This is a genomic window from Novosphingobium sp. AAP93 (assembly GCF_001296055.1).
In the GTDB taxonomy this organism is placed as follows: Bacteria; Pseudomonadota; Alphaproteobacteria; order Sphingomonadales; family Sphingomonadaceae; genus Novosphingobium.
In genome coordinates, this window is record NZ_LJHZ01000108.1 from 1 (window position 1) to 57,671 (window position 57,671).

48 protein-coding genes are annotated in these 57,671 nt (G+C 66.1%); 20 read left to right on the forward strand and 28 right to left on the reverse strand.

The window, feature by feature from the left end:
• Window positions 1–1,080: cell division protein ZapE (gene zapE, locus IP83_RS16075; protein WP_156309782.1), on the forward strand; the 1,080-nt coding region annotated here is incomplete at its 5' end.
• Window positions 1,081–1,411: 331 nt separating this feature from the next.
• Here zapE and IP83_RS20935 read toward each other — a convergent pair.
• The 13 genes from IP83_RS20935 to IP83_RS16140 all read right to left on the reverse strand — a co-directional run bounded on the left by IP83_RS20935 (window position 1,412) and on the right by IP83_RS16140 (window position 19,562).
• Window positions 1,412–3,616: an EAL domain-containing protein gene (locus tag IP83_RS20935; protein ID WP_231625092.1), complete on the reverse strand. Its 2,205-nt coding sequence runs from the start codon at window positions 3,614–3,616 to the stop codon at window positions 1,412–1,414.
• Window positions 3,617–3,778: 162 nt separating this feature from the next.
• Complete coding sequence (locus IP83_RS16085; RefSeq protein ID WP_054123246.1) at window positions 3,779–5,668, reverse strand: XrtA/PEP-CTERM system amidotransferase; 1,890 nt, start codon at window positions 5,666–5,668, stop codon at window positions 3,779–3,781.
• Window positions 5,669–5,681: 13 nt separating this feature from the next.
• The gene (gene xrtA, locus IP83_RS16090; protein WP_082364776.1) at window positions 5,682–7,241 is read right to left on the reverse strand and encodes an exosortase A; all 1,560 of its coding nucleotides are present in this window, start codon (window positions 7,239–7,241) and stop codon (window positions 5,682–5,684) included.
• Window positions 7,231–8,445: a TIGR03087 family PEP-CTERM/XrtA system glycosyltransferase gene (locus IP83_RS16095; protein WP_054123247.1), complete on the reverse strand. Its 1,215-nt coding sequence runs from the start codon at window positions 8,443–8,445 to the stop codon at window positions 7,231–7,233. The genes xrtA and IP83_RS16095 overlap by 11 nt, the downstream gene beginning before the upstream one ends.
• Complete coding sequence (locus tag IP83_RS16100) at window positions 8,442–9,503, reverse strand: FemAB family XrtA/PEP-CTERM system-associated protein (RefSeq protein ID WP_054123248.1); 1,062 nt, start codon at window positions 9,501–9,503, stop codon at window positions 8,442–8,444. The genes IP83_RS16095 and IP83_RS16100 overlap by 4 nt, the downstream gene beginning before the upstream one ends.
• Complete coding sequence (locus IP83_RS16105) at window positions 9,500–10,405, reverse strand: XrtA system polysaccharide deacetylase (RefSeq protein ID WP_197274409.1); 906 nt, start codon at window positions 10,403–10,405, stop codon at window positions 9,500–9,502. The genes IP83_RS16100 and IP83_RS16105 overlap by 4 nt, the downstream gene beginning before the upstream one ends.
• Window positions 10,406–10,427: 22 nt before the next feature.
• Window positions 10,428–11,618 carry an AAA family ATPase gene (locus IP83_RS16110; protein WP_054123249.1) on the reverse strand — a complete coding sequence of 397 codons (1,191 nt, stop codon included), beginning with the start codon at window positions 11,616–11,618 and terminating at the stop codon, window positions 10,428–10,430.
• 20 nt (window positions 11,619–11,638) lie between these two features.
• A complete protein-coding gene (locus IP83_RS16115; RefSeq protein WP_054123250.1) occupies window positions 11,639–13,396 on the reverse strand; it encodes a hypothetical protein in 1,758 nt (585 codons plus the stop codon).
• A gap of 2 nt (window positions 13,397–13,398) precedes the next feature.
• Window positions 13,399–14,391, reverse strand: coding sequence for an AAA family ATPase (locus IP83_RS16120; RefSeq protein WP_054123251.1), 993 nt, complete (start codon window positions 14,389–14,391; stop codon window positions 13,399–13,401).
• A 16-nt stretch (window positions 14,392–14,407) separates the two neighbouring features.
• Window positions 14,408–15,925: an XrtA system polysaccharide chain length determinant gene (locus IP83_RS16125; protein ID WP_054123252.1), complete on the reverse strand. Its 1,518-nt coding sequence runs from the start codon at window positions 15,923–15,925 to the stop codon at window positions 14,408–14,410.
• Window positions 15,926–15,938: 13 nt separating this feature from the next.
• Window positions 15,939–16,586, reverse strand: coding sequence for an XrtA/PEP-CTERM system exopolysaccharide export protein (locus tag IP83_RS16130; RefSeq protein ID WP_054123351.1), 648 nt, complete (start codon window positions 16,584–16,586; stop codon window positions 15,939–15,941).
• A gap of 202 nt (window positions 16,587–16,788) precedes the next feature.
• Window positions 16,789–18,024: a pyridoxal-dependent decarboxylase, exosortase A system-associated gene (locus tag IP83_RS16135; protein ID WP_054123253.1), complete on the reverse strand. Its 1,236-nt coding sequence runs from the start codon at window positions 18,022–18,024 to the stop codon at window positions 16,789–16,791.
• Between the two features lie 2 nt (window positions 18,025–18,026).
• Window positions 18,027–19,562 (reverse strand): acyl-CoA ligase (AMP-forming), exosortase A system-associated, encoded by a 1,536-nt coding sequence (locus IP83_RS16140; RefSeq protein WP_054123254.1) that lies wholly within the window; start codon window positions 19,560–19,562, stop codon window positions 18,027–18,029.
• 41 nt (window positions 19,563–19,603) lie between these two features.
• Between IP83_RS16140 and IP83_RS16145 the strand changes: the two genes are divergently transcribed.
• The 4 genes from IP83_RS16145 to IP83_RS16160 are packed head-to-tail and all read left to right on the forward strand — an operon-like array spanning window position 19,604 to window position 22,398.
• Entirely contained in the window at window positions 19,604–20,641 is a 1,038-nt protein-coding gene (locus IP83_RS16145) for a GNAT family N-acetyltransferase (protein WP_054123255.1), read from the forward strand.
• Between the two features lie 37 nt (window positions 20,642–20,678).
• Complete coding sequence (locus tag IP83_RS16150) at window positions 20,679–20,942, forward strand: acyl carrier protein (protein ID WP_054123256.1); 264 nt, start codon at window positions 20,679–20,681, stop codon at window positions 20,940–20,942.
• Window positions 20,943–20,950: 8 nt separating this feature from the next.
• On the forward strand, window positions 20,951–21,622 hold the full coding sequence (locus IP83_RS16155; protein WP_054123257.1) for a hypothetical protein: 672 nt from the start codon (window positions 20,951–20,953) through the stop codon (window positions 21,620–21,622).
• A complete protein-coding gene (locus IP83_RS16160) occupies window positions 21,622–22,398 on the forward strand; it encodes a hydrolase 1, exosortase A system-associated (RefSeq protein ID WP_156309784.1) in 777 nt (258 codons plus the stop codon). The genes IP83_RS16155 and IP83_RS16160 overlap by 1 nt, the downstream gene beginning before the upstream one ends.
• A gap of 3 nt (window positions 22,399–22,401) precedes the next feature.
• Here IP83_RS16160 and trxB read toward each other — a convergent pair whose 3' ends face one another.
• From trxB to IP83_RS16175, 3 genes are all read right to left on the reverse strand, one after another.
• The gene (trxB, locus tag IP83_RS16165) at window positions 22,402–23,370 is read right to left on the reverse strand and encodes a thioredoxin-disulfide reductase (protein WP_054123259.1); all 969 of its coding nucleotides are present in this window, start codon (window positions 23,368–23,370) and stop codon (window positions 22,402–22,404) included.
• 91 nt (window positions 23,371–23,461) lie between these two features.
• Window positions 23,462–24,400, reverse strand: a complete 939-nt coding sequence (locus IP83_RS16170) for a glutaminase (RefSeq protein WP_054123260.1) — start codon at window positions 24,398–24,400, stop codon at window positions 23,462–23,464.
• Window positions 24,401–24,413: 13 nt separating this feature from the next.
• On the reverse strand, window positions 24,414–26,447 hold the full coding sequence (locus IP83_RS16175) for a S9 family peptidase (RefSeq protein ID WP_082364777.1): 2,034 nt from the start codon (window positions 26,445–26,447) through the stop codon (window positions 24,414–24,416).
• A gap of 112 nt (window positions 26,448–26,559) precedes the next feature.
• Here IP83_RS16175 and IP83_RS16180 point away from each other — a divergent pair, with 112 nt between their 5' ends.
• On the forward strand, window positions 26,560–28,326 hold the full coding sequence (locus IP83_RS16180; RefSeq protein WP_054123261.1) for a cation:proton antiporter: 1,767 nt from the start codon (window positions 26,560–26,562) through the stop codon (window positions 28,324–28,326).
• Here IP83_RS16180 and alaS read toward each other — a convergent pair.
• The 5 genes from alaS to IP83_RS16205 all read right to left on the reverse strand — a co-directional run bounded on the left by alaS (window position 28,323) and on the right by IP83_RS16205 (window position 36,631).
• The gene (alaS, locus tag IP83_RS16185) at window positions 28,323–30,971 is read right to left on the reverse strand and encodes an alanine--tRNA ligase (protein ID WP_054123262.1); all 2,649 of its coding nucleotides are present in this window, start codon (window positions 30,969–30,971) and stop codon (window positions 28,323–28,325) included. The genes IP83_RS16180 and alaS overlap by 4 nt on opposite strands.
• Window positions 30,972–31,053: 82 nt before the next feature.
• Window positions 31,054–31,878 (reverse strand): class I SAM-dependent methyltransferase, encoded by an 825-nt coding sequence (locus IP83_RS16190; protein ID WP_054123263.1) that lies wholly within the window; start codon window positions 31,876–31,878, stop codon window positions 31,054–31,056.
• A 57-nt stretch (window positions 31,879–31,935) separates the two neighbouring features.
• The gene (locus IP83_RS16195; protein WP_054123264.1) at window positions 31,936–32,562 is read right to left on the reverse strand and encodes a glutathione S-transferase family protein; all 627 of its coding nucleotides are present in this window, start codon (window positions 32,560–32,562) and stop codon (window positions 31,936–31,938) included.
• 214 nt (window positions 32,563–32,776) lie between these two features.
• Entirely contained in the window at window positions 32,777–33,847 is a 1,071-nt protein-coding gene (recA, locus tag IP83_RS16200) for a recombinase RecA (RefSeq protein WP_054123265.1), read from the reverse strand.
• A 225-nt stretch (window positions 33,848–34,072) separates the two neighbouring features.
• Entirely contained in the window at window positions 34,073–36,631 is a 2,559-nt protein-coding gene (locus IP83_RS16205) for a hypothetical protein (RefSeq protein ID WP_197274410.1), read from the reverse strand.
• 228 nt (window positions 36,632–36,859) lie between these two features.
• Here IP83_RS16205 and IP83_RS16210 point away from each other — a divergent pair, with 228 nt between their 5' ends.
• The gene (locus IP83_RS16210; protein ID WP_054123267.1) at window positions 36,860–37,849 is read left to right on the forward strand and encodes an MBL fold metallo-hydrolase; all 990 of its coding nucleotides are present in this window, start codon (window positions 36,860–36,862) and stop codon (window positions 37,847–37,849) included.
• 6 nt (window positions 37,850–37,855) lie between these two features.
• On the opposite strand, the gene IP83_RS16215 is transcribed toward IP83_RS16210, so the two are convergent.
• Genes IP83_RS16215 through smpB form a run of 3 tightly spaced genes read right to left on the reverse strand, consistent with a single transcriptional unit; the run spans window position 37,856 to window position 41,396 of the window.
• Window positions 37,856–40,339 carry an ATP-binding protein gene (locus IP83_RS16215; protein WP_054123268.1) on the reverse strand — a complete coding sequence of 828 codons (2,484 nt, stop codon included), beginning with the start codon at window positions 40,337–40,339 and terminating at the stop codon, window positions 37,856–37,858.
• Window positions 40,336–40,914: a DUF2062 domain-containing protein gene (locus IP83_RS16220; protein WP_231625083.1), complete on the reverse strand. Its 579-nt coding sequence runs from the start codon at window positions 40,912–40,914 to the stop codon at window positions 40,336–40,338. The genes IP83_RS16215 and IP83_RS16220 overlap by 4 nt, the downstream gene beginning before the upstream one ends.
• Window positions 40,914–41,396, reverse strand: a complete 483-nt coding sequence (gene smpB, locus IP83_RS16225) for an SsrA-binding protein SmpB (RefSeq protein ID WP_054123354.1) — start codon at window positions 41,394–41,396, stop codon at window positions 40,914–40,916. Before smpB ends, IP83_RS16220 begins: the two co-directional genes overlap by 1 nt.
• A 165-nt stretch (window positions 41,397–41,561) precedes the next feature.
• On the opposite strand from smpB, the gene IP83_RS16230 reads away from it, so the two are divergent.
• The 3 genes from IP83_RS16230 to IP83_RS16240 all read left to right on the forward strand — a co-directional run bounded on the left by IP83_RS16230 (window position 41,562) and on the right by IP83_RS16240 (window position 44,931).
• A complete protein-coding gene (locus IP83_RS16230; RefSeq protein ID WP_054123355.1) occupies window positions 41,562–42,689 on the forward strand; it encodes a patatin-like phospholipase family protein in 1,128 nt (375 codons plus the stop codon).
• Between the two features lie 13 nt (window positions 42,690–42,702).
• Window positions 42,703–43,485, forward strand: coding sequence for a 3-hydroxybutyrate dehydrogenase (locus IP83_RS16235; protein ID WP_054123269.1), 783 nt, complete (start codon window positions 42,703–42,705; stop codon window positions 43,483–43,485).
• Window positions 43,486–43,599: 114 nt separating this feature from the next.
• Window positions 43,600–44,931, forward strand: a complete 1,332-nt coding sequence (locus IP83_RS16240) for an aldehyde dehydrogenase family protein (protein ID WP_054123270.1) — start codon at window positions 43,600–43,602, stop codon at window positions 44,929–44,931.
• 135 nt (window positions 44,932–45,066) lie between these two features.
• Here IP83_RS16240 and dapA read toward each other — a convergent pair whose 3' ends face one another.
• Window positions 45,067–45,948: a 4-hydroxy-tetrahydrodipicolinate synthase gene (dapA, locus tag IP83_RS16245; protein ID WP_054123271.1), complete on the reverse strand. Its 882-nt coding sequence runs from the start codon at window positions 45,946–45,948 to the stop codon at window positions 45,067–45,069.
• A 107-nt stretch (window positions 45,949–46,055) separates the two neighbouring features.
• On the opposite strand from dapA, the gene IP83_RS16250 reads away from it, so the two are divergent.
• Window positions 46,056–48,056 carry a lytic transglycosylase domain-containing protein gene (locus IP83_RS16250; RefSeq protein ID WP_231625084.1) on the forward strand — a complete coding sequence of 667 codons (2,001 nt, stop codon included), beginning with the start codon at window positions 46,056–46,058 and terminating at the stop codon, window positions 48,054–48,056.
• Between the two features lie 57 nt (window positions 48,057–48,113).
• On the opposite strand, the gene IP83_RS16255 is transcribed toward IP83_RS16250, so the two are convergent.
• Window positions 48,114–48,317 carry a hypothetical protein gene (locus tag IP83_RS16255; protein ID WP_054123273.1) on the reverse strand — a complete coding sequence of 68 codons (204 nt, stop codon included), beginning with the start codon at window positions 48,315–48,317 and terminating at the stop codon, window positions 48,114–48,116.
• Between the two features lie 96 nt (window positions 48,318–48,413).
• Between IP83_RS16255 and IP83_RS16260 the strand changes: the two genes are divergently transcribed.
• Window positions 48,414–48,899 (forward strand): GreA/GreB family elongation factor, encoded by a 486-nt coding sequence (locus IP83_RS16260; RefSeq protein ID WP_054123274.1) that lies wholly within the window; start codon window positions 48,414–48,416, stop codon window positions 48,897–48,899.
• Window positions 48,900–48,965: 66 nt separating this feature from the next.
• Here the strand turns inward: IP83_RS16260 and IP83_RS16265 are convergent, their stop codons facing one another.
• Window positions 48,966–49,439: a TspO/MBR family protein gene (locus tag IP83_RS16265; RefSeq protein WP_054123275.1), complete on the reverse strand. Its 474-nt coding sequence runs from the start codon at window positions 49,437–49,439 to the stop codon at window positions 48,966–48,968.
• Window positions 49,440–49,771: 332 nt separating this feature from the next.
• On the opposite strand from IP83_RS16265, the gene IP83_RS16270 reads away from it, so the two are divergent.
• Genes IP83_RS16270 through rlmN form a run of 5 tightly spaced genes read left to right on the forward strand, consistent with a single transcriptional unit; the run spans window position 49,772 to window position 52,577 of the window.
• Window positions 49,772–50,401, forward strand: coding sequence for a phosphoglycerate mutase family protein (locus tag IP83_RS16270; RefSeq protein WP_054123276.1), 630 nt, complete (start codon window positions 49,772–49,774; stop codon window positions 50,399–50,401).
• On the forward strand, window positions 50,401–50,583 hold the full coding sequence (locus IP83_RS16275) for a DUF4169 family protein (RefSeq protein ID WP_054123277.1): 183 nt from the start codon (window positions 50,401–50,403) through the stop codon (window positions 50,581–50,583). Before IP83_RS16270 ends, IP83_RS16275 begins: the two co-directional genes overlap by 1 nt.
• Window positions 50,583–50,786, forward strand: a complete 204-nt coding sequence (locus tag IP83_RS16280) for a hypothetical protein (RefSeq protein ID WP_054123278.1) — start codon at window positions 50,583–50,585, stop codon at window positions 50,784–50,786. Before IP83_RS16275 ends, IP83_RS16280 begins: the two co-directional genes overlap by 1 nt.
• Complete coding sequence (locus IP83_RS16285) at window positions 50,783–51,265, forward strand: hypothetical protein (protein WP_054123279.1); 483 nt, start codon at window positions 50,783–50,785, stop codon at window positions 51,263–51,265. The genes IP83_RS16280 and IP83_RS16285 overlap by 4 nt, the downstream gene beginning before the upstream one ends.
• A 34-nt stretch (window positions 51,266–51,299) precedes the next feature.
• Window positions 51,300–52,577: a 23S rRNA (adenine(2503)-C(2))-methyltransferase RlmN gene (gene rlmN / locus IP83_RS16290; protein ID WP_054123280.1), complete on the forward strand. Its 1,278-nt coding sequence runs from the start codon at window positions 51,300–51,302 to the stop codon at window positions 52,575–52,577.
• A gap of 6 nt (window positions 52,578–52,583) precedes the next feature.
• On the opposite strand, the gene IP83_RS16295 is transcribed toward rlmN, so the two are convergent.
• Window positions 52,584–53,906 (reverse strand): hypothetical protein, encoded by a 1,323-nt coding sequence (locus IP83_RS16295; protein WP_156309787.1) that lies wholly within the window; start codon window positions 53,904–53,906, stop codon window positions 52,584–52,586.
• A gap of 238 nt (window positions 53,907–54,144) precedes the next feature.
• Between IP83_RS16295 and IP83_RS16300 the strand changes: the two genes are divergently transcribed.
• From IP83_RS16300 to IP83_RS16310, 3 genes are all read left to right on the forward strand, one after another.
• Window positions 54,145–54,516: a glycine zipper 2TM domain-containing protein gene (locus tag IP83_RS16300; protein WP_054123282.1), complete on the forward strand. Its 372-nt coding sequence runs from the start codon at window positions 54,145–54,147 to the stop codon at window positions 54,514–54,516.
• Window positions 54,517–54,616: 100 nt separating this feature from the next.
• The gene (locus tag IP83_RS16305; protein WP_054123356.1) at window positions 54,617–55,855 is read left to right on the forward strand and encodes a cyclopropane-fatty-acyl-phospholipid synthase family protein; all 1,239 of its coding nucleotides are present in this window, start codon (window positions 54,617–54,619) and stop codon (window positions 55,853–55,855) included.
• A gap of 85 nt (window positions 55,856–55,940) precedes the next feature.
• Window positions 55,941–57,155 (forward strand): argininosuccinate synthase, encoded by a 1,215-nt coding sequence (locus IP83_RS16310; RefSeq protein ID WP_054123283.1) that lies wholly within the window; start codon window positions 55,941–55,943, stop codon window positions 57,153–57,155.
• Window positions 57,156–57,671 lie beyond the last annotated feature (516 nt).

The following is a 57,671-nucleotide window of genomic DNA, read 5'->3' on the forward strand; positions in this document are numbered from 1 at the left end:
GCAGGCGAACTGAAGCCTGATCCTGAACAAGCCGCTGCCGCCGCCCGCCTCGACGCCCTCCAGCGCGATCTGGAGCGCCCCGTCCCGAAACCCGGCCTCGTCGGCCGCCTGCTCGGCAGCAAGCCCCCTGCCCCTCCGCGCGGGCTCTACATGTGGGGCGGTGTCGGGCGCGGCAAGTCGATGCTGATGGACTTGTTCCACGATACGCTGGAAGCCGGGCCCAAGCGCCGCGCGCACTTCCACGAGTTCATGCTCGACGTTCATGCGCGGTTGCGGGTGGAACGGCAGAAGGAGCGCGGCGACCCCATCCCCCCCGTCGCCGCCGCGCTTGCCGCCGAGGCGCGCGTGCTGGCGTTCGATGAAATGGTGGTGAACAACAGCGCCGACGCGATGATCATGGGGCGCCTGTTCACCGCGCTTATCGCCGATCTCGGCGTCACCGTGGTGACCACCTCGAACCGGGCACCGGGCGAACTCTACAAGGACGGGCTCAACCGGGAGCACTTCCTCCCCTTCATCGCGCTGATCGAGAACCAGCTGGATGTGGTCGCACTCAACGGCCCGACCGACTACCGCATGGTGCGCATGCAGGGTGTCGGCACCTGGCACGTGCCCAATGGTCCGGAGGCGACGGCAGACGTGCGCGAGGCGTTCTTCCGCATGACCGACTATCCGCCGGAAGACAGCGTGCATGTCCCGGCGGGGGCACTTGATCTGGGCGGCGGACGCGTATTGCATGTGCCCAAGAGCCTGAAGGGCGTTGCCGTGTTCAGCTTCAAGCGCCTGTGCGGCGAGGCACGCGGTGCTGCGGACTACCTCGCGATTGCGCGCAACTACCACACGGTGATCCTGGTCGGCATCCCGAAACTGGGGCCGGACCAGCGCAACGAGGCCGCGCGGTTCGTAACGCTGATCGACGCGCTCTATGAGCACAAGGTCAATCTGATCGCGACCGCCGATGCCGAGCCTGCGGAGCTCTATCCGGCCGGCGACGGCCGCTTCGAGTTCGAACGCACGGTCAGCCGTCTGATCGAGATGCAAAGCCGCGAGTATCTCGCGCTGGGCCACGGCGAGGCTTGAGATTCAGAACGTTTTCGACGTAGCCCAGCAGCAGAAGCAACGCTCGCCAAATGTGCGCTCTTCAATTGAAGGCTGACGACGAATGTCGCACCTGGCGCCTTGGTTAATTGCTTAACGCCATCCAGTCTGCTCAACGCAGACAGAGCAAACGCGAAGGACCTCGACTCACCGAGGAATACCCAGCCAGAATCAAAAAGCGGGCATCTGACAACCAGAATACCCGCTATTGAGAAAGGATTAGGATACGAGGTACCGCCAGATCGACCACATAAAAGCCTCCGTAAGGTTTTGGTAACCCTCGGATAGCATTATCAAGCATGGTTAACAAGCATTAAGCTGTTCGAAATTGGAGGAGGCTCTCGTCGTAGGCCTTCTCAAGCTGCTCGAAGGCTTGTGGCCGCCCAAGGTGATAGCCTTGGGCAAGATCGCAGCCCAGATCGCGGAGCACAGCCAGCGTTTCCGGATCTTCGATACCCTCGGCAACGACTGTCTGCCCTAGTGCGTGGGCAAGCGAGATCGTGTTGGCGACGATGGTCGCATCGCGCGGACTGGAGGTAATCCGCGACACGAAGCGGCGATCGATTTTGAGTTCGTCGCTGGGCAGGTCGGCGAGGTAGGCAAGACTCGCCTCGCCGGTGCCGAAATCGTCGATCGACAGCCGGAAGCCCATCTCCCGCAGCCGAGTGAGATTCTGGCACGCCACCGGGCGGTTGCGCACACTCGAGGTCTCGGTCACCTCGACCGTCAACAGCGTCGGATCAATGCCACGGCGTTCAACGATGCGCGCGAAATTGGCCACGAGGTCAGACTTGTCGACCATCTGAGCGGACAGATTCACGCTCATCTGGAAGCGCGGTCCGCGCGTATTCAGCGCGAGCGCGGCGGTGATGGCAAGGTCCAGAACCCAATAGGTCAAGGCATCGATCCGACCCGCTCGCTCGGCTTGCAGGATGAACGCATCGGGAGAAATGGGTCCACGCGTCGGGTGGTTCCAGCGGATCAGCGCCTCGGCGCCGCAGATCCGGTTTTCGGCGATGTGCCACTGGGGCTGGTAGGCCAGCCAGATGTCGCCATTGCGCAGCCCTTCCTCGATGCGCGCATGCAGCGAAAGCTCCCAGGGTGCCTCCGCGAGCCGCTGCGCCTCGAACAATTCGATGCTGCGTCCGTTGCTGAGCGCCTCGTTTGCGCTGGCCAATGCAGAATTGACCCGGGTCGAGGTATCAAGGCCTTCATTGCGATCGAGGCCGAAGTGGATGTTCGTATCGAATGTATAGCTGCCGATGATGAGAGGGGCGGCGAACAGCGCGCGCAAGCCCTCTAGGTGATCGAGTTGCATCTCGAGGGGCCGCGCCTCCTCACACCAGCCGAACTGGCCGCCTTCGCCATGGTAGATGGTAGTCGTACCCGATCCAGCCGTGATGCGCCGAGCGATCTGGCGTGCCCATTCTCCGTGCAGTTCGCGCGGCAAAGTCGTTAGAATCTCTTCATACCGCGCGATCACAGCGACAACGAGGTCCGAACCCACCGGCAGAGGATCATTGGCAAGCGCCAGCAGATTGGGCAGGCCCGATGCGCTGGTTAGCTGGATGCGGCGGATTCGCTTTTGCCAAAGGCGCAAGCCGCCATAGGTTGCAAGGAACAGGATTGCGCAGTCCGGTGGGAACACGATCCCCTGCAGCCGCAGCGCCATCGGCAGCAAGAGAGTTGCGACGAGTGCAAGGGTATAGAACATGGCCTTGCGCCGCCCTGCGGCCCCGGCTCCCAGCGCAACCAGCGCGACAACCAGAATGAGGATCGGCAGTGATCCCAAAAACTGTCCGAGCGACAACGAGAAAGGCAGTTCAAGGCCATGTGCGCCTGCAATATCAAGCGCGATGGCTGGTACCATGCCATGGCCGAAGTAACGCACCGCGGATACCCGGTCCGGAGCCGTCACAATGACCGTCCGACCGGTCAGCGTGCTGGCTGGGATCGTGTTCTCAAACAGGCGCTGCGAAGGAAACTGGCGGATCGTATCTGGATCGACGGAAAAGTCCGGGAAGTAGGTCCGTTCGAAGCCTGAATGTACGCCCGTAAGCTCGGTGCTCAGGGTCGTGTAGACGCGATTGCCGTCAAACACCTGGTACGGCGCAGCAACGGCATTTTCGAGGAAGTTGGTCTGCCATGTCGAGAGTGCCACACGTGCACCACCGATGATCCGTCGCGGCGGCATGGAGAAAGACTTGCCGTTGAAGTTGTTTGCCTTTTCACCGCGAGCGACAAAGGTAATGTCATCGCCGAAGCTCCGGATAACTTCTGCCATCCGAGCATCGCCGTCGGCGTTCTCTCCTGCGGGAATGGCGGCGTCGAAGATGACGCGACGAGGCATCTGCACGCGCAGCCGACCGAGCAGGTTCGCCAATTCCGCTGTAGTCCAACGCGGACGATCGTTGACCGTCACAAGTACGATGCTGTCCTTTGCGCTGTGCTCTACGTTTTTGTACCCGACGTTCCAATAGACGTGAGCAATCGGCTCCCCGAGCGCGAACGTTGCCATCAGCAACGTGGCGACTAGGGACAAGCCCAATGTTGATCGCAAAAACTGACGCATGGACTGCCCAAAACGGGGTGGTGACACCCGGGCTTAATCCACAATGGTTGATATTGGTTTAAGGTTCACCAGCCAGATTCAGCTATGAATGTTTTCAAGATATTGAATTTAAATAATTATCCTCAAACTTCGGTCCAGCATCAGCAATTGCCAGATCAAACGGCTGTGGTCGCTTGTTCCAGCGATATGCGCCTCGGCCAGCGCGGCAAGGCGGGCCGTGTCGAACCAGCCGGTGCGTGCAAGAGTGCCGCCATGAGCCACCTGCCGGGCCTCCCCTGCCAGCGGTCCGCGCAGCCAGGCTGCGATCGGCGTCACGAAGCCCATTTTCGGGCGGAACAGGATGTCCTCAGGCAGATAGCGGCGCATTGTCTGCTTGATCAGCCACTTGCCGGTCGTCCCGCGCACGCGCAGCCGCTCCGGCAGGCGCGCACCGAATTCGATCAGGCGATGGTCGAGCAGCGGCTCGCGTGCCTCCAGGCTGACGGCCATGCTGGTGCGGTCGACCTTGGTCAGGATATCACCCGGCAAGTAGAACTTGAGGTCGGCGTACTGCGCGCGGTCGAGCCCGCTGCGGGCCGGAGCACCGCGCATCAGCTGAACGAACGGCTGTTCAGCGCGATACCCCCCGCGCAACCGCCGGAATTCGTCGGAATAAAGCGCGCTGCGCAGTTCAGGACCAGTCACCGCCAAGGCGCGCGCATAGCCCTCCTCGCCGCTTCCGGCGAGGCTGAGCAGCGTCGTCTTGGCCCGCAACGGGCGCGGTGCCCAATCGAGCTTGGGATAGACAGCCCCCAGCCCGCCGAGCAGCGGCTTTCTGAGCGCGCCGGGCAGGAAAGCGCGCACTTGTTCCTCGCGGTGCTGGAAGGTCTGGCGGCGATATCCTGCAAAGGCCTCGTCCGCACCGTCACCCGAAAGCGCAACGGTCACATGTTCGCGCGCCAATTGCGAGACTCGCCAGGTCGGCAAGGCTGATGCATCCGCGAACGGCTCGTCGAACATGGCAGCGAGCGTATCGACCTGCGCGAAGTCATCGGCGCCGACGCTGCGCTGATGATGCTCGGTGCCGTATTGCGCGGCAATCCGCCCGGCATATTCCGTCTCATCCAGCGCCTTCACATCGAACCCGATCGTGCAGGTCTTGACCGGCTCGCGGCTCGCCTCGGCCATCAGCGCGACGACGCTGGAGCTGTCCACCCCGCCCGACAGGAACGCCCCCAGCGGCACATCGGCTACCATGCGCGAGGTCACCGCCTCGCGCATGTGATGCAGCAGGCGCGCGCCGAGATCGGCCTCGCTGCCGCGCTCTCGCCGTTCGAACGAGACGTCCCACCACTGCACCGGCGGCGGCGGCGGCGCATCATGGCGCAACAGACGGTAGTGGCCTGCCGGCAGCTTTTCCACGCCCTTCAGGATCGCGCGCGTATCGGGCACGAAGCCCCAGGTGAGGTAGTCCTCCACCGCCAGCGGATCGATCTCGCGCCGCAGCGAGGGATGCGCCAGCAGTTGCTTGAGCTCTGAGCCGAAGATCACGCTGCCATCGGCGAGCGTCGCCATATGCAGCGGTTTCACCCCCAGCCGGTCGCGCGCCAGCAGCAGGGTGCGCTGCCTCAGATCATAGAGCGCGAAAGCAAACATGCCGTGGAGGCGTGGCAGGCAGTTCACGCCCCACTTCTGCCACGCGGCGAGGATCACTTCGCTGTCGCCGTCCGTGCGGAACGTCGCGCCGTCTGCCTGCAGCTCCCGGCGCAGTTCGCGGAAGTTGTAGATCTCGCCGTTGAACACCAGCATCGCCGTGCCGTCGGACGAGGCCATCGGCTGCGGCGATCCGGCAAGGTCGATGATGGCGAGGCGCAAATGGCCTAGGCCGACACCCGGCGCGGTCCACACCCCCTGCCCGTCCGGCCCGCGATGCGATGCGACCGCGCACATCCGCGCGATGCGGTCCGGGTCGACGGGCTTCAGGCCCTCGGTGTGGAAGATTCCGGCGATGCCGCACATGGTGGAGCCGCGCTTACCGGACGCGCGCCATGCGGTCCATCCACGGCGCGATGGGACCGGTGGCGGCTAGGAACGAACGGATCGCGTCCTCGGGCGGCGTAGCCTCATCCGCTTCGGCGGAGAGGATCAATGTCATCGTCGGACGCGGGCGCAGCAGCAGCCGGTCTGCCATGTTGGCGAGTTTGAGGCGAGTATTGCTGCCAGTCAGCAGGTCACCGGTACGCAGCCATGTCACAGCGAGGCGGTGGATCGGCCCCGGCGCCTGGATCACGTCGCTCTTAGCCTCCGGAAAGCCGATTCCCGGCGCTTCCCAAGCCCAGCGGCTGCCCATCGGCAAGGCGCCTTGACCGAAGCCGCCCGCCTCCTTCCCGTCACCTTGCGCGGCATAGAGCGCAAACGAGAGGTCGACGACATGGCCTTTGCCATCGCTATATCGCGCCACCAGCCGGTGATCGGCGCCGGTGTGCAGCGGATGCCATTCGAAGCGCGGGCTGCGATCGTCGAAATGCCAGCCCGGCACCTCGGGCAGGGCGATATAGTCCGGTATGGGCGCCACGATCCGGCTTGCTGCCAAGCTCCATGCAAGGCCTGCGAGCGCGAGAGCTGCGATCCCTCCGAGTGCCGCAGGAAGCGGCAATGTCATTCGCTCCAGCCGCCCGAGCAGTGGCGATGCGGCGATGGCCTCCGCGTCGACCAGCGGCGCATCGACCTTGCGATCAAAAAGGCGCCAGCCGACCGCCATGACAAGGCCCATCACCAGCGCGAAGAATACCCAGCCGTAGAAAATGTGGTCGAAGCTCGCGGCAAACTCGATCCCGCGCCAGCTGGCGATGTAGATCGTGCCCCATGCGCGCAGGCCGTTCGCCAGTACCGGCACGATAACTGAAAGTGCCATGAACCCGGCGCGGCGTCCCCAGCTGGCAAAGCATACGTTCGAGACAAGCGCGCCATAGGCGATCATCGCGACCAGGAATTTCACCCCCGAGCATGCCTCCGCCACTTCAAAATAGCCGAAGCGCGTGGTGATGAAGACGCCGTCGATAGAGGCCGGGATCTGCGTGAGCGCCAGCAGCACCATGGTCAGCTTGGCCGTGATCGTCTGGAGAAACGGGATGAGCTCGTCCCCGAACGGCACCAGCGCCAGCATGTAGCCCAGCGGAAACAGCTGCGCGGCCGCCACGCGCGGGCCAAGCAGCGCCAGTGTCGCAGCTTGCAGCATCACGACCACCGCCAGCTGCCGCGCAAGGCTGAGGCCAGAGAAATCGCCTAGGACCCAGAGGAACACGGCGCCGCCCATCACCACCAGCCCCGGCCACCATGGGCGTGGGGCAAGCTGCGCGGTCTCGCTGGCGCGCTGCATCGCCAGCCAGCCGAGGATCGGCGGAATGAGCAGGATATGGTTGTAGGTCGAGCTGTCCCACCACTGCTGCGCCATCTCGCGCCAGTCGCCGAAGAACAATGCGATCAGGACGAGCCACGTGGCTGCCAGCTGGATCATCGGCGAGCGCCAGTGATCCGGCACACGCGCCATCAGGCCGAGCGGCCTGGCCGGAAGCGCACCTTCAGGCGACATCGGTCTGCGCACCGATCAGCGCCTGCAGCGGTGCCAGCATGCGGTCCCAGCCGCATTCCGCAATCACGAAGCGCCGCGCCGATGCGCCCAGGGCTTCAGCCGCCGCGCGATCCGACAGCAATGCGAGCGCGCGTCCGGCGAGTGCCAGCGGGGCTTCGGCAAGGGCAAAGTGCTCGCCGTCCACGCCGCCGATGCCTGTTGCAGCCGCTGGTGTCAGCAGCACCGGCCGCGCCATGGCCATCGCTTCGAGCACCTTGTTCTGGATACCGCGCGCGATGAGGAGCGGTGCTGTGACAATATCCGCGCCGGCCAGCCAGGGCCGCACATCGGGCACCGCGCCGGTCACCATCGTGCCGCCCACGCCCTCCAGCGCGCGGACCGCCGGTGTCGGGGCCCGGCCGACAATAGCGAAACGGGCTTGCGGGTGCGCCTGCCGGATCAGCGGCATTACCTGATGCGCGAAGAGTTCGACTGCGGTGATATTGGGCGGATAGTCCATCTGCCCGGTGAACACGATCGCTGGCCCCTCGCCCGCCAATTCCGGTGCGGGCTGAACCACACCCGGATCGAACAGCTCGGTATCGATGCCGTTGCCCAGAGCGCGCACGTCTGGCCGCGCGGCGCCAGAAAGGCGGCTTTCGAACAGCGCGCGCTCCTCGCGGCTGACAAAGAGGCTGGTCGTCGCCCGGCGCGCGGTCGCTTCCTCGAACCGGCGCAGGAGCCGCGCCTCTCGGGCATAGAGCAGCCGTCGCGCAAGGGCGCCGGTCTGGGCATAGGCCTCGAATTTTGCCGAATCGACGTCGACAAAGTCCATCACCACGCGGCCCCGGAATTCCGGCGGCACATATTGCGCCATCTGGCCCGAAAAGACAAAGATCGCCGAAATCGGTCGTGCTTCCAGCACCGCATGAACCCAGCGCTGCAGTTTCGCAGACGAGAAGGCAGCGAGGCTGACCGGCAGCCCCTGCCCCAGCGCCGACAAGGCCGCGAGCTGCAGCGGTGCGTTCCGGCGTACAATGCAGTGGCTCTGCGAAATCGCTGCGACCGCGCTTTCCTGCGCAAGATCTGCCGCATCGTCCGCCAGCGCGCCGACATGCACCGGCGCCAGTTCCGCAATCCGGCGCAGAAAGTGGTTCGAGCGGATCTTGTCCCCCCGGTCCGGCGGGAATGGCACGCGGTGCGCGAGGAACAGGACTTCGCTCACGCCAGCCCTCGCGCGATGAACGGCCCGACGCGGTTGGCGACGCTCAAGGGGAGCTTCTGCCACAGCGCGATCTTGGCCTTGTAGCGCGGACTCAGCGGATTGACGTCGCGCGGAGGCGCGCCATCCGCGCTCCACACGGCATAGCTCAGCGGCTGCGGCTCAAAGCCCCAGTTGCGCTTGAAGTTATAGGCCCCGGTATTGGTCTTGGAACGGCCGAAATCGAAGCGGTCGCAGCCCCGAACGCGGGCGTGGCACATCAGCGCGTAATACATCACGTCGTTGGCACGCAGGCTGCGCGCCGCATGCACGCCGCCGCCCCAGTAGGGCATGACGGCACCGCGATGGTAGAGGCTGAGGACCGAGGCCACGGCGCGGCCCTCATGCAGCACGGTGAGAATGTCCGCGTCCTCGCCGAAAGCGTCCATCACCGCCTCGAACAGCGCGCGCGGGAACACCGGCGTGCCGAGATTGCGCACGGATTCGGCATAGACGGCATAGTGCCAGTCGCGGTCCTGCCGCTCCCGCCCGACGCGGACTTCCATCGCGTTCGCCAGCCCCTTGCGCACTTCGGCGCGCTGCTTGCGGGGGATCCAGGTGAGTTGCGCGTCATCATCCGCGGCCAGCGACGCCACGAAGCCGGCATGGCTGTCCTGCTTGATGTGCCAGGCGGAGTCCTCCGGCATCACACCGCCGCGCACTTCGACAGTCGGGCAAGTCAGCCGCCGGGCCAATTCCGTTGCGGCGGCAAAAACCTCCGGTGCGGCATCCGCATCGCCCAGCAAACCGCCACCGACGGCAAAGCCGGTCGATACCAGCGCCCGGCCAAATAGGGGCGAATGCGCGGCGTGGAAGGGCAGCAGCGCGGCAATCGCGCCCTCGCGCTCGGCAAGCAGCACATGGGCCGGGTGGCCGGTAGACCGCGTTACCGCTTCGAGCCACTCCGGGCGATGGAACGGGGTTGCGCCATCAGCCTCAGCGACAAAGCGCGCGATGGCCCCGCGATCACCAGGATCGGCAATGCGTATCCTGGTCAGCGATGGGCGGAACGGCGCGTTCATGCCGCGACCTTTTCGGCATCGAGCCGCGCCGCTTCGGCCGCGACCACAGCGTCCATCCGCCCCCAGGCGAAGGCGCCGAGCAGCCGCTGCAGCTTGCCCGCCATGGCCGAAAGGTTGGTATAGTGCCGGAACCGCGAACGCAGCGGCGCGTCGGTGCGGCGGGGCTGACCAGGATCGACTTCCCACGGATGGAAATAGAACGCCGCCGGCCGGCCATCGTGCCGGTTCACACGGTCGACCGCCCAATGCGAGACAGCATAGGGCAACAGGCGAAAGAATCCGCCGCCCCCCGCCGCCATGCGCCTTCCGGCCAGTTCGACCGTCGTAACCGGCACCTCGACCAGCGGCGAGCCTGCTATCGGGCGGAACGCAAATCGGGGCGCCTCGCGCCAGCCATAGTGATCGTGGACGATAGGCGCGACGCTGGAGGAATAGGCATAGCCATGCTGGGCCAGCACGTCATGCGCCCAGGGTGTGCGCGCATCGATCGAGAAGCTCGGTGCGCGGTAACCGGTCACCGCGCTCCCGCTGGTATCCTCCAGCACCGCCCGCGCCCGCGCGATATCCTCCCCAAAGGCGGCCTCGCCCATTGTGAACACGCGTTTGTGGTCCCAGCCGTGGCTGGCGATCTCGTGACCCTGAGCGGCGATCCTGCGCATCATCCGGGGGTGCCGCTCGGCCACCCAGCCCAGCGTGAAGAACGTCGCCTTGATCCCGGCCTCGTCAAACAGCGCCAGCACGCGGTCGCAGTTCGCCTCGACCCGGCGCTCCAGCCCGTCCCACTCGCCGCGCGCGATCACCTTCTCGAATGCGCCGACCTGGAACCAGTCCTCGACATCGACCGACATGCCGTTGAGCACGGCACCAGAGGGCAGCAGGTGACCAAGATCGGGGCCGGACATGGCGGCGTCGGTCCTTTCAGGTTCAAGCCGCCCGGCGGGGCGTTTCGCTCTCGAGCCATTCGATAAGCATCGTCAGCACATGGCGGATCGCCTGCTCCTGCTCGGCCCCGCGCGCCTCAAGCGCCACGATGCGCTGCTGCAGCGCGCCCAGCGTTGCTTCAAGCGCCTCGATCCGTGCCTCGGTCGCCGGGACCGTAGCCGGGGGAGCGGACATGTCGGCAAGCTCAAGCACGGCCTTCTGCAGCTCGATGATCTGCTCATTGTGCGCCGAAATCGCCTTCTGCAGCCCGGCCAGACCGCTGACTGCAGCAGCGGGAAGCTCCTTATCCGCAGGCGCGGACGCTTCGGGCGCAATCAACGGCGCAGGAGCCGGCACGGGCGCAGCGGGATCGGCCAGCGTACCATCGCGCTCCAGATCGGCGATCACTTCGGCGAGCATCGCGCTGTCGATCCGTGATTTCTGCTCGACCGCACCCATCAACAGCAAGCGGCCGAAGACCTGATTGATCCGGCGCGGCAGGCACCCGGTCACGACCGCGAGGTCGGCAAACAGCCGCTCGTCGAACGCCGGATTGCCGCTCCAGCCCACGCAGGCAAGGCGGTGCATGACATAGGGGCCGACTTCGGACGGCTCCATCGCCTCGAGATGATGCGTCGCGATCACGCGCTGGCGCAGCTGTTCGAGGCGCGGCGAGCCTTGCAGCAGGTCGCGGAACTCGGGCTGGCCCAGCAGCAGGATCTGCAGCAGCGGATGCGCGCCGAGCTGGAAGTTGGAAAGCATCCGCAGCTCTTCGAGCGCCTCGATGGAGAGGTTCTGCGTCTCGTCCACCACCAGCAGGCAGCGGCGCCCGGCGCGGGCTTCCTCATGGAGAAACGCTTCGATCACCGCGAGCGCGCTGGCCTTGTCATGGCCGGCGACGGCGAGCCCGAAGGCGCGCGCCGCCATATGCACCATCTCGCCGCCGTCGAGCCGGCTCGTCACGATCTGCGCCGCCGTCAGCCGCTGGCGGTCGATGGTTGCGAGAAGGTGCGCTGCCAGCGTCGACTTGCCCGCGCCGACCTTGCCGGTGATGACGATGAAGCCTTCACCCTGCGCGAGGCCATAGCCGAGGTAGGACAGCGCTTTGCGGTGCGTTCCGCTCTCGAAATAGAACTCCGGATCCGGCGTGAGCTGGAAGGGCCGCCCGGTCAGCTGGTAGAATGTGTCGTACATCGGTGGGGGACGCCCTTCCTTCAGAAATTGTAGCGCAGGCCGATCTGACCGGTCGCGATCAAGTCATCGGCAAAGGCCTTGCGGTCGAGATAGTCGATCCCGGCCGCCACGTTGCCGACGAGATGGCGCGTGAACTGGTGCGTGATGCCGGCATTGGCGCCGATCGCGTTGACGTCGGCGAGGCTCGAGACGCCGGACTTGTACCAGCTGTCGTAGACGGCGATAGTGAAAGCGGTTGTGCGGTCGATCGGCCCGGAAATCTGGCCGTTGACGTAGAATGTCTGGTCGGTGCGGCCATTGGCGGCTTCGAGCACGGTGCCCTGCGCGCCGATGAACTTGCGGCGCAGATAGCCAGCGCCCAGACCCATTTGCAGCCTGCCCGCCTTGTGGCTGTACGACGCCGAGACGCCGCGCGTGCGGAAGGCCGCCGAAGCGATAGACCCGAGCGCGCCGTTGACGCAGCCCCCGCTTTGCGCGCCCGTTGCGCAGCCCGAGATATCGCCGCTGAACGGATTGCGATTGGCGGTGAAATCTGTCGGAAGCCCGCGCACCGCATTCCCGACTGTGGAGCCGAACCCGCTGACCGCATCGAATACCTCGACCTGCACTGCATTGCGCGCATTGGGCGTATACGAGAACGAGCCGTAGTAGGTCATGCTGTCATAGCGGCGACCGACGAAAGCGCTGAGCGACGTACGACGGCTCGGGCGCCACATCACGCCCACATCCCAGGTGATCCCGGTCACGTCATAAGCGATCTGGCGCGGCTTTGACTTGTCGGTCACATAGCGGCCATCGCTGCCGACCACCGGAATGCCGCCCGGCCCGCGCACCGCATCGCGCGAGGAAACCTTGACATCCTGCCAGCCCACATCACCGATCAGCGCCAGTTCCTGGTTGATCGGCAGCGTCGCCTGCACGCCGGCCCGCAGTTCGCGGACACGCTGGTCGAGGTTGGCGATGTCTTCCTGATTGTACCCTGCGCTCGCGGTCAATCCGATCGGCAGCACCGTGTGCGGCGCGACCCCGACCGAGGCTTGCGCGGACTGCGCGACCGAGTGATTGAAGATATCGCCTTGCGGCTGCGGCTGGCCTGGCGCGAGACCGGTTACCGGCAGGCGCGGCGTGTTAACCTTGGTATAGCCGACGAGGTAGGATCCCTTGACGGCGACTTCGCCGACATGGGTCGAGACTGCAGGCCCGGCATAAAGCGAATAGACCTGCGCCACCCGGTCGCCGGTCTGCACCGACCCGAGCCGCGAGGCCCCGCTTTCATCGAACCGCGTGCGCGTCGCAAGGCCGCCGGCTTCCAGCGTCAACTGGCGCGGGATCAGATCGTGGCGCACGCGGGCGAGGCCCGAAATCGTGTCGTTGCTGACGATATTGCCGCTCTCGGCAAAGCGCCGTTCATAGCGCACCGAGACTGCGCCTTCGGTCCGGCGCCCCTGCAGCGAGGCATCGACGCCGACCGCGACGCTGGTGTAAGTGAGGGTCTCGCTAACCGGCTTGAGCCGGGCCAGTACGCTCTGACTGAGTTCAATATAGGGCTGAATCTTCACGCGACCGGCGCCGCCAGCGCTACCCATGCTGCGCCCACCGCGCTGCTTGCCGCCGCTGCGCCCCGTATCACCGCCGCCCGAAGGCGCGCCGTCCCCACCCGAGATCGCCTCGCTGTCGCCGGGATCGCCATAAGGCAGCGACTGCGCCTGCGCCGCGCCGGAAAGCAGCATGATCGCGAGCACACTGGCCACGAATGCATGGGTCGTTGTGCTCGCCATGGTCATTCCTTGTACCCGTAATAGGTGCCGAAACGGCGGCCGGTGGGCGAGAAGCGGGTGCAGTTGAGCAGTAGCTTGATGTCCTCGCAGCCCGAGAGGATGCTGACTGCGTCGCGCAGCGCGGCCTCGCCGGTCTGGTCCGCCCGCACGACCATCAGCGCCTGGCCGACATGGTGCGCGAGCTCCGACGCCGGGGAAGCGGCAAGCACCGGCGGGCTGTCGAAGATGACAATGCGATTGGGCGCCTGCGCCGTAAGCCGCGCCAGCACTTCTGCGGTGTACGACGAAGCCAGATGCTCGGTATCATGCCCGGTCGAATTGCCTGCGGGCAGCACGAAGAGCCCGGCAATGTCGGTGCCGATGATGCAGTCCTCGACGGCGATGTCCGGATCGGCCAGCGCGTCCATCAGCCCGCGTCCACCCGGCAGTCCGAGCGCCGAAAGCACGCTGGGCTTGGCGAAATCGGCATCGACGAGGAGAACTTCGGTGTCCTTCTCCGCCGCCATCGACAGCGCGAGATTGACCGAACAGAACGTCTTGCCCTCGCCCGGATGCGACGAGCACACGAGGATGCGCTCGCCATGCGCCGCGCCCCGCCCAGCGCGCGATTCTGCCGCTGTCATCAGCAGCTGGCGCTTCACGATACGAAATTCCTCGAGCAGCCCGGTCACCGGCCCCTCGGGCTCGATCAGGCACTGCTCGCGCAGGTGTTTGCGGTCGATCGGATGGAAGGCGCCGCGGAAAGTCTGCCGCGCCGGAATGCCATCAAAAGCGGGCGGTGGCGGTGCCTGACGCGCAGGCGGCGCGACACGCTGGACAGGCTGTGCCGGTTCGCCCGCATCCGCGCTTGCCGGAGCCGGCTCGCGCGGCTCGGGCAGCCTGGGGGCAATCGGCGCCTGGAAAGCACGCAGGTCGAACGTCCCCGCCGCCCGCTCGATCAGCGAGCGCGCTTCGGTCGTGTCCTTGGGAACCGGGATCTTGCTCTGTTCGGTCATGATCTCATCCGTTCCTTCAGGCGACCATGCCGCGTTTCATGAACTCGACCGCCAGCAGCACGACGAGCACGAAGGCGAGGCTGGCGACCCCGCCGGCAAACCATTTGAGCTGCCGCCAGTATTGCGCACGCGCGCGGCGGCTGAGCGTCAGCGTCACCGAGCCGACCACCTGCATCCCCGTCGCGCGTTCGAGCTGCCCTGTCGTCGAATACGTCGAGCGCAGCTGGCCGATGCCGAAGGCGCTGCCGCAGCCGGCCGCGATGCCGACGATGAGGACGATGAACAGCAGCATCGGCCGGTCCGGCGCGGAAGGCTTGCGCGGGGTCGTCGGCGGATCGATCACCTCGAACTTGACCGCGTTGCGCTCGGTCTCGACCTGACCGCGCAGGCGCAGCTGCTCGCGGTCGCGCAGCAACTTGTCATACTGCTCCTTGAGCACGTCGTAGTCGCGGTTGATGCGTGCTGCTTCGGCGGCAAGGCCGGGTTCGCTGAACTGGCGGCCGGTCAGCTGAGCCAATTCCTGCGAAAGCGAGGCCCGGCGCGATTGCAGCGCCACTATGCTCGCCTCGCGGTCAGCCTTGATCGATTGCAGCGAGGAATAGGCCGGGTTGGGCATGCCGCCTGGACCGGCCTCGCCCGCCGAAGCGCGCTGGAGCGCCGCAACTTGCGCCTTGAGCGCGATCACATCGGGATGGCTGTCGGTCAGGCCGCGCGCGCGCATCGCACTGAGATCGGCCTGTGCCTGCGCGAGTGATCCCTTTGCGCCGCCGCTCACGCCCGGCATCATGATCGTCGGCGGCGTGCCGGAAAGCTGCCCGCGCACCGATGCAAGCGCACTCTGGGCTGCCAGAAGGTCCGACTCGACGCCGCGCAGCTCGGCGCGCGCACCTTCGATCTTGCTCGAAAGCGAGCCGTTGCCCGGCATCATCTCGGCGTTCTTGGCCTCGAAGGCCTGACGCTTCTGCTCGGCGGCTTCGAGGTCCTTCTGCCGGTCAGCCAGTTGCTGGTCCATGAAGGCCAGCGTGTCGCTCATCTCGCCGCGACCGCCGGCAAGGTTCTCTTCGCGGAAGATGTCGATCATCTTCTGCACGATGTCCTGCGCCAGCTTGGCGTTCTGGACATCCGAATAGGCCTTGCTGCCCGAATAGGCGGTGATCTCGAACAGGTTGTCCTGCTGGCTCACCACCTTGATGTTCTTGCCCAGCGCCGCAACCGCCGCTTCCATTTCCTTGTCGGACGTCACCTTGTCGCCCAGCCGCGTCGCACGGACGACCTTGGACAGGTTGACCGAGCTCGTCAGCGTTTGGCGCACGCGTTCGATATCGCGCTTGCGATCACCGCCGATGCCGATCTGGTCCGAAAGCACGTCGTCGATCTGGACGAAGATGCGTGCTTTCGATTCGTAGGTGTTGGGCACGGTGGCCACAATCAGCCAGCCCAGCAGGCACACCAGCCAGGCCGCGCCCAGCGCCAGCCAGCGCCGGTGCCAGATGCCGTAGAGCGCGATGCGCACTTCTTCGTAGATGCTCGTCATGCGGGCGGCATCCTCAGAACGTGCTTTCGGGAATGATGATCACATCCCCCGGCATCAGCATGACATTGGCGCGCGTATCGCCCTTGCGCAGGAGATCGCCGATCCGCACGCCGTATTCCTTCTGCTGGCCGGTCTGCTTGTCGAAGCGCACCAGCCGCGCCTTGTTGCCCGCCGCGTACTCGGACAGGCCGCCCACCGCGATCATCGCATCGAGCAGCGTCATGTTGGCGCGGTAGGGGATCGAGGCCGGCTTGCCGGTGGCGCCGACGATGCGCACCTGCTGGCTGAACGTGCCCGAAAACTTGTTGACGATGACCGAGACAATCGGCTCCTGGATGTACTGCGAAAGCTGGAGCTTGATGTCTTCCGCCAGCATCGAGGGCGTCTTGCCCACCGCCGGCATGTCGGTGATCAACGGCGTGGTGATGCGCCCGTCCGGCCGCACCTGCACCGAGGCGCCGAGTTCGGGATTGCGCCAGACGAATATGGTCAGGTCGTCGAGCGGCCCGATCACATATTCCTCGCCCGGCCCTTCCTGCAGCGCCACGAACGAGGCCGGCGGCAATTGCGCGCTGCCACCGCCGCCCGCGCAGCCGCCGAGCAGCAGGCTCAGCGTAACCGCTGATGCCAGCAAGCGGGTGAAACGCGTAGTTTTGGGCATCGAACGTCCTTTGCGCGCACCGGGCAGGCTGTCCCATTCGTCCCGTGGCGGGACCATGGGGACCTCCCATGACTTCCCGGCTATCGCCAAAAAGGGTGAAGATACCGTTAGTCCTGATGCGCAAGGCGGGGTCCGCACAAGCGCATTTCCGCCAAAGTCCCGTAACGGGACGGCGCTCCGAGTAATCGTTAATACCTAAAAATCAGGACCTTGCGTTAACCAGCCGTTCAGCCGCCGGGCCGTGTCCGAGAAAGTGCACCGGGCTCGCACTGGCCCCATAGGCACCGGCGCAAAACACCGCGACAAGATCGCCCTCCTCGGCACGCGGAAAGCCCCCCTTGTCCGCCAGCCGGTCAAGCGGGGTGCACAGGCAGCCGACCACGCTGGCTTCTTCTTCCACCGGCGCGCCGAATCTGGTCGCGATGGCACTGGGATAGTTGCGCCGCACCACGGTCCCGAAGTTGCCGCTCGCCGCGAGCTGGTGGTGCAGTCCGCCATCGGTGACGAGGAACACCTCGCCGTGGCTCTCCTTCCGGTCGATGATCCGGGTGAGATATACGCCAGCTTCGCCAACGAGATAGCGGCCGAGTTCAATGCAGAACGCCGTCTCCTGCAACACTTCGGGGAGCGCTGCGAACCGCTTTGCGAGCGCAGCTCCCACAGCCGCGAGATCGAGCGGCAGATCGCCGGGAAAGTAGGGAATACCAAAGCCGCCGCCGAGATTGCAGGCCGGAAGCACCGCCCCGCTCTCCTCCGCAAGGCGCGCCGCCAGCACGAGCGTGGCCGCCTGCATCTCGGCAATTGCGGCGGCGTCCAGCGTCTGGCTGCCGGCATAGATGTGGAAGCCGCGCCACTCAGCGCCGGACGCGATGATCATCCGGGCCAGCGCCGGTACAGCGCCCGCATCGACACCAAAGGGCTTGGCGCCGCCGCCCATCTTCATGCCCGATCCCTTGAGATCGAAATCGGGATTGACCCGGATCGCCAGCTTCGGCGCGCGTCCCACGCGCTCCGCGATCGCCAATGCCCGCTCGGCCTCGCGCGCGGATTCGAGGTTCAGCGTCACGCCCCGGCTGATCGCCGCTTCAAGATCGGCATCGCGCTTGCCCGGCCCGGCAATGCTGATCCGCTCCGCCGGAACCCCCGCCGCCTCCGCCATCAGGAGTTCACCGCCCGAGGCGATGTCGAATCCGTCGACCAGCCCCGCCATATGGCGCAACAGCGGCGCAAACGGGTTGGCCTTCATCGCATAATGCAGCCCCAACCGCCGCGGCAGCGCCGCCCGCAGCGCCGCCACGCGCGCTTCGATCAGCGCACCGTCATAGACGAACAGCGGTGTACCCGCCTCGGCTACCAATTCGGACGCCTTGCGCCCACCGATGACCAGTTCGCCATCGATCGCAGCATATCCGGGGGGAATGGGGCCAAGCGGCTTCATGGTCAGCCCTGTGCCACAGCCGCCGATAATTCCTGGTAAAGACCCGCGCGGTCGAGCTTGCCATTGGGGCTCAGCGGCATCTCCGCACGCCAGTGGATCACCCGCGGCACCATGAAACCGGGCAGTTCGCGTACCAGAGCAGCAGGCAGCGCCGCCTCTGCCGCCGCCGCATCACCCTTCGCGCGCACCACAAGATGGATCGCCTGCCCCAGCACCGGATCAGGCAGGCCCAGCGCCACGGCCTCCGCGACCAGCCCGGTGGCAATCGCCGCGTCTTCCACTTCCTGCGGGCTGACCCGGTTGCCGCTGGTCTTGATCATGGCATCGCGCCGCCCGGCAAAGTGGAGTAACCCGTCCGCATCGCGCCGGACCCGGTCGCCGGACCACACCGCCTTGCCGCCCATCCGCGAAAAGGCTGGCGCCGGTTTGAACCGCTCCGCCGTCCGCGCCGCATCCCGCCAATAGCCCTGCGCCACCAGCGGCCCGGCATGGACCAGCTCGCCCTCCACGTCCGGCCCCGCCTCGCGCCCGTCGTCCGCCACGACCATCACCTCGGCAAACGGAATCGCCTTGCCCATCGAGGTCGGGTGCGCATCGACGAGCGCCGGGTCGAGATACGTCGAGCGAAACGCCTCGGTGAGCCCATACATCGGAAACAGCCGCGCCTGCGGAAACCGCGTCCGCAGCGCCCGCACCAGCGGCTCGGTGAGCGCACCGCCGCTGTTGGTCAGCCGCCTGAGCTTGCCTGCCGCCGCCTCCGGCCAGTCAAGTTCCACCAGTTGCACCCACAGCGGCGGAACGGCGGCGAGCGTAGTGACGTCATGCCGCTCCACCGCCTTCGCCACATCGCGTGCCATGAGGTAATCGAGCGGCACCACGCAGCCACCGGCAAACCACGTCGAAAGCAGCTGGTTCTGCCCATAATCGAACGCCAGCGGCAGCACCGCCAGCGTCCGGTCCTCCGCCGTCAGCCCCAGATAATGCGCCACGCTCACGGCCCCGAGCCACAAGTTGGCATGGCTGAGCATCACGCCCTTGGGCCGCCCGGTCGAACCGCTGGTATAAAGAATCGCCGCCAGATCATCGGATGCAGCGTTGGAAGGACCCAACGGCTCAAGGCGCTCCACCTCGGCCCAAACCGTTCCTTCCTCCCGCGAAACCGCTTCAGCGAGATCGCCCTCTTCCAGTGTCGACAGCCGCCCGGCATTCGAGATCAGCAGCCGTGCCCCGCTATCGCTCAGGATATGCGCGACCTGCGCGCGCTTCAGCAGCGGGTTCACCGGCACATGCACCAGCCCCGCTCGCACCGCCGCCAGCGGCATCAGGCAAGCCAGCTCGCTTTTCGGCAACCAGGTCGCCACCCGCGCGCCCGGCTCCGGCACCTTCACCGCAAGCCATGCCGCCAATTGTCCTAAACGCCGATTTAACGCCTCGTAGCTAAGCACGTGCGTCTTGAAGACCAGCGCAGGGGCCTCCGGCTGCCCCTTCAGCGCAAGGTGGTCAAGCGGGAACACGGTCGGATCGGGCGCTGCGGGCAAGCGGCTCTCTCGGGTGCAAGGGCAAGGACAAAGACTTGGGTGTGACGGTCTATCACGCTGATTTGCGGGAAGCGCAAGCCGACCCGGCGCTCGCCGCGCTGCTCGGCCGCTCGCCCACGAGCGCGCCGTTCGATCGGCTGGACTGGCTTTCCCTGCTGGCAGAGCATTGCCTTCTCGCAGATACCTGCAAAATCGCCGTCGCCCGCGATGGTGATGCGCTTGCGGTCCTTCCCTTTCAGAAGAACCCCGACGGCACTGGCCCCCTCGGCACGTGGTACAGCTTCTTCGTCCGCCCGCTCACAAACGCTCCGCAGCGCGCACCGGAACTCTTCGCCGCCCTGGCCCGCAGCCTTGCACCGGCAGGCGCCGCCCGCCTCGCACCGATGCCCGAAGCCGAAGCGCTGACGCTCGCCGCCGCCTTCCGCACCGCCAGCTGGATCGGCGTCGCCGAACCCTGCGACACCAACCACATCCTCGAACTCAAAGGCCGCAACTTCGCCCAATACTGGTCCGCCCGCCCCGGCGCGCTGCGCGAAACCGTCCGCCGCAAGACCGCACGCGGCAAAGTCAACCTGCGCATCGAAACCACGTTCATCGACGCCGACTGGGCCGCCTATGAAGCGATCTACGCCAGGAGCTGGAAGCCAGAGGAAGGAAACCCCGCCTTCCTGTGCGCCTTCGCTCAGGCCGAAGCGGCGGCAGGCGCGCTGCGCATGGGGATCGCCGAAATCGAAGGCCAGCCTGTCGCCGCCCAGTTCTGGACGGTCGAGGGCGGCACCGCGTGGATCCACAAGCTCGCCCACGACGAGGCCTACCGCGCCCATTCGCCCGGCACCCTGCTGACCGCCGCACTGTTTCGCCACGTGATCGACGAGGACCACGTGCACACCGTCGATTTCGGCACAGGCAACGATCCCTACAAGCGCGACTGGATGGAGGTGCAGCGCCCCCGCTACGCCCTGCAGTTCTACCGCCCCGCCGCCGTAGGTCACTGGCCAGCGCTCGCCCGCCTTGCTGCCCGCCGCATGCTGCGCCCGAGTTCCCAGCCCGCGCTTGTTTCACCGGAGGCCGCTGGCTAAAGCGCCCGCCTCTCCTTTCATCACAAGGCCTTACCCCGTGACCGACCAGACCGACACCGACCTGCGCAGCCTGCTGAACGATGTGCTCGGCCTCGGCCCCACACGTGCCGCCGCGCTCACGCCAGATAGCGGCCTGTTCGGCGCACTGCCCGAACTCGACTCCATGGCCGTCGCCGGCCTCCTGACCGAGATCGAGGACCGCTTCGACGTCGTGATCGAAGATGACGAAGTCGATGGCGACATGCTCGGCACCTTCGGCGACCTCCTCGCCTTCATCCGCGCCAAGCGCGGCGAGGCCTGATTCTCGCCATGCCGGCAAGCTGGCCCTGCCCTGGACCCGCCGGCATTGCCGATGAGCACGCGGTGGTTTTCGACCGCGCACGCGCCGTCCGCCTGCTGATCGTCCCGCCGCTGTTCGAGGAAATGAACCGCACGCGGCGGATGCTGATCGAAACGCAGCGCTGCCTTGATGCACTGGGGCTCGACTCGATGCTGCCCGATCTCCCTGGCTGCAACGAAAGCCTGCAGTCCTTCTCCGCGCAAAGCCTCGGCAGCTGGCGCGCGGCCATGGAAACTGCAGCGCGACACTTCGCCGCCACCCACGTGCTGGCCGTGCGCGGCGGCGCGCTTGTGTTCCCGACGCGGCTTCCCGGCTGGGTGCTCGAGCCGGTCAAGGGCGCCTCGATCCTGCGCCAGTTGCTCCGCGCGCGGGTGCTCTCGGCCAAGGAAGCCGGGCGCGAAGAAAATAGCGCCGATCTGCTGGAGGAAGGCCGCAACATCGGCCTTGAACTCGCCGGTTATCGCCTCTCGGCCGCGCTCGTCGCCGGGCTGGATTCAGCCGTGCCTGAAGACGAAGGCCAGCGCGTGATCCGCCAGGCCGAATTCGGCGTCAGCGCGCTCTGGTTGCGCAGCGAGCCGGAGGAAGACCCGGCGCAGTCCGCCGCACTCGCGCAGATCATCGCCAGCGAGGCGGCCGCCTGATGCGCCGCCACCTCACCTTCCCCTGCGGACCTGACACCCTCGTCGGCACCCTCGACATGGAGGCCGCAACCGGCTCCACCGGCATCCTGCTCGTCTCGGGCGGACGCGAAATCCGTGCCGGAAGCTGGGGCGGACAGGCGCAATTGGCTGCGCGCCTCGCTGCCGCTGGTATCCCCGTTTTCCGTTATGATCGACGCGGCGTCGGTGAAAGCGAAGGCACCGATCCCGGATTCCTGCACACCCGCCATGACATCGCCGCCGCACTCGCCGCTTTCCGCGCAGCCGTACCCTCACTGCGCCGCGTGATCGGCTTCGGCAATTGCGATGCCGCCGCCGCGCTGATGCTCCACGGCGCCGAAATCGGCCTCGACGGCCTTGTCCTCGCCAATCCGTGGACGCTGGAAGCCGACGAGGCGGATGGCACACCGCCCGCCGCAATCCGCCAGCGCTACCTCAGCAAGCTGGCCAACCCGCGCGAAGTGCTCCGCCTCCTTACCGGCGGCGTGAACCTCGCCAAGCTGGTGCGCGGCCTGCGCACAGCCGCCTCAAGCGCACCCAAGTCAGCTCTCGTTGATAAGATGGCCGCAAGCCTCGCGCGGTTCTCTGGCCCGGTCACATTCCTGCTCGCGTCCGGAGATCGCACCGCCCAGATGTTCGAGGCCGTCTGGTCCTCCGGCGATCCGCGCGTCCAGCGTCACGCCAGCAGCGGCCACAGCTTCGCTGGCGAAGATGCGCAAAGCTGGCTGCTGGAGCGCCTGCTCGAAGCCGCGCGCTAGCGCCTACTCCGCCGCCACTGCCTGTGCCGCAGCGAAGGCATGCTCGGCAAGGAACCGCTCGGCATCGAGCGCGGCCATGCAGCCCGTGCCCGCCGCCGTCACCGCCTGCCGATAGGTGTGGTCCATCACATCACCGCAGGCGAACACGCCCGGGATCGCCGTCTTCGGCGTGCCCGGCTGCACCACGATATAGCCGCTCGCATCGAGCTCCAGTTTGCCCTTGAACAGCTCGGTCGCCGGGGCATGGCCGATCGCCACGAACGCGCCGTCGGTCGCCAGCGAAGAGGTCTCGCCCGTCACCGTATCGACCAGTTCCACCGCTTCGAGCACGCCGCCCGCCGCGCCGGTAAAGCGCGTCACGGCCTTGTTCCACAGCACCTTGATGCGCGGATTGCTCATCAGGCGGTCCTGCAGGATCTTTTCAGCCCGCAGGCTGTCACGCCGGTGGATCAGCGTCACATCGGGCGAATGGTTGGTAAGGTATAGCGCTTCCTCGACTGCCGTGTTGCCGCCGCCGATCACCACGACCTTCTTGCCGCGATAGAAGAACCCGTCGCAGGTCGCGCAGGCGGAGACGCCCTTGCCGCCGAATTCCTGCTCGCCTTCCACGCCCAGCCAGCGCGCCTGCGCGCCGGTCGCGATCACCAGCACATCGCCTTCATAGATATCACCGCTGTCGCCGTGGGCGCGGAACGGGGGGCCATCCATGCTCACTTCGGTGATCGTATCCCACATCATCCGCGTGCCGACATGCTCTGCCTGCGCCTGCATTTCCTGCATCAGCCACGGGCCCTGGATCACATCGCGAAAGCCGGGGTAGTTCTCGACATCGGTGGTGATCGTCAGCTGCCCGCCGGGCTGCAGGCCCTGTACCACGATCGGCTCCATCCCCGCACGCGCACCGTAGATGGCGGCGGAAAGCCCGGCCGGGCCGGAACCAATGATCAGCATGCGGGTCTTGTGGGTCGTCATATCCTTGAATCTCCGTTGCGGCGGGTAGATAGGATGCCCCGCCCCTGAAAACGAGAGGCCTGCCGAGCTATTCCCCGGTTTGGTCGCAGGCTCAGCCGCCGCATGCTTCGAACACCGACCAACCAGTCCGCGCCGCCAGCCGTTCCAGCGCCAGCGCGCCGAGCTGCGAATTGCCTTTGGCGTTGAGGCCGGGTGACCACACTGCGATGCTCGCCGTTCCCGGCACCACCGCGAGAATGCCGCCGCCCACGCCCGATTTGCCCGGCAGGCCCACCCGGAATGCGAACTCGCCAGAATTGTCGTAATGCCCGCACAGCATCATCAGTGCATTGATCCGCCGCGCGCGCTGCGGCGTCACGATGCAGCGCCCTGTCGCCGGATCGCGCCCGTCATGCGCCAGAAAACGGCCCGCCATCGCCAGCTGCCGGCAGCTCATCGCCAGCGCGCACTGGTGGAAATAGACGCCGAGCGCCTGCTCCACCGGGTGCTGGAGATTGGCGAACGAGCGCATGTAGTTGGCGAGCGCCATGTTGCGATAGCCAGTCGCCAGCTCGGCCGCCGCCACGCTCGCGTCGATGGTGATCGTCTCGTCCAGCGCCAGCCCGCGCACGAAGCGCAGCACGCCCGCGATCGCTTCCGCAGGTGTCCCGCTCGCCAGCAGCACATCGGCAACGACGATCGCGCCCGGATTGATGAAGGGATTGCGCGGAATGCCATGCTCGGTTTCCAGCTGCACGATCGAATTGAACGCACTGCCCGAAGGCTCGCGCCCCACCCGGCTCCACAGCGCATCGCCGACCATGCCCAACGCGAGCGTCAGCGAGAACACCTTGGAAACCGACTGGATCGAGAACGGCTCTTCCGCGTCGCCACCCAGATGCACCGTCCCGTCCGCCATGACCACCGCGATGCCGAACCGGTCGGGAGAAACGCAGGCGAGCGGCGGGATGTAGTCCGCCACCCGCCCGCGATCGGTTGCACCGCGCATCTCCCCGGCGATTTCAGCAACGATGGCGGCGATATCAGTCAATGCCTTGTGGTCCTCAGTTCAGATGCCGCTTGAACCAGTCGACAATCCGCTCGAGCCGGTCGCGCTGAAAGCTCGGCCGCGCGATGCCATGGTTCTCATCGGGATAGCCTACCAGCCGCGTCGGCACGCCGGTGATCTTGAGCGCCTGATAGAGCTGCTGTCCGCCGATAAGCGGCACATTGTCATCGGCGATCCCGCCCATGAACAAGGTCGGCGTCTTGATCCGGTCCGCATGCAGCAACGGTTCGGACAGGCGCATCCAAAGCTCCGGCTCCTTCCAGGGTGCGCCAAGCTCCTGCGTGTATTGCTGGACATATTGGTCCACCCCGAACAGCGCGAAGATGTTGCCCTCGCCCGCGCCGCTGAACGCCGCCTTCAGCCGGTTGTCGCGCACGATCAGGAAATCGGTGAGGATGCCGCCATAGCTCCACCCGCCCGCGCCCAGCCGCGCCGGATCGGCGAAACCCTGCGCCACCGCCCAATCGAGCGAGGCATGGAGATCGGCCACTTCCTTCTGGCCCCAATCCGCCGCAATCGCCGCGGCATAGGCATCACCCCGTCCCGAGGAGCCGCGATAATTCGGCATCAGCACCGCATAGCCCTGTGCGGCGAGCAGGTCGGCAATCATGCTGTACCCGTCGACCGCATGGATATCCTGCGCATTGGGCCCGCCATGAATCCAAAGCAGGGTCGGCACCTTGGTGCCCGCCGCCACACCCGTCGGACGCAGCAGCAGGCCATGGACTTCGTTGCCGTCCTTGGCGGTCGCCGCATAGTCTTCGACCTTCCCCCAAGCGACCCGGTCCGCCACTGCCTTGTTATGGGATGTCAGCAACTTGAGGCCGCCTTTTGCATCCAGCGCATAGATTTCAGACGGCTTGCCATCGCCGCTTGCGATCACCGCGCGCGGTGCACCAGGCGCGGGCGAACCACACTGCGCCAGCACCGAGACCGTGCCGTCATTCAGCCTTCGCAGCGTCCCCTTGGCATCCACCACGGCAGGCACTTCAAGCCGGTCCTCCGCCAGCACCACGCCGACTTGCCCGGCACCCAGATCGACCGGCGAACTTACGAAAGCGCCTGAGGTTGCGGGCAGAATCCGCGTCGCCCCGGTATCCACCGCTGTCTCGGCGAGATGCGGCTGGCCATATTGGTCTGCCTTGCCGCCCGGCCCCACCAGATGCGTGATCTTCTTGCCATCGGCGGACCAGATCAGCGTCTGCCCCGGCGCGCCGTGGAGTTTGGCAACCAGCTTGGGCGCAGCACCGGCCTTCGCTTCGACCACTGTCAGCCAATGGCCACCCAGATCCGTCAAATCCACCGAGTGGTCAGCGACATAGGCGATGGACTTGCCATCCGGTGCCCAGTCGGCGGTTATCACATCGAACGCATCCGAAGCTGTCAGCCGAGTCTCGGTCTTCGCCGCCACATCAAACAGCGCGAGGTGCGTGTGCGTCTCCGCCGTGATGAAGCCCACGCCGTCCTGCTTGAACTTCACATCGTCCACCACCACCGGCAGCGGGCGGTCTTCATCATCCTTCGGCGGCTCGGGTGCCGGGTCGCTGATCATCAGCAGCAGCGTTTTCGAATCCGGAGACCAGCGGAACCCGGCGATATCGCCCTTCACATCCGTGAGCTTCTTCGCCTCGCCCCCACGCCGGTCGAGCAGCCAGATCTGCGCCCGCTTGTCCTTCCCGCGCTTGGAGAGAAACGCGATGGACTTGCCATCCGGACTGAACGAGGGCGCGCTCGCGCTGTCCTCCCCGGTGGTCAGTTGCAGCGGCGCGCCGCCCGCGAGATCGATCAGCCACAGCGCATTGCGCCGCTTGTCCGCCTTGAGATCGGCCTCGCCGACCACATAAACCGCCTGCTTGCCATCATGCGCGCAATCGAGACCCGACAGCGAACGCAGCGCCATGATGTCGTCGATGGTCACCGGATGACGAGCCGGGGCCGCTTCGCCCTCGGCCATCGCCGGCAGCGCCGCCATAAGCGTGCAGGCCGCCATTCCCCAGCCAAGACTCTTGCGCCAACGCTTCACCGCCATTGCTGTTCCCCCAAGAAACCGGACAAGCGTCAAGACTAAACACACCGTCGCAGCGCAGGCAATCGGCAGCTTATTCCCATGACATTACGGGCCATCCGGCTAGGATGTTACAATGGCTGGCCATCTCGAATTCAACACCTCGATGAGCGACACCCTCGTCGTTCTGGGGGCGGCGGGTATCGTCATTCCCGCCTTTGCCCGCGCACGGATCACGCCGGTGATCGGCTTCATCCTGGTCGGCGTGCTCGTCGGCCCGTTCGGCCTTGGTCGGCTCGTCGGGCAGTTTCCGCAGCTCTACTACGTCACGATCAGCCGTCCCGAAGCCATTGCGCCCTTTGCCGAACTTGGCGTGATCCTGCTGCTGTTCGAGATCGGTCTCGAACTCTCGTTCGGCCGTTTGTGGGACATGCGCGCGCAAGTCTTCGGCCTAGGCGCGGCCAAGCTGCTGCTCTGCGCCGCGCTGCTGACCATCGTGCTGATCGCGATGCGCCATAACGTTCCGGCCTCCGCCGGGCTGGGTATCGCCCTGGCGCTGTCCTCCACCGCGCTGGTCCTCCCGATTGCCGGCACGCAAAGCCCGGTCGGCCGCAAGGCGCTTGCGATGCTGCTGCTCGAAGACATCGCCCTCGTGCCGATCATCTTCGTCCTCGGCGCCTTCGGTCCCGGCGGCGAGAGCGGCGCAGCCCTGTTCGACACGCTCCTGCGCGGCGCGGTGATCATCCTTGTGATGCTCACCTTGGGCCGCTTCCTCCTCCCACGCCTGTTCGCCTCGGCTGCCCGCACCAAGAGTCCCGAACTGTTCCTCGCCTTCAGCCTGCTCGTGGTCATCGCCGCCGCGCTTGCCACGGCGGGCGCAGGCCTCTCCCCGATCATGGGCGCCCTCCTCGCCGGCCTGCTGATTGCCGAGACGGACTACTCGCGCGAAGTCGAAGCGCTGACCGCCCCCTTCAAGGGCCTCGCGCTCGGCGTGTTCCTGATCACGGTCGGCATGGGAATCGACGTAACCGAAGTCTGGCGGCAGTTCGGCGCCATCGCGCTTGGCGTCGCTTCGGTTCTCGCGGCCAAGGCTGTCGTCACCGCATTGCTGCTCCGCGTCGGCGGCGCGAGCCGCGGCATTGCCGTCGAGACCGGCCTGCTGCTCGCCGCGCCCTCGGAAACCACCCTTATCGTCCTGTCCGCCGCCGCCGCAGCCGGGCTCGTCAGCCACGCCAATGCCCAGTTCTGGCAGATCGTCACCGCGCTCGGCCTCACGCTCACGCCGGTCCTCGCCATGATCGGCCGCCGCCTCGCCACTGCCGTGGACCGGCCCAGCGATGTCCCGGTGAATGCCGCCCCCAGCGACGCCACGGGCCAGGCCCTCATCCTCGGCTACGGCCGCGTCGGCCGCCTCGTCGGCGCCATGCTGTCCCGCCACGATGTGCCCTGGCTCGCGCTCGATGCCGACCCCGCGCTCGTCACGCAGGCGCGCGGCGGCGGCGATCCGGTGATCTACGGCAACGTCGCCAATGCCGAACTGCTCGCCAAGCTGCATCTGGACGAGGCCCGCGCGGTCATCGTCACCATGGACGAGCCCGTCCTCGTCAGCCGCACCGTCCGCCGCATCCGCGCCGCGCACCCGGACCTCCCGATCATCGTCCGCGCCCGCGATGCGGCCCACGCCGCCGAACTCTACCGGGTCGGTGCAAGCGATGCCGTCCCCGAAGCCCTCGAAAGTTCGCTCCAGCTCTCGGAAGCCGTGCTCGTCGACATGGGAGTCGCGATGGGCCCGGTCATCGCCTCGATCCACGAAATGCGCGACGAACTGCGCGAGACCATCATGCGCGACGGTGGACTGGGCCAGAAGCCGCGCCTGAAAGCCGCCGGACTGCGCGATCGCTAGGCCGCCAGCACGCCTTTCGCCGCCGCAATCGCCTCGGCGGCCTTGCTGCCGTCCGGGCCGCCGCCCTGTGCCATGTCAGGCCGGCCACCGCCGCCCTTGCCGCCCAGCGCCTCGACGCCCGCGCGCACCAGATCAACCGCGCTGACTTTGCCGACGAGGTCTTCAGTCACAGCCGCCGCGATGCTCGCCTTGCCTTCGTTGACCGCAACGATCACCGCCACGCCCGAGCCCATGCGCTGCTTGGCCTGATCGAGCAGCCCGCGCAGTTCCTTCGGATCCATGCCTTCCAGCACCTGACCCGAGAACGTTATCCCGCCGACCTGTTCGTCCGCAGGAGCCGCCGCCGCACCACCAGAAGCACCCGCCAGCGCCAGCGCCTTCTTCGCCTCGGCCAGTTCGCGCTCCAGCTTGCGGCGCTCGTCGACCAGCGCTGCAACGCGCGCCTCCACTTCATCGGGCGAAGACCGCAGCAGCCCCGCCGTGCGCCGCAGCGCTTCCTCGCGGCCGACCAGATAGGCCCGCGCGCCCGCCCCGGTCAGCGCCTCGATGCGCCGCACGCCCGAAGACACCGCGCTTTCGCCCACCACGCGCAGCAGGCCGATATCACCCAGCGCACGCACATGAGTGCCGCCGCAAAGCTCGACCGAATAGGGCTTGGCCCCTGCCCCCATGCTAAGCACGCGGACTTCATCGCCGTACTTCTCGCCGAACAGCGCCATCGCACCCGCGGCAATCGCGTCTTCCGGGCTCATCAGGCGCGTCGTCACCGGCGCGTTGCCGAGGATTTCGGCGTTCACTTCGTCCTCGATCGCCGCAATGTCGTCCGCCGTCAGCGCCGCCGGGTGCGAGAAGTCGAAGCGCAGCCGCTCGGCGGAGACCATCGAGCCTTTCTGCGTGACGTGCGCCCCCAGCCGGCGGCGCAGCGCCTCGTGCAGCAAGTGCGTGGCCGAATGGTTCGCCCGCGTCGCATCGCGCCGCGCGACGTCGATCGCCAGTTGCACCGCGTCGCCGACCTTGACCGAACCCGCCTCGACCGTGCCCAGGTGCGCGTGCAGGCGGCCCAGCGGCTTAGCGGTGTCGTTCACCGCAATGCGCAGGCCCTCGTTGGTCGAGATCGTACCCGCATCGCCCATCTGGCCGCCGCTTTCGGCGTAGAACGGGGTCTGGTTGGTGATGATCGTGACTGTCTCGCCCGCCCCGGCCTCGGCCACCTCCTTGCCGTCCTTGACCAGAGCAACGACGACGCCTTCGCCAATGTTGGCAGTGTAGCCGGTGAATTCGGTCGCACCTTCGCGCTCGGCGATGTCGAACCACACTTCGCTGTCAGCGGTCTGGCCGGAGCCCTTCCACGCCGCACGCGCCGCTGCCTTCTGCTGCGCCATCGCCGCCTCAAACCCGGCACGGTCGACGCTCACCCCGCGCGCCCGCAGCGCGTCTTCGGTGAGATCGTAGGGGAAGCCGTAGGTATCATAAAGCTTGAACGCGGTCGCGCCCGGCAGGCTGTCGCCCTCGCCCAGATCACCCGCTTCCTCGTCCAGCAGCTTGAGGCCGTTTGCCAGCGTGCGGCGGAACTGCACTTCCTCGCGCAGCAGCGTTTCCTCGACCAGCGGCTGCGCGCGGCCAAGTTCGGGGAACGCCTGACCCATTTCGGTGACCAGCGAACCCACCAGCCGGTGCATCAGCGGTTCCTTCGCGCCCAGCAGGTGGGCATGGCGCATCGCGCGGCGCATGATCCGGCGCAGCACATAGCCGCGGCCTTCATTGCTTGGCAGCACGCCGTCCGCCAGCAGGAAGCTGGACGAGCGCAGGTGGTCCGCGATCACGCGGTGGCTGGCGCGGCTGTCGCCCTCGGCCTTGGTGCCGGTCAGGCTCTCCGAAGCTGCAATCAGCGCGCGGAACGTGTCGGTATCGTAGTTGTCATGTTCGCCCTGCAGCACCGCCGCGATGCGCTCGAGGCCCATGCCGGTATCGATGCTCGGGCTCGGCAGGTTCGTTCGCGTGCCGTCAGCCGACTGCTCGAACTGCATGAACACGAGGTTCCAGATCTCGATGAAGCGATCCCCGTCCTCATCGGGCGATCCCGGAGGCCCGCCGAAGATGTGCTCGCCGTGATCGTAGAAGATTTCCGAACACGGTCCGCACGGCCCTGTATCGCCCATCGACCAGAAATTGTCCGAAGTCGGGATGCGGATGATGCGGTCGTCCGAAAGCCCGGCGATCCTCTGCCACAGGGCGAACGCCTCATCGTCGGTGTGGTAGACGGTGACGAGCAGCTTGTCCTTGGGCAGCCCCCACTCGCGCGTCAGCAAGGTCCAGGCATGGTTGATCGCCTGTTCCTTGAAATAGTCGCCGAACGAGAAATTGCCGAGCATCTCGAAGAACGTGTGGTGCCGCGCCGTGTAGCCCACGTTGTCGAGATCGTTGTGCTTGCCGCCCGCGCGCACGCACTTCTGCGACGACGTCGCCCGCTTCGTCGCGCGCGTCTCGAGCCCGGTGAACACGTTCTTGAACGGGACCATGCCCGCGTTGGTGAACATCAGCGTCGGGTCGTTGAACGGCACGAGCGGCGCCGAAGGCACGATCTCGTGCCCGGCGGAGCCGAAGTAGTCGAGGAAGGACCGGCGGATTTCGTTCGTCGAAGTCATGCCATGCCGATTAGGCGAGCGTTCGGCGCGGAACAAGCACGTTTCGGCCCTTCCGGTACGCTTGTCCCCATCACGGATAGGTTCAGGCGTTGTCCGCGGTCGCCGTCACCAGCCACGCCGCCGCCGGAAAACACACCCGCCCGCCCACGCAGCGCGACTGGACGAGTTCCAGCAGGCCACGCTCGAACGCTGCGCGGGGCTGATCGGGCAATGTGCGGATCGCCGCAGCCGCCGGACCGATGCGGCTGAAGAACGAGAGCGCATCGGCTACCGGGTTGCTGCCCGATCCGGCCACATAGGCAAAGTCGAGCGGCTGAAACTGGATATCGCGCCAGCCTTTCAGGCAGCGCCGGACGTGATCGGGATCAGCGAATGCGAACGGACCGGGCGGGAAATCGACCGCAGGCACTGGCTTGGCCGGCGGAAGCAGGCGGGCGATGTCCATGGCCCAGGGATTTTCCGAGGCAGGCCGGAAGCACGAGAACACGAAGCGCGCTCCAGGCGCGGCCTTGGCCGACAGATGCGCAAACGCTGCGGGCGGATCGCTGAAGAACATCACCCCGTGGCGGGATATGTAGAGATCAGGCGCCGCGCCGTCCCCCTGCCAAGCGGAAGCATCGGCCACGGTGAACGAAAGATTGGCATGTCCAGCTGCACGGCTCTTCGCTGCCTCGACCAGTTCGCCGGAGATATCGATGCCGGTCACCGTTGCTTCGGGCCTTGCCGAGGCAACTGCGAGGGACAGTTCGCCCGCACCGCAGCCCACGTCGATCACCCGGCGCCCGGGCTCCTTTGCGATGGCGGCGAGAAGGTGGGGCGTGAGCGCGGCGAAGCTGCGGTCCGTCCGCTCCCACTCCGCCGCCCAGTTCTGGCCGACCCGGCCCTGCCATTCTTGCGCGCCTGTCATGCCGGAGAGGCTATGCGCCGCTGCCCCACCCGGCAAGCGCTAATACCGCAAGATCGATCACGACGCGAAGTAAGGTCCGCCCTTGGCTCGCGCCGCCTGCCACGCCGGCCGCGCATGAATCGCGGCGACAAATGCGGCGAGCTTCGGGTAGGCCTCGCTCAGGCCTTGCATCACGACAACTTCGGCGGGGAAACTCAGCATCACATCTGCGCCGGTCCAGTCGTCGCCGATGAAGTGGCCCGAAGGCCGCAGGATCGCCTCTAGATAGCCGAAATGCGCCGCAAGCTGCTCGTCGATGCGCGGCCGCAGCGGCGCGCCGGCCTCGCCCAGCCGCGAGACATAGAGATTGAGCAGGATCGGCGTCATCGCCGAGCCCTCGGCGAAGTGCATCAGCTCGTTGTGGCGCAGTGCATCGTCGGTTCCGGGTGCAGGCTGCCACTTCCCATCGCCAAAGTGGTCGCAAAGATACTGCACGATCGCGCCGGATTCCTCGATGACCCGGCCATCGACCTCGAGCAGCGGTGACTTGCCGAGCGGATGGACGGCCTTGAGTTCCTGCGGCGCGAGATTGGTCTCGGCATCGCGCTGGTAGATCTTCAGTTCATAGAGAACGCCGAGCTCCTCCAGCAACCAGAGGATGCGCTGCGAGCGGCTGTTGTTGAGGTGGTGGAGAACGATCGACATCCGGCTTCCTTCCCGTGCTTGGTCTCGGCGCGAGGCTATGTGTTTTCGGTTAGACAGGGAAGACGAAGAAAGGGCGACGTGAGAATGTCAGATGCCCTCTCATCCCCCCGCCCCTTCAAACCAGAACCGCCGCGCTCGTTCCGGGGAGCGCGGCGGCCTTTGGACCGGCGGCGGGTTGCGGGGGGATAGGGGGGTGCCCCCGCCGCCTGAAGGATCAGATGTCGTCGTCCGCGTCCGGACCCACCATCAGCCCCTCGGCGACCTTGTCGGTCTGGCCGCGGATCGCGGCTTCCAACCGGTCGCAAACTTCACGATTTTCGCGCAGATAATTCTTGGCGTTCTCGCGGCCCTGCCCGATCCGGATGGAGTCGTAGCTGAACCAGGCACCCGACTTCTCGACGATCCCGGCCTTGACGCCGAGGTCGAGGATCTCGCCGATCTTCGAGATACCCTCGCCGTACATGATGTCGAACTCGACCTGCTTGAACGGCGGCGCGACCTTGTTCTTGACGACCTTCACGCGGGTGGCGTTGCCGACGATATCGTCGCGGTCCTTGATCTGGCCGGTGCGGCGGATGTCGAGGCGGACCGAGGCATAGAACTTGAGCGCGTTGCCGCCCGTCGTCGTCTCAGGGTTGCCGTACATCACGCCGATCTTCATGCGCAGCTGGTTGATGAAGATCACCATGCAGCGCGAACGGCTGATCGAACCGGTCAGCTTGCGCAGCGACTGCGACATCAGGCGCGCCTGGAGGCCGACGTGGCTGTCGCCCATCTCGCCCTCGATCTCAGCGCGGGGAACAAGCGCCGCGACCGAGTCGACCACAAGCACGTCGATCGCATTCGAACGCACCAGCGTGTCGACGATCTCGAGCGCCTGCTCGCCGGTATCAGGCTGCGAAACAATCAGCTCATCGATGTTGACGCCGAGCTTCTTGGCATAGACCGGATCGAGCGCGTGTTCCGCATCGACGAACGCGGCGGTCCCACCGGTCTTCTGCGCCTCGGCGATCACGTGGAGCGCCAACGTGGTCTTGCCCGAGCTTTCCGGCCCGTAGACCTCGATAACGCGGCCGCGCGGCAAGCCGCCGACGCCGAGCGCGATGTCGAGCCCGAGCGAACCGGTCGAGATCGCCTCGACCTGCATGGTCTCCTTCGAGCCCAGCCGCATGGCCGAACCCTTGCCGAACGCCTTGTCGATCTGTGCGAGCGCTGCATCGAGCGCTTTCTGACGATCCATGTCCTTGTCTTTGCCTTCCTGGATAAGCTTCAACTGCGCCGCCATGGCTTGCTTCCCCTTGCTAGAGATGGCTGACATGAACCGTCAACACCAGCCTTGTACCCACTTTGTTCTATTGGAACAAGGGGGGAACACAAAGACGGTCCCGATTGTCTGAACGCTGCCGCATACTACGGATATTCCACAGGAATTTCCACATGGACCAAGGGTTCCACCCTGCCCATGCGGAAGTTCCTTCAGGAATGGTGCAAAAAGTTACCCAGAGAATTGTCAGGGAATCTTGATTCGGAACGTCCCGATCTGGTTGCCGCGCAGCGCGGTCGGATCGGGCACCGCCACCGGATCATCTGCCGCGACATCGGTCTCGATGCTGGTCGTGCGCTGGATCGTGGCGGCGGTGTAGCGCTGCTGCAGGCGCAGCCCGGCCGTCACCGGCAGCCGGTTCTGGTTCCACATCCGCACGATCACCCCCGCACCGATTCCTTCCTCGGCGGGCTTCACCGCCCAGACCAGCGCCTGCGAGGAGCTTGGCGAAAACAGGCTCCACGCCTTCGATGCGAGCAGCGCGCCCTTGACCGGACCGGTCGCCGGCCCCGTCACCAGCGGATTCTGCGCCTCCAGCGCAAAACGCATCGCTGTATTCTGATTGTAGGCCGCGTGCGGCAGCAACGAGAAGCGGTGGAGGAACTGCGTATCGCCGCCCTGCCCCGGCAGGCCGAGCCCATTGATCCGCCCGCCGGCCAGTACATCGATGCGCGGCGTGGTGATATCGAGCCGGTGCGGATCGGACCTACCGAGTCGCATGAAATAGGCGTCGCTGTTGGAAAGAGTCACGCCGTCCCGCCCGTTGCCCGATGTCATGTCGGCAAAGTGGCCCAGCGTGAGCCACTCGTAGAGCGAATTCTGCGTGCGCGTGCTGATCCCGCCCGAGGCAGCCTGCCGCGCCGGGATCACCGCGCCCACTTCCTCGTGCCGCACCAGCGGCTTGTCGATTGCGAAAGGGAAACTGTAGGTCTTGAGATCGTCGAATCCGGCGGAAATCCGGTTCTCGAGATCGATCTGGCCCGAGCCGGCATAGACTGTCAGGCGCACGGTACGCGGCTGTGGGCCATCGATATCGGCGCGCAGCGTGGCAGAGACCGGACCGTTCGATTCGAGCACGACCGTCCCCGTCCCCTCGCCCAGATCGTTGAGCGCCCGGCCGCCATCGGCACGCACCCATTCGCGCCCGCTGCGGCCCGGTTCGATCAGCGACTGGATCGCGCCGCGCCCGTCCATGACGATCCGGTAGCGCGAGGTGATCAGCACGCCGCCTTCGAAGCGCGCGGTATCCGCGAGCGCCGACGCGGGCGCCACATCGCGGATGTCGTAGAGCCGATAACCGATCGACGGCACCGAGGTGGCGAGGAAACGGATGCGCCGCTCCGAGCCCGAGCCGATCGCTTCTGCCGGCAAGGGCGTGGTCGTCCCCGCCACCACGACACTGAATGGCCCGGTGCCGGGATAGGGCACTTCGGCCGGCGCGGTGCGCGAATAGCCCAGCGCATTGAACACGAAGAAGCGCTTGCCCACGGTGACTGTCGGCACAAGCTGGCTCATCCGCGCGCGTGCATCGGCAAGCAGCCTATCGACATAGCGTTCGATCGTGGCGACTTGCGCTTCCTGGAAGACAACCCGCGCGCCATCGCCGATCACCCCGCCGCCGACGATATCGTGCTCGAAAAACAGCCCCACCGCACGCCACGCGGCGTCGCGGTCCGACTCTCGCCCATTGAGGAAAGCGGGATCCTGCAACGCGACGATGGTGGCCAGAGCCTCGGCGCTGCGCAGTTTTTCGACCGCTCGCCGCACGCGCGCCGATTTCTCGGCGATCGAGGCGAGTGCCAGTTCCCATTCATTGCCATAGCTGACCTGCTCGGAGGGCAGCGAGGTGCCGTAGGTTCTCTCGAAATCGCGGAAAAAGTCCTCGGTGTTCGAGACGATCACGCGGCGGCCGGCGTCCGAAAGATCCTGCGCAACGGCCGGGAAGCTGTTGACCCGGTCGCTCAGCGGTATGATCAGTTCGGCATCGTCCCAGCCCTGCCCGATCAACCCAATGACGTCATAGGGCCAATGGCTGCGGAACGTGGCATCGCTGGTCACAAACGGCACCACTTCGCGCGGATAGCGGGCCTCGGCATAACCGCCCGGGCCCTGGTTGCCGTTTCCGTCGACGGCGGATGGTAGCCGGTGTTCCAGCGACATCCACTTCGTCAGCAGGCGTGAACCATCGGGGCCGGTCCACCAATAGGCGGGGTTGAGCCGCTCGCCCGAGGCGGTCACTTGCGTCGCGCAGGCGCAGACCCCCTTCCAGCTGTAGCGCGCACCGGCACCGGCAAAGACAGAGCCCAGACCAAGCGGCTGGGTCTGGTTCTCCATCGCGATGCCAAGGGTGAAGCGCACACCGAACCGGCGCTCCAGGCGGCCGGCGTAGTACATGTCGCGCAGCTGCGCCTCGAGCGGCATGGAACCGCGCACTTCGACCAGCGTGTTGAGCGGCATCGAGATATGCCCGTCGCGCACACGGTTCATCAGTCGCTGCATTTGCGCCGGGGTGCGCTGGCGCTCGTACTCCCACATCCACAGCGAGCCGTCGGTGTTCCAGCGGGCCTGCTGGTCCGCCGGAAGCGTCTCGGTCGCGTCGATTTGATCGAGATAAGCGTCAAGCGCGCGGGGGAAGTAGTCCGCATAAGCTTCGGCGCTCGCCGACCACATGTAGTCGGTGTGATCGTCGGGCGCGATGTAGATGCGCTTGGGCACTTCAGCGGCTGCAACCGGCACAACAGACACGGCGGCACACCCTGCATAAAACAGGGCCAAAACGGATGATAAACGCATGATTTACCAATCTTTTTCGAATCGCGCCGACTTGGAATTACCATGGACACATGACAACAAACGAACACATTGATGGTAAACTGCCAGGCACGATTGACAGGGCTTTGCCCACCACTAGGTTTCGCTGCATCGCACAATGACTATAGCACCAGCGCAGGCGGAAAACCTTTGATGAAACCCATGGCATCTTTCGCATTCGCCGCATCAAGCCTTGCGCTTGCTACCCCCGCTGCCGCGCAGGATGCAGCACACGCCGTCCGCGCCATCGCGATCAACGATCACCTCACTGCCTTTTACCAAGGCCGCCCGGACCAGGCCTCGGTTCTGCCGGGACCCTATCGCTGGCCGGACTATGGAGCGATCAACGTCGGCGTCGCGACTTATGTGATCCATGACGGCGATATCGCGCTGGTCTACGATACATTCACCGATACCGCCTCCGCGCAGTGGGTGCGCGACTGGCTGACCAAGGCGGGCGTCAAGCGCTTCATCCTTGCCACCAGCCACTGGCACCTCGATCACATCGGCGGCAACACCGTCTATGCCGACAGCATGCGCATCGCGACCGAAGCGACCCGGGTGAAGCTCACCGCCAAGCGCACCGCCATCGAGGCCGGGACCGAAGAAGGCCCTCCCGCGATCCGCCCGTTGATCCTGCCCGATGTCGGGATTGCGCCGGACAGCGAGGTGACGCTGATGATCGGCGCGGTAAAAACGCGGCTGCATCCTGTTGCCATCCACTCCGCCGATGGCCTCGTGATCGAGCTGCCGGACGACAAGCTCCTGCTCGCGGGCGATACCGTGGAAGACACCGCAACCTTTGTCGACGAGCCCGCGACGGTACCGCAACAATACCGCGCTCTGGGTGCAATGCGCGGCTGGGGTTTCACCAGGATCCTCCCAAATCATGGCAATCCGGCGGTGATCGCGCAGGGCGGCTACGGTCTTGGCCTGATCGACGCGACCCGCGACTATATCCGGTCGCTGGTTGAACATTCGCACGACGCGGATTTCCAGAAGCAGCCGCTCGAAAACTTCGTCAGCGCAGCCGTAAAGCGCGGGGATGTCAGCCTCTGGTGGTCCTACCGCGATGCCCATGCCAACAATCTGGCTGCGGTGGCGAAAGCGTGGAAGGACAAGCCGATTCCGCGGTTCGACGCCGCACCCTGACCCGGCTCAACGCGCCTTCAGGACGTCTTCCACCGCCGTGCAGATCTGCGCGACGCTGAAGGGCTTGGCGAGGAAGTACATGTTCGGAATGTCGATCTCCCGGCGCAGCTGTTCCTCGGCATAGCCCGACATGAACAGCACCGGCAGTTCCGGCCGCAGGTTGCGAATCTCGCGCGCCATGGCCGGGCCGTCCATGCTGGGCATGACGACATCCGAGACGACAAGGTCGAACTCCTCGCCGGCCGAGATGGCCTTTCCAAGCGCTTCCAACCCGTCCTCGCCGTCGCTGGCGGTGGTGACTTCATAGCCCTGCCGCACCAGCGCGCGCTCGGCGACTGCGCGAACCGTGTCCTCGTCCTCGACCAGCAGCACGCGCCCGCCGCCCGACCACTGCTTGCGCTTGGGGGGCAGCCTGGCCGCGCTCGCCGCCTGCGCCGCTTCTTCGGCATCTGCAGCATCGGGAACGTGGACGGGAAAGTAGATCGAGAACCGCGTGCCCTTGCCCACTTCGCTTTCGGCAAAGATGAACCCGCCCGATTGCTTGACGATGCCGTAGACGGTCGAGAGGCCAAGTCCGGTGCCCTTGCCCTTCTCCTTGGTGGTGAAGAACGGCTCGAAGATCTTGCCGATCTGCGCCGGAGGAATGCCGTGCCCGGTATCCTCCACGATCAGCGCCGTGTAGTCGCCGATGGGGAGGATCTCGCTCTTCATCGCGCGCACGTCGGCGGCGGTGATCCGCCTGGTCTTGAGCCGCAGCACGCCGCCGCCCTTGGTCGCCGGAATGCCGCCCGAACCGCCATTGCCGGTCATGGCATCGCGTGCATTGACGGCGAGATTGAGCAGCACCTGCTCGAGCTGCACCGGGTCCGCGCGGACAAGGCCGAGGCCGCGGTCGTGAGTCACCTCGAGCAAGATCTTTTCGCCCAGCAGGCGCTTCAGCAGGGTGGAGATTTCGGCCACGACATCGGGCAGCTGCAGCACTTCGGGACGCAGGGTCTGCTGGCGCGAGAAGGCGAGCAATTGTCGCGTCAGGCTGGCCGCGCGGTTGGAATTGGCGCGGATCTGCTGGATGTCGTCGTAGTCACTGTCACCCGGCGTATGGCGCATCAGCATGAGGTCGCAGTAGCCGATGATCGCGGTCAGCACGTTGTTGAAATCGTGCGCGACGCCGCCCGCCAGCTGGCCCACCGCCTGCATCTTGGTCGCCTGCGCGATCTCGCGCTTGAGGCGGGTTTCTTCGGACGAATCCTTGAGGCTGAGGATCACCGCCCCCTCGCCCAGCCCGCGCACCCCGGCAAGGCTGAGCGAGACGGGGTCCTCGGGCGCCGAGCGCAGCCGCACCGCGACGTCGCCTGCCCCGCCGCTGCCTTGGGCAAAGCGCCGAACGGCATCGGCAAGCGCGCCCTTATCCTCGCGGATCACGAGGTCGGAGGGGTACGGCGGCGGGCTGCTGTCGTCATGTCCGGCAGCGCGCAGGAAGGCCTTGTTCGCGAAGAGGAACCGCCCGTCGCGGTCGGTCATGGCAAGGCCAAGCGGCAGGCGCGCCAGCAGCGCCTCGATCTGCGGGATACCGGTGCGGGTGTCGCCCACGCCGCCCTGGTTGTCGATGAGCAGGAACAGCGAGGCGGTCTGCGCCGGGTCTGCTGCGGCCGAGCCGAGCGCCACAGCCTCGGGATCGGCAATCGGCACATGAAGCATGCGCACCGAAGCACCGCGATTGCCTTCGCGCGCGTAAAAAATGCGCTCCTGCTCGTCGGCGCTGAAATAGCCGACGAAATCAGTGTCAGCGACGTCGGCGTCCGCTTCGCCCACGGCGCGCGCGGCAAAGAGGGCGTTGGCTGCATGGATCAGTCCGTCCGGCGCGACGGCGGCAATCTGGATGCCCTCCCGCCCAAGCGCCTGCCCGACTTTGCCGCGCACATGGCCGATGACCTCCTGCAGCGGATCGCGGCGCACCACCGGCGCAAAGCGCCAGATCAGGAAGTCCTGCCCGCGCCCTGCCCGCTCGATCTCCAGACGCCATTCGCGTCCACCGGCGGCAATCGGTTCATACTCGGCCCGGCCATCGCGCCAGGCAGCACGCGCGGCCCCCTCCAGCGCCTCGTTGTCAACGCCATCCAGCCCCAGCCGCGGCGGCGCCGAGCCGATCCCGAAGCATGCGGCAAACCGGGCGTTGGCACAGGTCAGCCGCCCGGCGCGGTCGATGATGGCAGTCGCTTCCTCGCCCCGCTCGATGGCGGCATGGGTGACGGACCAGTCCGGCGGCGCAAAGTCGGCCACCTCTGCCGCCTCGCGTGGGCGCACTGCAAAGGCCAGCGCAATGGCGAGGCAGCCCACCCCGAGCGCATAGGCCAGCGCAGTCACGACCTGGCCCGAAGCCAGCCACAGCAGCAACGCGCTCGCCACCAAGGCAACAGCCACCGTCAGCTGCTCGCGCCAGCGGGATGGGCTGGCGGGCGCGGCGTCCGACGTCAGTGTACTCACACTCATGCCCGCTTTGCTCCGGCGAGACTCCGGCTCACCCGCAAGCGGCGGCGGCGCCCGGTCCACCAGCGCCAGATCACGATCGAAGCAAAATAGCCGATCACGGCCGAGACCACGGAAATGACCAGAAGCCCCAGCACCATCGCGGGTGCGGCGGAGGAGACCAGCCAGTTGGCCCACTCACCCAGTCCTGCCCCGCGGTCAATCAGCAACTGGAACGTCGCGAGATCCGCGTTGAGGCCAAGAAAGCTGCCCACCCACAGCGCGGCGAGCAAGATCATCGGGGTCGTCGCCGGGTTCGAGAGCAAGGTTGCCGCAGCGGCCAGCGGTACATTGCCGCGAAACGGCACGCACATCAGCGCCGCACCGACGATCTGCACCCCCGGAATCATTGCAAATATGCCGACGAACAGCCCAACCGCGATCCCGCGCGGCACCGAGCGGCGATTGTAGCGCCACAGTTCGGGCCGGGCCGCCAGCGGACGGACGAAGCGGCTCTTCACCAGCGTCTCGCGCGTCGGGATCAGCCGCTGCACTTTGCTGGAAATGCCCTGCTTCATGCCCGAACCGCTATCCTCCATCAGCCATGCTCGCGCATGATGCGCGCTTTGTCACGCTGCCAGTCGCGGTCCTTGATCGCCATGCGCTTGTCGGCGTTGTTCTTGCCCTTGGCGAGCGCGAGTTCGACTTTCGCCCGGCCGCGCCCGTTGAAATAGACCGAAAGCGGCACCAGCGTCATGCCCTTGCGCTCGACCGCCCCGTGGAAGCGGGCAATCTCGCGTTCCTTCAGCAGCAGCTTGCGCGGGCGCTTGGGCTCGTGGTTGTAACGGTTGCCGTGGCTGAATTCGGGCACGTTGGAATTGACCAGCCAGACCTCGCCGTCCTTCACTTCGGCATAGCTCTCGGCAATCGAGCCCTCGCCGAAGCGCAGCGACTTCACCTCGGTGCCGGTCAGCGCGATGCCCGCCTCGTAGACGTCCTCGATGAAATACTCGAAGCGCGCGCGGCGGTTTTCGGCGACGATCTTCTTCTTGTCGAAGGCAGGCGGAGTGGGACGGGCCATGGTCATGGCCATGTAGGCCGCTGCAGACGGAAAGAAAAGGGAGCGCCCGGCATAACCTTTTGCCGATCCGGCACGAACAGCACTTGCCAAGCCCGCGCTGCAGCGCACAAAAGGCGCGTGGAGGGCCGCGCGCCGGGCAGGCGCAACGCAAGGATTCGGCGCAAGATGGCCAGCAAGACAACGCCCGCACCCGCTCCCGCCCCCGCAGAAGCAGCCGTTCTCGTGTTACAGGGCGGCGGCGCGCTGGGCGCCTATCAGGCCGGCGTGTTCGAAGCGCTTGCGGCCGCGGGGCATGAGCCGTCATGGGTCGCAGGCATCTCGATCGGCGCGATCAATGCCGCGCTGATCGCCGGCAACCCGCCGGTGCATCGCCTCCGGGCTCTGCGCGCTTTCTGGGAACGCGCCTCGTCGAGCGTTCCGTTCACCTCCCCCTTCGACAATGGCTGGGGCCGCCGCCTCTTCAACGAAGCCGCAGCCGGAATGGTCGCGATGTCCGGCATTCCGGGTTTCTTCACACCGCGCCTGATGCCGACCTGGTTCGCCCTGCCCGGCTCGGCCGAGTCCACGAGCCTCTACGACACCACCCCATTGCGCGAGACCCTGCTCGAACTGGTCGACTTCGATCTGCTCAACAACGGCCCGATGCGCTTCAGCGTCGGCGCAGTGAACGTGCTCACCGGCAACTTCACCTATTTCGACAACCGCGAGCGCCTGATCGGCCCCGAACACATCATGGCGAGCGGCGCGCTGCCGCCGGGGTTCCCCGCCGTGATGATCGACGGCGAGCCCTACTGGGACGGCGGAATCGTCTCCAACACCCCGCTGCAATATGTGCTCGATACGCGCGCCGGCACTTCGCCGCTGCTCGTCTTCCAGGTCGATCTGTTCAGCGCGCGGGGAATGATGCCGCGTTCGCTGTCCGAGGCGATGCAGCGCGAGAAGGACATCCGCTTCTCCAGCCGCACCCGTCTCAACACCGATCTGCAGATGCGGCTCGAGGCCATGACTTCGGCCGCCGCCCGACTCGCCGCGCGCCTGCCGGAGGAGCTGCGCTGCGATCCTGATCTGATGGAACTGACCAGCCACGCCTGCGATTGGCCGGTGACGATCCTCCACCTGATCAATCGCAGCGAAAGCTACGAATCGCACAGCAAGGACTACGAATTCTCGCGCGGCACGGTTGAAGGCCACTGGGCCTCGGGCCGCGCTGATGTCGAACGCTCGCTCGCCAGCCCGCGCTGGAAGAACCGCCAGATCCACGATTGCGGCATCGTCACCCTCGATCTCGCCTAACAGGAGCATTCCCATGGACCTCAGCAACAAGATCGCCATTGTCACCGGCGCCGCCAGCGGCATCGGCCTCGCCATCGCCAGGCGCTATGCCGAGGCCGGGGCAAAGGTCGCCATTGCGGACCTGAAGCTCGAAGCCGCCGAAGCTGCCGCTGCCGGTATCAATGCCGACCATCCCGGCGCGGCGATGGCCGTCGCCATGAACGTGACGGACGAGGATCAGGTGAACGCGGGCGTCGCCGCCGTGGTCGCCGCGTGGGGCACCGTCGACATCCTCGTCTCCAACGCCGGCATCCAGATCGTCAACCCGATCCAGGACTTCGCCTTCGCCGACTGGAAGACAATGCTCGCCATCCACCTCGATGGCGCCTTCCTCACCACCAAGGCAGTGATCCCGCACATGTACGCGCAGAAATCGGGCGCGATCCTCTACATGGGCTCGGTCCACTCCAAGGAAGCGAGCCCCCTCAAGAGCGCCTATGTCACCGCCAAGCACGGCCTCCTCGGCCTGTGCCGCACGGTCGCCAAGGAAGGCGGCCCCCACGGCGTGCGCACCAACGTGATCTGCCCCGGCTTCGTCCGCACGCCCTTGGTGGACAAGCAGATCCCCGAACAGGCCAAGGAACTGGGCATCAGCGAGGACGAAGTCGTCAAGAAGGTCATGCTCGGCCAGACCGTCGACGGCGAGTTCACCACCGTGGAAGACATCGCGCAGCTTGCGCTGTTCTTCGCGGCGTTCCCCAGCAATGCGCTGACGGGCCAATCGCTGATCGCGAGCCACGGGTGGTCGATGGCGTGAACTTCGCGCCGTTGCACTCCATGATCCGTTAGGTCACCTTACATTGACGGCCGGGCTTGGCTACACCACTGCGCAAGCCAGACCCGGCCCCGTCAATTGAGGCAAGACCTACCCATGACCAACCCCACAGCTTCCGAACTCGCCCGCATTTTCGCCCTCCAGCAGGCGAACCAGTGGAACGTGAAGGCCTCCAGCGCCGACGTGCGCAAGGCCAAGCTCGCTGGGCTGAAGGCTGCGGTCGAGGCACATGCAGACGCCATCGTCGCCGCCGTGCTCGAAGATACGCGCAAGCCCGAGGGCGAGATTCGCGTCACCGAGGTGATGAACGTCACCGCCAATATCCAGCGCAATATCGACAATCTCGATGCCTGGATGGCGCCGACCGAGGTCACCCCCTCGCTCAATCCCGCCGACCGCGCGCAGATCCGCTACGAAGCGCGCGGGGTCTGCCTGATCCTCGGCCCGTGGAACTTTCCGCTCGGCCTCGCGCTCGGACCGCTCGCTGCTGCCGTCGCGGCGGGCAACACCGCCATCGTGAAGCTGACGGACCTCTGCCCCGCCACCGCCAAGGTTGCCGCCAGCATCATCGCGCAGGCCTTCGATGAGAGCGAAGTCGCGCTGGTCGAGGGTGATGTCAGCGTAGCCTCCGCACTGCTCGAGCTGCCGTTCAACCACATCTTCTTCACCGGCAGCACCCGCGTCGGCAAGATCGTCATGGCCGCCGCCGCGAAGCACCTCGCCAGCGTCACGCTCGAACTTGGCGGCAAATCCCCGGTCATCCTCGATTCCGGCGCAGATATCGACAAGGTCGCCGCGCAGCTTGCATCGGCCAAGCAGTTCAACGGCGGGCAGGCCTGCATCAGCCCGGACTACGTCTTCGTGCGCGAGGAGCAGCAGGCAAGGCTGGTGGAGGGCTTCAAGGCCAATGTCACCAAGAACCTCTTCGACGAGACCGGCGCGATCCGGAAGGAAAGCATCGCCCAGATCGTCAACCAGGCGAACTTCAACCGCGTAAAGGCGCTGTTCGACGATGCTGTCGCGCAGGGCGCGACCGTCGCCGTCGGCGGCATGATGGACGAGAGCGACCTCACCATCCACCCCACGCTGCTGACCGGCGTCACCCCGCAGATGAAGATCCTGCAGGAGGAAATCTTCGCCCCCGTCCTCCCGGTGATGAACTACGAAACGATCGATCAGGCGATCGACTACATCACCGAACGCGACAAGCCGCTCGCACTCTATGTCTATGGCGACGACGAGGCGAATATCGAAAAGGTGATCAGCCGCACCTCATCGGGCGGCATGACAATCAACGGCGTGTTCTCGCACTACCTCGAAAACCATCTGCCCTTCGGCGGCGTGAACGCCAGCGGCACCGGCAGCTATCACGGCTACTTCGGCTTCAAGGCCTTCAGCCACGAACGCGCGATCTACCGGCACATGTGAGGGTGGGGGTCAACCCAACAGACCCATACTCAATTCCCCACCTCCGCTCACCCTGAGCCTGTCGAAGGGTGCTGGCGCAAGCACTTTGCACGATGCTTCGACAAGCTCAGCATGAGCGGAGTGGTTTTGACTGCCCTAGATCAGCCCCGCATGCTTCAAGGCCGCGTCCACTTCGGCACGGGCCTTGTCGCTGCAAGGCACCAGCGGCAGGCGCAGCTCGTCGGTGATGTAGTCATGCACCCGGCTCAGCGCGTACTTGACCGGGCCGGGTGAGGCGTCGTCGAACATCGCATAGTGCAGCGGATAGAGCAGGTCATTGATCTCGCGCGCCTTTTCGTAGTCACCCGCCGCGCAGGCCGCCTGGAAATCGGCGCAGAGGCGTGGGGCGACGTTCGCCGTCACCGATATACAGCCCACCGCGCCCGCCGCATTGGCGGGGAGCGCGAGTTCGTCATCGCCTGAAAGCTGGCAGAAATGCTTGCCGATGCCCATGCGGTGATCGGTGACGCGGCTGAGGTCACCGCTCGCGTCCTTGATGCCGACGATCTTGTCCGGATATCGGCGCGCGAGTTCGCACACCGTCTCAGGCAGGATGTCGGTGACGGTGCGGCCCGGCACGTTGTAAAGAATGATCGGCAGATCGTTGTTTTCGGCAAGGTAGCCGAAATGTGCGAGGAGGCCCGCCTGGCTCGGCCGGTTATAGTAGGGCGCAACGCAGAGCGCAGCCTTGGCGCCGCTCTTGCGGCTGAAGGTCATGTGCAGGTGCGCGTTCATCGTGTCATTGCTACCGCAGCCGGCAATGACCGGAACCCGCCCCGCTGCCTGCTCCACGCAGACCTCGATCACGCGGTGATGTTCGGCGTTCGACAGTGTAGAGGCTTCGCCCGTCGTGCCGCAGGGAACCAGCGCCGAAGAGCCGTTCTCGATCTGCCAGTCGACCAGCTTGCGGAACGCTTTCTCGTCGAACACCCCGCCGCGAAAAGGCGTCACCAAAGCCGGAATGGAGCCGGAAAACATGGACTTTACCCTTCGATCTGCGCCACAAGGCGTCTGAGCGGCGCTTCGCTTCGACGCCGTAACACGCGCCTGATAGGAAGACGAAAGCCGGAATGTCCAGCATGGAGATGAGTGTGAAGCTGCGAAAGCTGCTGCTGGGCAGTTCGTTGATCCCCATGCTAGCCGCTTCGGCTGCCTGCCACGCCAACGATGTGGATACCGGCGCCACCGCGTGGGATGCCGCGCGCGCCCGCCTGATCGCGCAAGGACAAGGCCCGCTGGCGCAAGCCGTCAGCCGCTGGCAGATGCTCGCCGCCTCCAACGTCTACAACTTCACCGACTATTCCAGCTTCATCCTCAGCTACCGCGGTTTTCCCGAAGAGGAGAAGCTGCGCCGCGCCGCCGAGGCCGCACTCGATCGGCAGAGCGCCGATGCCGGCAGCGTGGTCGCCTTCTTCGACCGCGTACCGCCGCTGACCAACCCGGCCCGCGCGCAATATGCCCTCGCCCTCAAGGCACTCGGCCGCCCCGAAGCCGATGCGATGGCGCGCGCGGCATGGCGCGGCGGCGCAATGAGCGAAGCGGCGGAAGCGGCCATTCTCGCCGGTTGGGGCGCCACCTTCACGCCCGATGACGAAGACGCGCGGATGGACGCGCTACTCTGGGCCGGCAATCCCTCCCCCGCCGCCCGCCAGACCGCACGGGTCAGCGCTGCCCGGCGCGGCCTCTTCGCCGCGCGGCAGGCAACCTTGATCGGCCTCGATCCCTACTCCGCCGCCGAGGGCACGAGTATCGACGTGCTGAATGCGGACCCAGGCTTCATCTGGTCCCGCGCGCGCCAGCTGCGCCGCCAGGGCACTGGCGCCGCCGCGCAGGCGCTGATCGCCAATCGCCCGCTGCTCGCCCGCCCGCCCTTGAACCGCGAGAAGTGGGTCGACGAACTGCTCGCCAACGCGCGCGGCGCCGCCGCTGTCGGTGACGCGCGCACCGCCTATCGCATCGCCGCCGGGATCGACGATGCCTTCGCGCGCGGCGAGGATGTCAGCCAGGCCGCCTACGACCTGCGCGACGACTACACCTCGCTCATGTGGCTCGGCGGCCAGCAGGCGCTGCGCCAATTGAACAACGGCGCCGATGCCGCACCCCTGTTCTGGCGCTACGGCTCGGCCGCGCGCACGCCCGGCACGCGCTCCAAGGGCTTCTACTGGGCCGGTCTCGCCGCCGCGCAAGGCGGTCAGGCCAATGATGCACAGCGCTATTTCGAGATGGCCGCGGCTTATGGCGACCAGTTCTACGGCCTGCTTGCGCTCGAACGGCTCGGCCGCGCGGTCCCGCGCTTCGCCGCCGACGCAGATGTCCAGCCCACCCCGCAGGAACGCGCCGCCTTCAACGCCTCGCTCCTCACGCAGGCCGTGCGCGAAGCCGCGCGCGATGCGGACTGGCGCACGACGGTCCGCTTCTTCCGCGAGATCAGCGATCAGCAGCAGACCAAGAGCCAGCACGTCCTCGTCGCGCAGCTCGCGCGCGAGCTTGGCCGCCGCGATCTCGGCGTGATCGTCGGGCAGGCGGCGGCGGCGCGCGGCTACCTCGATTTCCAGCACATCGCCTTCCCGGTGATCCCGGTCCCGCCCGGCTACGAACATGCCTGGACGATGATCCACGCCATTGCCCGGCAGGAAAGCCAGTTCTCGCAGAACGCCGTCAGCCACGCCGGCGCGCGCGGCCTGATGCAGCTGATGCCCGCCACGGCCAACGAGCAGGCGGGCAAGCTCGGCCTGTCCTATTCGACGTCCGCCCTCATCGACGATGCCGGATACAACCTGCAAGTCGGAGGCGCCTATTTCCAGCGCCTGCTGACCTACTACAACGGCAGCTATCCGCTCGCCGTCGCCGCCTACAACGCCGGGGCCGGCAATGTGAACAAGTGGCTGCGCGCCAATGGCGATCCCCGAGCAGGAGGGCCCGGCTGGATCGACTGGATCGAGCGCATTCCGCTGTCGGAGACACGCAACTATGTCCAGCGCGTGATGGAAAACGCGGTGGTCTACGAAGCGATGTATCCGGACAAGGCCAGCTACACCGGCCCCAATCCGCTCAGCCACTTCCTCGGCAAGCCCACGCCGGGCTGACTCCCCTCCCGCGTGCGGGAGGGGTCGGGGGTGGGCCTGTTACGGCCGGGCCGCCAATCAATCCGGCAGCATGTCCTGCAACCGCGCCAGCAGCTTCTGGATATTCAGCGCCGCCAGCTTGAACGTCTCGACGTCTTCCTTGTTGTTGTCGGCCTTGGCTTCCTCGATGGCCTCGGCATAGCCTTCAAGGTCCGCTTCCAGCGCGTCCACCAGGATCTCGAGTTCGTCTTCGGTCAGCGTGAGCGCGATGGTCTTGGCCATAAATTCCTCGTCGGCAGTATGATGTCCCCGCCCTAGGCGCCCCCCCGCAGCAGGGCAACCTTCCAAGCGTCGGCATCCCCCGCTAAACCCCTAACAATGCAACCTGATGGCAATCCGATCACCCCCGCCGGCATGGCCGCCCTGCGCGCCCGCTACGACCACTTGCTCGGCACCGAACGCCCCGCCATCGTCGAGATCGTCAGCTGGGCCGCCGGCAATGGCGACCGCAGCGAGAACGGCGACTACCTCTATGGTCGCAAGCGCATGCGCGAGATCGACCGCGAGCTGAACTTCCTCGCCAAACGCATGAAAGCCGCGCGCGTCATCGATCCCGCCCGCCAGCCGGATAAGACCCGCGTCCTCTTCGGCGCCACCGTCGAAATCGCCGACGAAGACGACGCGCGGCTGGTCCTCACCCTCGTCGGCGACGACGAGCAGGACGCCACCGCCCGCCGCATCGGCTGGAGCGCCCCCCTCGCCCGCGCCCTGCGCGGCGCAAAAGTGGGAGACCTGCGCAAAGTCTCTCTACCCGGCGGCGAGAAGGAATGGGAAGTCATTGCAATCAGCTATCCCGCTCCGTGAGGTCCTCCCCATTTTTGCGAAGCACAAATGGGGAGGTGTCCCGCCGCAGGCGGGTCGGAGGGGCAATCAGCCAAACGGCGCGTTCAGCCGCACGATCGCCCAGTTGAGCCATGCCGCAAAGCTCACCCAGGCCAGATAAGGCAGGATCAGCCCCGCCGCGAACGGCGAGATCGGCCACAGGCCCACGACCAGCGCCACCAGCGAGGCCCACAGGAACACCACCTCGATCAGCGCCCAGTCCGGCCGCCGCAGCTTGAAGAACAGCGGGCTCCACAGGAGGTGGAACAGCGCGTTGGTGGCAAACAGGATCACCACCTGCATGCGCTGCGCATCACTCGCCGCCGCGTCCCACGCGCCCGCCGCAGACCACGCGGCAAGGCCGAGGATCACCGTCCACGCCGGGCCGAACAGCCAGTTGGGCGGCTGCAGGCGGGGCTTCCTGAGGTTCGCGTACCAAGGCCCGATGGGCGTCATCAGCCCGCCCACGACGCCAAGCGCGATCGCTCCGCCGACGGCGACGAGAAGAGGAGTGGAGATCATGGGGAGTTCGCCGATCGGAAAGGAGTGCGTAGGCAAAGCGTGGCAGATATCGCCGGCGAAGGACAGAGCTTTGCGTGTCAGCCGCTCAGGCCGCGAGCGCCTCTGGTTTTTCTTCCCCCGGACGCACCGCCGCCTTGCAGATCACCAGCGCCAGCCCTGGATTACGGTGACACTTTACTAAATCCCCAAAAACCCCAACCGCCACAAATTGCGACAAGCCGCTGCGCTCCGCAAGAAGGCATAAGCATCATTGCTCATGCCTCTCACTCCGCCCCAGACCCGCCGCCCCTCCCCCCTCGCCTTCCGCCCGCCTTCCCGCTATCACGCGCGCCATGGCCAGCCCCCGCTTCTTCATCATGCGCCATGGCGAGACGGTCTACAACGCCGCCCGCCGCCTTCAGGCGAACCACATCCACACGCCCCTCACCCGCCTCGGTGTCGAGCAGGCCCTCGCCATGGGCGCGGCGCTGCTCGGCGTGCTCGGGGACCGGCCAGAGGTCACTCTCCACGTCTCCGAAACCGGCCGCGCGTTGCAGACCATGGCGATGATCGCCGATGTCCTTGGGCTAGATTGGTTCGCGGCGCAGCGCACCAATCATCTGAAGGAGATCGACATGGGCGCATGGTGCGGGCGGCTCTACGATGATGTCGAGGCCGAAGTCGGCCCCATCGTCATCGCCGACCATCTCCTGCGCCCCGCCCCGCAAGGCGAGGATTACCCGATGATCGCTGCCCGCCTCACCAAGTGGCTGGCAGAAGTGGGCGATGCGCCGGGCGATCACGTCGTCGTCATGCACGGCATTTCCAGCCGCGTGCTGCGCGGCATGATGGCAGGCTATCCGGTCCACCCCGATCTCGGCGCCCCCATCGCCCCCTCGCTGGTGCAAGGCTCGATCGCGCTCGTGCAGGATGGCCGCGAGACCGTCCTGTTCGGCTCAGAGCGGGGCAGCGAGCACGCCTGATGGGCGAAGTCGTCAACCTCCGCCTCGCCCGCAAGGCCGCCGCGCGCAAGGGCAAGGAAGCTCAAGCCGCCGCCAACCGGGCCGCCCACGGCCGCACCCGCGCCGAACGCGCCGCAAGCAAGGCGGAGGCAGAGCGCACCGCCCGCCTGCTGGATGGCGCGAAACGGGAAGGCCGGGATTGATGCGCACCACGCACGACAGCGCCAGCGTCCGCCTCTATCACCTCAGCGACGGCCCCGAAGGCGGCGCGGCGCAGACGCTGCTCTACGGCGCGCTCGCTGAAGCGCTCGCCCTCGCCGCGCAGCAGCCCGAAGGCATCCAGGCCGACCTGTTCATCGCGACCGACAATGATGTCGTCGCCTATCTCGATCTGGTCGATCCATGAGACGGGCACTGCTCGCCGCCGCCCTGCTCTGCGCCACGCCCGCGGTGGCGCGCGACAGCCTCGGCATCTGGAACAGCTGGGGCGCCTTTGCCGATGCCGGCGTGCCGCGCTGCTATGCCATCGCCATGGCCGACAAGGTGGAGGGCCGCGTCAACGAGTTCCAGCCCTACTTCACCGTCGGCAACTGGCCCCGCCGGGCCGCGCGCGGGGAAATCCACGTTCGCCTCTCGCGCAGGATCGGGCCGGGCAGCACAGTCACGCTCTCGGTTGGCGGCCAGCGCTTCCAGCTTGTCGCCGGCGCTGCCGACGCATGGGCCGCAGATCGCCGCATGGATGCCGCCGTCGTTGCCGCGATGCGTTCCGCTTCAAGCATGAGCGTCACCGCGCGCGGCTCGGGGCGCAGTTTCACCGATACCTACACGCTTGCCGGCGCCGCTTCCGCGATGGACGCCGCTTTGCTCGGCTGCGCCCAGAACTAAGGGCTGGTTTGCGCGAACGCGCCCTTGGCCCTATATGCGCGCGATGCAGATAGAACCGATGCCGATCCCGGGACTGATCGATCCCGTCCCCGTCCCGCGCGAGGTAACCCCGCGCGCCGATGGACGCGTTGACCTCATCGGCCTCAGCCGCAAGCAGATCACTGCCGTGTTCGAGGCTGCAGGGCTCGATGTGAAGGCCGCCAAGCTACGCGCCAAGCAGGTGTTCCACTGGCTCTACCATCGCGGCGTCACCGACTTCGAGGCGATGACCGATATCGCCAAGACCATGCGCCCGTGGCTGGCCGAGCGCTTCGTCATCGGCCGCCCCGAAGTGGTCGAGGCGCAAGTCTCCAGCGATGGCACCCGCAAATGGCTGCTGCGCACGGCGGACAACCACGATTTCGAGATGGTGTTCATCCCCGATGCCACGCGCGGCACGCTCTGCGTCTCAAGCCAGGTCGGCTGCACGCTCAACTGCCGCTTCTGCCACACCGGCACGATGCGCCTCGTCCGCAATCTCACGCCGGGCGAGATCGTCGGCCAGGTCATGCTGGCGCGCGACGTTCTGGGCGAATGGCCGCGCGGATCGATGGCCGGGCCAGAAACCGATGATGATTTCGACGATGCGGATGACGACGAAGCCTCGGACTACACCCCCGACGGCCGCCTCCTGACCAACATCGTGATGATGGGCATGGGCGAGCCGCTCTACAATTTCGACCACGTCCGCGATGCGCTCAAGGTCGTCATGGATGGCGATGGCCTCGCCCTCTCCAAGCGCCGCATCACGCTCTCGACCAGTGGTGTTGTGCCGATGATGGCCCGCGCCGGCGAGGAAATCGGCGTCAACCTCGCCGTCTCGCTCCATGCCGTCACCAAGGACGTGCGCGACGAGATCGTGCCGATCAACCGCAAGTACGGGATCGAGGAACTGCTGCAGGCCTGCGCCGATTACCCCGGCGCTTCCAACGCCCGCCGCATCACCTTCGAATATGTGATGCTCAAGGACAAGAACGACCGCGACAGCGACGCACACGAGCTCGTCCGCCTGATCAAGCAGTATGGCCTGCCCGCCAAGGTGAACCTCATCCCGTTCAATCCCTGGCCCGGCGCGCCTTACGAATGCTCGACGCCGGAACGCATCAGGAGCTTTGCCAAGATCGTGTTCGATGCCGGCATTTCGGCCCCGGTGCGCACCCCGCGCGGCCGCGATATCGATGCCGCCTGCGGGCAGCTCAAGACCGCGGCCGAACGCAAGTCCCGCGCCGAGCTCGACCGGCTCCTCGAAGAGAAGCAGGCCGCGCTCGGCTGAGGCGCATCAATTCGCCGAGAAGCTGCCGGAAAGGCGGAAGGTCGACTGTGCCGTGGCGCCGTTGACGTAACGCGGCCGGTACAGTGTCGCCGTACCCACCGCGCCGCACAGCCGCACCGAAACATTGGCGGCGCTGCCCGCCGCCACGGCCTGGCTGGCGACCGGCTGATATGTCACGCCGCTGTCGAGCGACTGATCGATGAACAGCGTGCCAGCCTGATCGGCAAACGCCGTAATGTTGTAGTAGGCGTACTGGTTCGAACTGTTCGTGCGCCCAATCCCGGTGAACGTCGCCGAGGCTGCGAGTGCCGCGAGGCTTTCGGTAAATCCGATGCCGACATTGACATTGCCTGTGATCGTCGCAGTGCCGCTCACGCTGACGCTGCCGATACCCGAACCGCCCGCCGCCAGCGAGACGCCGCTTGACGGCGCGACCTGCTGCTTCTGGCTCAGCACAACCGCCACCGTCCCGCTGGTGTACGTGCTCACGCGAGCGCGCACGAAAGCCGCCGACGAGACATAGGAGTAAATGCCCGCCGCCGTGGACGTGGTGGTCGGTGCAGCCGTGGGCAAAGCAGCCGAAATGACCGGCAGGGTCACCCAGGTGGTGCCATCATTCGATTGCTCATAGGTGATCGTGCACGTCGTGCCGGCGTTGGTCACCTGGAACGCGCCGCCCATATAGGCGTTGTTGCTGGCGGAAACGACGGTCGCCGCCGATGTGACGCTGCCCGCAATCGTCGCCCCCTCGCTGGTGGAGCGATAGATTGCCGAAAGCCAGCCGGTAATGCCCGAACCGCCGCTGGGCATGGCGGTTCCGGAGATCGGGGTTGCCGCCGGTTCGATGTTGGCAAGATCGCTCGCCGGTCCGACAGAGAGGCTTGCGCCGGACGGCTTGAGGCCGAGACTGGCGGGGAGCTGGCCTGAAATGGCCGTCAGCACCGTATTTGTCGATGCCTGATTGGTAGCAGTCGCAGCGCCCGCCGGCAAAGGCAGGCTCGCCACGGTCACCGCCTGCACCGCAGGGAAGTTGCCTACCGTCACGCCGAGCGTGGCACTATCGCTGGCGAGCGCCACCGGCAGGCTCTGCGCCATCGGCTTCTGGCCAAGCGTCGCCGGAAGCTGCGCCGAGAGGGTGCCCAGCGCGGCGTTCGTCGCCGCCTGACTTGCCGCTGTTGCCGCGCCGGTCGGCAGCGGCAGGCTGACTGCGCTGATGGCCTGCGTACCCGCACTTCCGGAGAAAGCGACCGGCAGCGGCGCATCGGCGCTTACCGTCTGCGCGGTACCATCGGCATTGGTGAAGGCAACGGCGTTGGCAGGTGTAAACATCGCTGGGAAAGTGACCGGCGGATTGGGCATGAATGTTCTCCAGGCAGGCAGGGAAGGTTCAAAAATAACCTATTTGGTACTTGTAGGAAAGTGATTTGAACCATCATAACGCTTGACCGCGCCAAGCCCTCGCTTTGTCGCCTTTGCAGCCCCGTTCATCTTTGGTTGGGCATCATGTCCGCAGGTTCGAGCGAACAGATCCCGTCACGTCCACGAACACCCGAAAAGGATGTCACCCATGAACAGGTTCCTCACCGCTGCAGTTCTTGCCGCCACCACGCTTGGCGCCGCTCCCGCGCTGGCCGATCCGCCGCCGTGGGCTCCGGCTCATGGCCGCCGTGCGCAAAGCGGCGAGTATGATCAGTACGGTCGCTATGTCGAACCGCGCCCTCTCTCCAGCCGGGATCAGATCTGGCGCGGGCGCGATGGCCGCTACTACTGCAAGCGCAGCAACGGCACGACCGGCCTGGTCATCGGCGCAGTCGGTGGCGCGCTTGTCGGGCGCGCGATCGATACCCGCGGCGACCGCACGCTGGGCACCCTGCTGGGGGCCGCTGGCGGTGCCCTCCTTGGCCGCGAGATCGAACGCAGCGGCTCGCGTTGCCGTTGATGCATCGCTTTTATGCGCTGCGCGGCTTGCCCGCGCAGCGCTCGCGCGTCATAGGCCGCAAGCAGACTTGAAACCGGTCCAAGAGGTCGCGCCGATGTCCATGATCCTGCTCGATGTTGCGCTGCGCCGTCTGGTGAAGTACGGCACCCTGACGCTGACCGAAGCATCGGGCCGCCAACGCCGCTATGGCACCGCCGCGCCCGATTGGCCCGATCTCGGTCTCAAGCTCCATGATGCCCGCGTCCCCGGCGCCATCGCCCGCAACCCCAGCCTCGGCATGGCGGAATGCTTCATGGATGGCCGCGTCACCATCGAAGGCGGCGACATCATGGATTTCGTCGGCTTCATCCGCCGCAACAATCCGTGGGACAAGGGCGGCGATCTCGACAACCTCAATCTGTTCGACAAGGCCCGCGTCCGAGTGATGAGCCGGCTCGACCAGATCAACCAGCGCCGCTCCTCGAAGCGCAACGTGGCGCATCACTACGATCTCGACGACCGGCTCTACGATCTCTTCCTCGATCCCGCGCGCCAATACTCCTGCGCCTATTGGGACGAAGGTATCACCACGCTCGAGGAGGCCCAGCTCGCCAAGATGGATCACATCGCGGCCAAGCTGAACCTGAAGCCGGGTATGCGTGTGCTCGATATCGGCTGCGGCTGGGGCGGCCTCGCGCTCAGCATCCACAAGACAACCGGCGCTAGGGTCCATGGCATCTCGCTCAGCGTCGAGCAGATCGGCTATGCCAAGGCCTGGGCGGAGCGCGAGGGCGTGGCGGACAAGGTCACCTTCAGCCTCACCGACTACCGCGACCAGCAGGGCCCGTTCGACCGCATCGTCTCGGTCGGCATGTTCGAGCACGTCGGCGTGCCCAACTACGAAACCTTCTTCCGCAAATGCCACGATCTCATGGCGGTCGACGGCGTCACGCTGCTCCACACCATCGGCCGCGCCGGGCCGCCCAACATCACCGACGACTTCACGCGCAAGTACATCTTCCCCGGCGGCTACATCCCCTCGCTGAGCGAGACGGTCAGGGCGATCGAGCCGTGCAAGCTCATGCTCACCGATTGCGAGATCCTGCGCCGCCACTACGCCCTCACCTTGCGCGAATGGTACAAGCGCTGCGCCGCGCAGGAAGAGACGATCACCCGCATCTACGACGGCCGCTTCTTCCGCATGTGGCAGTTCTATCTGGCGGGTGCGGCCACCGGGTTCGAACATGCCGATCTGGTCAATTTCCAGCTCCAGATCGTCCGCAACCGCGATGCCCTGCCGCTGACCCGGAACTATATCAACGAGACCGAACTGGCCTATCGCGCCGCGCGGAAAGGCTGAAGGTTTCCCCCAACCGGTTGCACCACGCGCGCGGCCCTGCTAGCCGCCCCGCCATTCGTTACCTGTCCACGGGAAGCTGGCTGCCATGTCCGATATCAAGCGCGTCGTCCTCGCCTACTCCGGCGGCCTCGATACCAGCGTCATCCTCAAGTGGCTGCAGGTGACCTACGGCTGCGAAGTGGTGACTTTCACCGCCGATCTCGGCCAGGGTGAGGAACTCGCGCCGGCCCGCGCCAAGGCCGAACTGATGGGCGTGAAGCCCGAACACATCTACATCGACGACTTGCGCGAGGAATTCGTGCGCGATTTCGTCTTCCCGATGATGCGCGCCAATGCCCGTTACGAAGGGGATTACCTTCTCGGCACCTCGATTGCCCGCCCGCTCATTTCCAAGCGCCTGATCGAGATCGCCCGCGAGACCGGCGCCGATGCGGTCGCCCACGGCGCCACCGGCAAGGGCAACGACCAGGTCCGCTTCGAACTGTCGGCCTACGCGCTGGAGCCGGGCATCAAGGTCATCGCCCCGTGGCGCGAATGGGACTTGACCTCCCGCACCGCGCTCATCGCTTGGGCCGAGGCGCACCAGATCCCGGTGCCCAAGGACAAGCGCGGCGAAAGCCCGTTCTCGACCGACGCGAACCTCCTCCACACGTCGTCCGAGGGCAAGGTGCTGGAAGATCCGTGGCAGGAGACGCCGGACTACGTCTACAGCCGCACGGTCAATCCGGAGGACGCGCCGGACACGCCCGAATACATCACCATCGACTTCGAGAAGGGCGATGGCGTCGCGCTCAACGGCGAGGCCATGTCGCCCGCCACCCTGCTTGCCGCGCTCAATGACCTTGGCCGCAAGCATGGCATCGGCCGGCTCGATCTCGTCGAGAACCGCTTCGTCGGCATGAAGAGCCGCGGGATGTACGAGACCCCGGGCGGCGAAATCTATGCCCGCGCCCACCGCGGCATCGAAAGCATCACGCTCGACCGCGGCGCGGCGCACCTCAAGGACGAGCTCATGCCCAAATATGCCGAGCTCATCTACAACGGCTTCTGGTTCAGCCCGGAGCGCGAGATGTTGCAGGCCGCAATCGACCACAGCCAGGCGCGGGTGAACGGTACCGTCCGCCTCAAGCTCTACAAAGGCAACGCCAGCGTCGTCGGTCGCAAGTCGCCGGACAGCCTCTACTCCGAACGCCACGTGACGTTCGAGGACGATGCCGGCGCCTACGACCAGAAAGACGCGGCGGGCTTCATCAAGCTCAATGCCCTGCGCCTCCGGCTGCTGGCACAGCGCGGGCACTGACCCGCCACGAATCGTCACAAAACTAAAACAAAGCAGATTCCGCAGCTTGCGGAGTTGTCCACCAGCCATTGGGTTGCCTGTGGATAACTTTGCATTTTGCTGCTTGTGCGACTCAGCTCCGAAGCGCAGCATCTGTCTTGTCGAGAGGGAAACGAAGCCTGAGAAAAGCGCCGCAAGGCACTGATTAACAAGCTGAAGTTGACCAATCGGGCCGGACTGGAACGTATGCATTGAAACCAGTTCCAGCGTGCTGAGGCGCGCTCTGGAAAGGGCCGATTGCAGGCCGGAAAGACCGGTTCCGGATGCCGGAATGGCGTCCCGACGTGAAGCGGAAGCGGCAAGGCCGATGGTCGGAAGACCGGGGGCACCGACCGGCGGAAGCAGAGCGAGGGGCAGCACGCCAGACCAGTGCGGAAGGGCCCTTGCCTCCCCCGAGGGAGTACGTCCGAAGGCAAGGTCGCAAGGCCGGACCGGAGGGAGCGTCGCCGGAAGGACGGGACAAGGAAACACGCTCGC

Coding starts and splice junctions, on each gene's coding strand:
- IP83_RS20935 (WP_231625092.1), bottom strand. CDS start 3,616: ATGGCAACGTTCGCGCTCGGGGAGCCGATTGCTCACGTCTATTGGAAC.
- IP83_RS16085 (WP_054123246.1), bottom strand. CDS start 5,668: ATGTGCGGCATCGCCGGAATCTTCCACACCGAGGGCCTGAAGCCCGTC.
- xrtA (WP_082364776.1), bottom strand. CDS start 7,241: ATGTCGCCTGAAGGTGCGCTTCCGGCCAGGCCGCTCGGCCTGATGGCG.
- IP83_RS16100 (WP_054123248.1), bottom strand. CDS start 9,503: ATGAACGCGCCGTTCCGCCCATCGCTGACCAGGATACGCATTGCCGAT.
- IP83_RS16105 (WP_197274409.1), bottom strand. CDS start 10,405: ATGTCCGGCCCCGATCTTGGTCACCTGCTGCCCTCTGGTGCCGTGCTC.
- IP83_RS16110 (WP_054123249.1), bottom strand. CDS start 11,618: ATGTACGACACATTCTACCAGCTGACCGGGCGGCCCTTCCAGCTCACG.
- IP83_RS16115 (WP_054123250.1), bottom strand. CDS start 13,396: ATGGCGAGCACAACGACCCATGCATTCGTGGCCAGTGTGCTCGCGATC.
- IP83_RS16120 (WP_054123251.1), bottom strand. CDS start 14,391: ATGACCGAACAGAGCAAGATCCCGGTTCCCAAGGACACGACCGAAGCG.
- IP83_RS16125 (WP_054123252.1), bottom strand. CDS start 15,925: ATGACGAGCATCTACGAAGAAGTGCGCATCGCGCTCTACGGCATCTGG.
- IP83_RS16130 (WP_054123351.1), bottom strand. CDS start 16,586: ATGCCCAAAACTACGCGTTTCACCCGCTTGCTGGCATCAGCGGTTACG.
- IP83_RS16135 (WP_054123253.1), bottom strand. CDS start 18,024: ATGAAGCCGCTTGGCCCCATTCCCCCCGGATATGCTGCGATCGATGGC.
- IP83_RS16155 (WP_054123257.1), top strand. CDS start 20,951: ATGCCGGCAAGCTGGCCCTGCCCTGGACCCGCCGGCATTGCCGATGAG.
- IP83_RS16160 (WP_156309784.1), top strand. CDS start 21,622: ATGCGCCGCCACCTCACCTTCCCCTGCGGACCTGACACCCTCGTCGGC.
- trxB (WP_054123259.1), bottom strand. CDS start 23,370: ATGACGACCCACAAGACCCGCATGCTGATCATTGGTTCCGGCCCGGCC.
- IP83_RS16175 (WP_082364777.1), bottom strand. CDS start 26,447: ATGGCGGTGAAGCGTTGGCGCAAGAGTCTTGGCTGGGGAATGGCGGCC.
- IP83_RS16180 (WP_054123261.1), top strand. CDS start 26,560: ATGGCTGGCCATCTCGAATTCAACACCTCGATGAGCGACACCCTCGTC.
- alaS (WP_054123262.1), bottom strand. CDS start 30,971: ATGACTTCGACGAACGAAATCCGCCGGTCCTTCCTCGACTACTTCGGC.
- IP83_RS16190 (WP_054123263.1), bottom strand. CDS start 31,878: ATGACAGGCGCGCAAGAATGGCAGGGCCGGGTCGGCCAGAACTGGGCG.
- IP83_RS16195 (WP_054123264.1), bottom strand. CDS start 32,562: ATGTCGATCGTTCTCCACCACCTCAACAACAGCCGCTCGCAGCGCATC.
- recA (WP_054123265.1), bottom strand. CDS start 33,847: ATGGCGGCGCAGTTGAAGCTTATCCAGGAAGGCAAAGACAAGGACATG.
- IP83_RS16210 (WP_054123267.1), top strand. CDS start 36,860: ATGGCATCTTTCGCATTCGCCGCATCAAGCCTTGCGCTTGCTACCCCC.
- IP83_RS16215 (WP_054123268.1), bottom strand. CDS start 40,339: ATGAGTGTGAGTACACTGACGTCGGACGCCGCGCCCGCCAGCCCATCC.
- IP83_RS16220 (WP_231625083.1), bottom strand. CDS start 40,914: ATGGAGGATAGCGGTTCGGGCATGAAGCAGGGCATTTCCAGCAAAGTG.
- smpB (WP_054123354.1), bottom strand. CDS start 41,396: ATGGCCCGTCCCACTCCGCCTGCCTTCGACAAGAAGAAGATCGTCGCC.
- IP83_RS16230 (WP_054123355.1), top strand. CDS start 41,562: ATGGCCAGCAAGACAACGCCCGCACCCGCTCCCGCCCCCGCAGAAGCA.
- IP83_RS16235 (WP_054123269.1), top strand. CDS start 42,703: ATGGACCTCAGCAACAAGATCGCCATTGTCACCGGCGCCGCCAGCGGC.
- IP83_RS16240 (WP_054123270.1), top strand. CDS start 43,600: ATGACCAACCCCACAGCTTCCGAACTCGCCCGCATTTTCGCCCTCCAG.
- dapA (WP_054123271.1), bottom strand. CDS start 45,948: ATGTTTTCCGGCTCCATTCCGGCTTTGGTGACGCCTTTTCGCGGCGGG.
- IP83_RS16250 (WP_231625084.1), top strand. CDS start 46,056: ATGAGTGTGAAGCTGCGAAAGCTGCTGCTGGGCAGTTCGTTGATCCCC.
- IP83_RS16255 (WP_054123273.1), bottom strand. CDS start 48,317: ATGGCCAAGACCATCGCGCTCACGCTGACCGAAGACGAACTCGAGATC.
- IP83_RS16260 (WP_054123274.1), top strand. CDS start 48,414: ATGCAACCTGATGGCAATCCGATCACCCCCGCCGGCATGGCCGCCCTG.
- IP83_RS16265 (WP_054123275.1), bottom strand. CDS start 49,439: ATGATCTCCACTCCTCTTCTCGTCGCCGTCGGCGGAGCGATCGCGCTT.
- IP83_RS16270 (WP_054123276.1), top strand. CDS start 49,772: ATGGCCAGCCCCCGCTTCTTCATCATGCGCCATGGCGAGACGGTCTAC.
- IP83_RS16275 (WP_054123277.1), top strand. CDS start 50,401: ATGGGCGAAGTCGTCAACCTCCGCCTCGCCCGCAAGGCCGCCGCGCGC.
- IP83_RS16280 (WP_054123278.1), top strand. CDS start 50,583: ATGCGCACCACGCACGACAGCGCCAGCGTCCGCCTCTATCACCTCAGC.
- IP83_RS16285 (WP_054123279.1), top strand. CDS start 50,783: ATGAGACGGGCACTGCTCGCCGCCGCCCTGCTCTGCGCCACGCCCGCG.
- rlmN (WP_054123280.1), top strand. CDS start 51,300: ATGCGCGCGATGCAGATAGAACCGATGCCGATCCCGGGACTGATCGAT.
- IP83_RS16295 (WP_156309787.1), bottom strand. CDS start 53,906: ATGTTTACACCTGCCAACGCCGTTGCCTTCACCAATGCCGATGGTACC.
- IP83_RS16300 (WP_054123282.1), top strand. CDS start 54,145: ATGAACAGGTTCCTCACCGCTGCAGTTCTTGCCGCCACCACGCTTGGC.
- IP83_RS16305 (WP_054123356.1), top strand. CDS start 54,617: ATGATCCTGCTCGATGTTGCGCTGCGCCGTCTGGTGAAGTACGGCACC.
- IP83_RS16310 (WP_054123283.1), top strand. CDS start 55,941: ATGTCCGATATCAAGCGCGTCGTCCTCGCCTACTCCGGCGGCCTCGAT.